This window comes from Variovorax sp. Root411 (assembly GCF_001425205.1).
In the GTDB taxonomy this organism is placed as follows: domain Bacteria; phylum Pseudomonadota; class Gammaproteobacteria; order Burkholderiales; family Burkholderiaceae_C; genus Variovorax.
The window spans coordinates 113,752-169,732 of the sequence record NZ_LMDW01000002.1 but is presented as its reverse complement, the minus strand read 5'-3'; the positions used below and the strand labels follow the sequence as shown (position 1 = coordinate 169,732).

The 55,981-nt window shown below is 66.3% G+C and carries 53 protein-coding genes and 3 pseudogenes (1 of these 56 cut by a window edge); 27 read left to right on the top strand and 29 right to left on the bottom strand.

Translation table 11 applies throughout. From position 1 onward, the window contains the following. Positions 1-772 precede the first annotated feature (772 nt). Positions 773-1,561: a 4'-phosphopantetheinyl transferase family protein gene (locus ASC92_RS06900; RefSeq protein WP_235505716.1), complete on the bottom strand. Its 789-nt coding sequence runs from the start codon at positions 1,559-1,561 to the stop codon at positions 773-775. A 237-nt stretch (positions 1,562-1,798) separates the two neighbouring features. Here ASC92_RS06900 and ASC92_RS06895 point away from each other — a divergent pair, with 237 nt between their 5' ends. Together ASC92_RS06895 and ASC92_RS06890 are read left to right on the top strand one after the other, a co-directional pair. Next, positions 1,799-2,044: a hypothetical protein gene (locus ASC92_RS06895; protein ID WP_056512321.1), complete on the top strand. Its 246-nt coding sequence runs from the start codon at positions 1,799-1,801 to the stop codon at positions 2,042-2,044. 85 nt (positions 2,045-2,129) lie between these two features. Further along, complete coding sequence (locus ASC92_RS06890; protein WP_082519511.1) at positions 2,130-4,052, top strand: glycoside hydrolase family 15 protein; 1,923 nt, start codon at positions 2,130-2,132, stop codon at positions 4,050-4,052. Here ASC92_RS06890 and ASC92_RS06885 read toward each other — a convergent pair. From ASC92_RS06885 to ASC92_RS06875, 3 genes are read right to left on the bottom strand one after another with little or no spacing between them, the layout of a single operon-like run. Continuing rightward, positions 4,018-4,356, bottom strand: coding sequence for a hypothetical protein (locus ASC92_RS06885; protein WP_056512319.1), 339 nt, complete (start codon positions 4,354-4,356; stop codon positions 4,018-4,020). The two genes, ASC92_RS06890 and ASC92_RS06885, sit on opposite strands and share 35 nt — an antisense overlap. Positions 4,357-4,405: 49 nt before the next feature. Continuing rightward, positions 4,406-5,308, bottom strand: a complete 903-nt coding sequence (locus tag ASC92_RS06880; RefSeq protein ID WP_056512316.1) for an NAD(P)-dependent oxidoreductase — start codon at positions 5,306-5,308, stop codon at positions 4,406-4,408. A gap of 30 nt (positions 5,309-5,338) precedes the next feature. Next, the gene (locus ASC92_RS06875; RefSeq protein ID WP_200935943.1) at positions 5,339-6,118 is read right to left on the bottom strand and encodes an SDR family oxidoreductase; all 780 of its coding nucleotides are present in this window, start codon (positions 6,116-6,118) and stop codon (positions 5,339-5,341) included. Positions 6,119-6,251: 133 nt separating this feature from the next. Here ASC92_RS06875 and ASC92_RS06870 point away from each other — a divergent pair, with 133 nt between their 5' ends. From ASC92_RS06870 to ASC92_RS06860, 3 genes are all read left to right on the top strand, one after another. Then, on the top strand, positions 6,252-7,205 hold the full coding sequence (locus tag ASC92_RS06870) for a 2-hydroxyacid dehydrogenase (protein WP_056512311.1): 954 nt from the start codon (positions 6,252-6,254) through the stop codon (positions 7,203-7,205). A 12-nt stretch (positions 7,206-7,217) separates the two neighbouring features. Then, positions 7,218-8,291 (top strand): L-idonate 5-dehydrogenase, encoded by a 1,074-nt coding sequence (locus ASC92_RS06865; protein WP_056512308.1) that lies wholly within the window; start codon positions 7,218-7,220, stop codon positions 8,289-8,291. Between the two features lie 144 nt (positions 8,292-8,435). Next, positions 8,436-9,161 (top strand): hypothetical protein, encoded by a 726-nt coding sequence (locus tag ASC92_RS06860; protein ID WP_056512304.1) that lies wholly within the window; start codon positions 8,436-8,438, stop codon positions 9,159-9,161. A 24-nt stretch (positions 9,162-9,185) separates the two neighbouring features. On the opposite strand, the gene ASC92_RS06855 is transcribed toward ASC92_RS06860, so the two are convergent. The 5 genes and pseudogenes from ASC92_RS06855 to ASC92_RS06840 form a co-directional block, all read right to left on the bottom strand. After that, the gene (locus ASC92_RS06855; RefSeq protein WP_056512301.1) at positions 9,186-10,439 is read right to left on the bottom strand and encodes a dienelactone hydrolase family protein; all 1,254 of its coding nucleotides are present in this window, start codon (positions 10,437-10,439) and stop codon (positions 9,186-9,188) included. 21 nt (positions 10,440-10,460) lie between these two features. Then, a complete protein-coding gene (locus ASC92_RS29005; RefSeq protein ID WP_200935949.1) occupies positions 10,461-10,985 on the bottom strand; it encodes a flavin reductase family protein in 525 nt (174 codons plus the stop codon). Continuing rightward, positions 10,959-12,177: pseudogene (locus ASC92_RS06850) on the bottom strand (styrene monooxygenase/indole monooxygenase family protein); the annotation flags it as partial. The gene ASC92_RS29005 and the pseudogene ASC92_RS06850, both read right to left, overlap by 27 nt. Before the next feature lie 17 nt (positions 12,178-12,194). Continuing rightward, positions 12,195-13,396: pseudogene (locus tag ASC92_RS06845) on the bottom strand (styrene monooxygenase/indole monooxygenase family protein). A gap of 22 nt (positions 13,397-13,418) precedes the next feature. Further along, the gene (locus ASC92_RS06840) at positions 13,419-14,210 is read right to left on the bottom strand and encodes an SDR family oxidoreductase (RefSeq protein WP_056512298.1); all 792 of its coding nucleotides are present in this window, start codon (positions 14,208-14,210) and stop codon (positions 13,419-13,421) included. A 180-nt stretch (positions 14,211-14,390) separates the two neighbouring features. Here ASC92_RS06840 and ASC92_RS06835 point away from each other — a divergent pair, with 180 nt between their 5' ends. Next, on the top strand, positions 14,391-15,413 hold the full coding sequence (locus tag ASC92_RS06835; protein ID WP_056512294.1) for an AraC family transcriptional regulator: 1,023 nt from the start codon (positions 14,391-14,393) through the stop codon (positions 15,411-15,413). 120 nt (positions 15,414-15,533) lie between these two features. Further along, positions 15,534-16,190 carry a dihydrofolate reductase family protein gene (locus ASC92_RS06830; RefSeq protein ID WP_056512291.1) on the top strand — a complete coding sequence of 219 codons (657 nt, stop codon included), beginning with the start codon at positions 15,534-15,536 and terminating at the stop codon, positions 16,188-16,190. 56 nt (positions 16,191-16,246) lie between these two features. Here ASC92_RS06830 and ASC92_RS06825 read toward each other — a convergent pair whose 3' ends face one another. The 7 genes from ASC92_RS06825 to ASC92_RS06805 form a co-directional block, all read right to left on the bottom strand. After that, positions 16,247-17,407: an ABC transporter substrate-binding protein gene (locus tag ASC92_RS06825; protein WP_162245707.1), complete on the bottom strand. Its 1,161-nt coding sequence runs from the start codon at positions 17,405-17,407 to the stop codon at positions 16,247-16,249. Positions 17,408-18,012: 605 nt separating this feature from the next. Next, the gene (locus ASC92_RS27910) at positions 18,013-18,435 is read right to left on the bottom strand and encodes a DUF4279 domain-containing protein (RefSeq protein WP_082519508.1); all 423 of its coding nucleotides are present in this window, start codon (positions 18,433-18,435) and stop codon (positions 18,013-18,015) included. A 76-nt stretch (positions 18,436-18,511) separates the two neighbouring features. Further along, positions 18,512-18,976 carry a DUF4259 domain-containing protein gene (locus ASC92_RS29625; protein WP_082519507.1) on the bottom strand — a complete coding sequence of 155 codons (465 nt, stop codon included), beginning with the start codon at positions 18,974-18,976 and terminating at the stop codon, positions 18,512-18,514. Positions 18,977-19,102: 126 nt separating this feature from the next. Beyond that, positions 19,103-19,483: a hypothetical protein gene (locus ASC92_RS06815; RefSeq protein WP_056512281.1), complete on the bottom strand. Its 381-nt coding sequence runs from the start codon at positions 19,481-19,483 to the stop codon at positions 19,103-19,105. A gap of 293 nt (positions 19,484-19,776) precedes the next feature. Further along, positions 19,777-20,472 (bottom strand): OmpA family protein, encoded by a 696-nt coding sequence (locus ASC92_RS27900; protein WP_082519506.1) that lies wholly within the window; start codon positions 20,470-20,472, stop codon positions 19,777-19,779. A 196-nt stretch (positions 20,473-20,668) separates the two neighbouring features. Continuing rightward, positions 20,669-21,238, bottom strand: a complete 570-nt coding sequence (locus tag ASC92_RS06810; protein WP_056512279.1) for a hypothetical protein — start codon at positions 21,236-21,238, stop codon at positions 20,669-20,671. A gap of 193 nt (positions 21,239-21,431) precedes the next feature. Next, positions 21,432-21,773, bottom strand: a complete 342-nt coding sequence (locus tag ASC92_RS06805) for a hypothetical protein (RefSeq protein WP_056512276.1) — start codon at positions 21,771-21,773, stop codon at positions 21,432-21,434. 122 nt (positions 21,774-21,895) lie between these two features. On the opposite strand from ASC92_RS06805, the gene ASC92_RS06800 reads away from it, so the two are divergent. Continuing rightward, positions 21,896-22,477 (top strand): hypothetical protein, encoded by a 582-nt coding sequence (locus ASC92_RS06800; RefSeq protein ID WP_157608999.1) that lies wholly within the window; start codon positions 21,896-21,898, stop codon positions 22,475-22,477. Positions 22,478-22,508: 31 nt separating this feature from the next. On the opposite strand, the gene ASC92_RS06795 is transcribed toward ASC92_RS06800, so the two are convergent. After that, entirely contained in the window at positions 22,509-23,378 is an 870-nt protein-coding gene (locus ASC92_RS06795) for an NmrA/HSCARG family protein (protein WP_056512269.1), read from the bottom strand. Between the two features lie 29 nt (positions 23,379-23,407). Then, positions 23,408-24,349, bottom strand: a complete 942-nt coding sequence (locus ASC92_RS06790; RefSeq protein WP_056512267.1) for an NADP-dependent oxidoreductase — start codon at positions 24,347-24,349, stop codon at positions 23,408-23,410. Positions 24,350-24,452: 103 nt separating this feature from the next. Between ASC92_RS06790 and ASC92_RS06785 the strand changes: the two genes are divergently transcribed. Next, positions 24,453-25,334, top strand: a complete 882-nt coding sequence (locus tag ASC92_RS06785; RefSeq protein ID WP_056512264.1) for a LysR family transcriptional regulator — start codon at positions 24,453-24,455, stop codon at positions 25,332-25,334. A 90-nt stretch (positions 25,335-25,424) separates the two neighbouring features. On the opposite strand, the gene ASC92_RS06780 is transcribed toward ASC92_RS06785, so the two are convergent. Beyond that, a complete protein-coding gene (locus tag ASC92_RS06780) occupies positions 25,425-26,435 on the bottom strand; it encodes a LacI family DNA-binding transcriptional regulator (protein ID WP_056512260.1) in 1,011 nt (336 codons plus the stop codon). Positions 26,436-26,707: 272 nt separating this feature from the next. Here ASC92_RS06780 and ASC92_RS06775 point away from each other — a divergent pair, with 272 nt between their 5' ends. From ASC92_RS06775 to ASC92_RS06735, 9 genes are all read left to right on the top strand, one after another. Next, positions 26,708-27,631: an SMP-30/gluconolactonase/LRE family protein gene (locus tag ASC92_RS06775; protein WP_056512818.1), complete on the top strand. Its 924-nt coding sequence runs from the start codon at positions 26,708-26,710 to the stop codon at positions 27,629-27,631. Then, a complete protein-coding gene (locus ASC92_RS06770) occupies positions 27,628-29,148 on the top strand; it encodes a sugar ABC transporter ATP-binding protein (RefSeq protein WP_056512258.1) in 1,521 nt (506 codons plus the stop codon). The genes ASC92_RS06775 and ASC92_RS06770 overlap by 4 nt, the downstream gene beginning before the upstream one ends. Continuing rightward, the gene (locus ASC92_RS06765; protein ID WP_056512253.1) at positions 29,145-30,242 is read left to right on the top strand and encodes an ABC transporter permease; all 1,098 of its coding nucleotides are present in this window, start codon (positions 29,145-29,147) and stop codon (positions 30,240-30,242) included. Before ASC92_RS06770 ends, ASC92_RS06765 begins: the two co-directional genes overlap by 4 nt. Further along, positions 30,239-31,351 carry a substrate-binding domain-containing protein gene (locus ASC92_RS06760; protein ID WP_056512251.1) on the top strand — a complete coding sequence of 371 codons (1,113 nt, stop codon included), beginning with the start codon at positions 30,239-30,241 and terminating at the stop codon, positions 31,349-31,351. The genes ASC92_RS06765 and ASC92_RS06760 overlap by 4 nt, the downstream gene beginning before the upstream one ends. A 3-nt stretch (positions 31,352-31,354) precedes the next feature. Next, a complete protein-coding gene (locus ASC92_RS06755) occupies positions 31,355-32,059 on the top strand; it encodes a cytochrome B (RefSeq protein WP_235505714.1) in 705 nt (234 codons plus the stop codon). 36 nt (positions 32,060-32,095) lie between these two features. After that, positions 32,096-33,190, top strand: coding sequence for an ABC transporter ATP-binding protein (locus ASC92_RS06750; RefSeq protein WP_056512249.1), 1,095 nt, complete (start codon positions 32,096-32,098; stop codon positions 33,188-33,190). 31 nt (positions 33,191-33,221) lie between these two features. After that, positions 33,222-34,466, top strand: coding sequence for an ABC transporter substrate-binding protein (locus ASC92_RS06745; RefSeq protein ID WP_235505712.1), 1,245 nt, complete (start codon positions 33,222-33,224; stop codon positions 34,464-34,466). A 107-nt stretch (positions 34,467-34,573) separates the two neighbouring features. Beyond that, the gene (locus ASC92_RS06740) at positions 34,574-35,449 is read left to right on the top strand and encodes a carbohydrate ABC transporter permease (RefSeq protein WP_056512247.1); all 876 of its coding nucleotides are present in this window, start codon (positions 34,574-34,576) and stop codon (positions 35,447-35,449) included. Continuing rightward, a complete protein-coding gene (locus ASC92_RS06735) occupies positions 35,446-36,270 on the top strand; it encodes a carbohydrate ABC transporter permease (RefSeq protein ID WP_056512244.1) in 825 nt (274 codons plus the stop codon). The genes ASC92_RS06740 and ASC92_RS06735 overlap by 4 nt, the downstream gene beginning before the upstream one ends. A gap of 26 nt (positions 36,271-36,296) precedes the next feature. Here ASC92_RS06735 and ASC92_RS06730 read toward each other — a convergent pair whose 3' ends face one another. After that, positions 36,297-36,698, bottom strand: a complete 402-nt coding sequence (locus ASC92_RS06730; protein ID WP_056512241.1) for a phage holin family protein — start codon at positions 36,696-36,698, stop codon at positions 36,297-36,299. 169 nt (positions 36,699-36,867) lie between these two features. Between ASC92_RS06730 and shkS the strand changes: the two genes are divergently transcribed. After that, positions 36,868-38,283: a surface-behavior sensor histidine kinase ShkS gene (gene shkS / locus ASC92_RS06725; RefSeq protein WP_056512237.1), complete on the top strand. Its 1,416-nt coding sequence runs from the start codon at positions 36,868-36,870 to the stop codon at positions 38,281-38,283. Between the two features lie 136 nt (positions 38,284-38,419). On the opposite strand, the gene ASC92_RS06720 is transcribed toward shkS, so the two are convergent. The 8 genes from ASC92_RS06720 to ASC92_RS06685 form a co-directional block, all read right to left on the bottom strand. After that, complete coding sequence (locus ASC92_RS06720) at positions 38,420-39,022, bottom strand: LuxR C-terminal-related transcriptional regulator (protein ID WP_007837193.1); 603 nt, start codon at positions 39,020-39,022, stop codon at positions 38,420-38,422. A gap of 73 nt (positions 39,023-39,095) precedes the next feature. Further along, a complete protein-coding gene (locus ASC92_RS06715; protein ID WP_056512234.1) occupies positions 39,096-40,427 on the bottom strand; it encodes a tryptophan--tRNA ligase in 1,332 nt (443 codons plus the stop codon). Positions 40,428-40,443: 16 nt separating this feature from the next. Continuing rightward, positions 40,444-41,112: a site-2 protease family protein gene (locus ASC92_RS06710; RefSeq protein WP_056512232.1), complete on the bottom strand. Its 669-nt coding sequence runs from the start codon at positions 41,110-41,112 to the stop codon at positions 40,444-40,446. Between the two features lie 40 nt (positions 41,113-41,152). After that, a complete protein-coding gene (locus tag ASC92_RS06705; protein ID WP_056512229.1) occupies positions 41,153-41,788 on the bottom strand; it encodes an L-threonylcarbamoyladenylate synthase in 636 nt (211 codons plus the stop codon). A gap of 18 nt (positions 41,789-41,806) precedes the next feature. After that, positions 41,807-42,784, bottom strand: a complete 978-nt coding sequence (locus ASC92_RS06700) for a DMT family transporter (RefSeq protein WP_056512226.1) — start codon at positions 42,782-42,784, stop codon at positions 41,807-41,809. Beyond that, on the bottom strand, positions 42,781-43,638 hold the full coding sequence (locus ASC92_RS06695) for a 3',5'-nucleoside bisphosphate phosphatase (protein ID WP_056512223.1): 858 nt from the start codon (positions 43,636-43,638) through the stop codon (positions 42,781-42,783). The genes ASC92_RS06700 and ASC92_RS06695 overlap by 4 nt, the downstream gene beginning before the upstream one ends. Positions 43,639-43,859: 221 nt before the next feature. After that, positions 43,860-44,903 carry a transporter gene (locus ASC92_RS06690; RefSeq protein WP_056512220.1) on the bottom strand — a complete coding sequence of 348 codons (1,044 nt, stop codon included), beginning with the start codon at positions 44,901-44,903 and terminating at the stop codon, positions 43,860-43,862. Between the two features lie 9 nt (positions 44,904-44,912). Continuing rightward, positions 44,913-46,544 carry an inorganic phosphate transporter gene (locus ASC92_RS06685; protein ID WP_056512217.1) on the bottom strand — a complete coding sequence of 544 codons (1,632 nt, stop codon included), beginning with the start codon at positions 46,542-46,544 and terminating at the stop codon, positions 44,913-44,915. A gap of 147 nt (positions 46,545-46,691) precedes the next feature. On the opposite strand from ASC92_RS06685, the gene ppk2 reads away from it, so the two are divergent. Together ppk2 and ASC92_RS06675 are read left to right on the top strand one after the other, a co-directional pair. Continuing rightward, positions 46,692-47,612, top strand: a complete 921-nt coding sequence (ppk2, locus tag ASC92_RS06680; protein WP_056512811.1) for a polyphosphate kinase 2 — start codon at positions 46,692-46,694, stop codon at positions 47,610-47,612. A gap of 46 nt (positions 47,613-47,658) precedes the next feature. Continuing rightward, positions 47,659-48,702, top strand: coding sequence for an alpha/beta hydrolase family esterase (locus ASC92_RS06675; RefSeq protein WP_056512214.1), 1,044 nt, complete (start codon positions 47,659-47,661; stop codon positions 48,700-48,702). 20 nt (positions 48,703-48,722) lie between these two features. Here ASC92_RS06675 and ASC92_RS06670 read toward each other — a convergent pair whose 3' ends face one another. Further along, on the bottom strand, positions 48,723-49,649 hold the full coding sequence (locus ASC92_RS06670) for an AraC family transcriptional regulator (RefSeq protein ID WP_056512208.1): 927 nt from the start codon (positions 49,647-49,649) through the stop codon (positions 48,723-48,725). A 115-nt stretch (positions 49,650-49,764) separates the two neighbouring features. Here ASC92_RS06670 and ASC92_RS06665 point away from each other — a divergent pair, with 115 nt between their 5' ends. The 6 genes and pseudogenes from ASC92_RS06665 to urtC all read left to right on the top strand — a co-directional run. After that, positions 49,765-50,151 carry a hypothetical protein gene (locus ASC92_RS06665; RefSeq protein WP_056512205.1) on the top strand — a complete coding sequence of 129 codons (387 nt, stop codon included), beginning with the start codon at positions 49,765-49,767 and terminating at the stop codon, positions 50,149-50,151. Positions 50,152-50,224: 73 nt separating this feature from the next. Beyond that, complete coding sequence (locus tag ASC92_RS06660; RefSeq protein WP_056512201.1) at positions 50,225-51,703, top strand: MFS transporter; 1,479 nt, start codon at positions 50,225-50,227, stop codon at positions 51,701-51,703. Positions 51,704-51,791: 88 nt separating this feature from the next. After that, a pseudogene (locus ASC92_RS06655) lies at positions 51,792-52,120 on the top strand (nucleotide pyrophosphohydrolase). Between the two features lie 117 nt (positions 52,121-52,237). Beyond that, the gene (gene urtA / locus ASC92_RS06650) at positions 52,238-53,506 is read left to right on the top strand and encodes an urea ABC transporter substrate-binding protein (RefSeq protein WP_056512197.1); all 1,269 of its coding nucleotides are present in this window, start codon (positions 52,238-52,240) and stop codon (positions 53,504-53,506) included. Positions 53,507-53,702: 196 nt separating this feature from the next. Beyond that, complete coding sequence (gene urtB, locus ASC92_RS06645) at positions 53,703-55,250, top strand: urea ABC transporter permease subunit UrtB (protein ID WP_056512194.1); 1,548 nt, start codon at positions 53,703-53,705, stop codon at positions 55,248-55,250. 130 nt (positions 55,251-55,380) lie between these two features. After that, positions 55,381-55,981, top strand: the 5' portion of a protein-coding gene (gene urtC, locus ASC92_RS06640; protein WP_056512191.1) for an urea ABC transporter permease subunit UrtC. The gene runs 617 nt beyond the window's last position; 601 of the gene's 1,218 nt are visible here — the first part of the coding sequence; the start codon lies at positions 55,381-55,383; its stop codon lies beyond the right edge, outside the window.

Genomic DNA, 55,981 nt, shown 5'->3' with positions numbered 1-55,981 from the left:
CAGTCCTGTACTGCTGGCGTTAAAACCTATCGCAGTGGCTCCGCCTGCGGTCGCTTGAGACTGCAGGCCCACGCACGTCGCGCTGCCGCTGTAATAGTTGTACGGCGCCGTGGTGCAAATCGCCGACTGCGCCTGCGCCATCGAGGCTCCTCCAAGTCCGCCCACGGTCAGCAGCGCACTCATGACCCCCGCGCGCAAGTGCCCTGAGGAAAGCAATGTGAGCGCGCGAGGCGCAGCAGCCACGCGACTACCACCCCGCTTGCCGCAGGCCCGGGTGTCTTCCGACGCAGCCACCCAGGCGCCAAGGGATTAATTCCAGAGTGAGCGATAAGTTCTATTCATGACCCCATCCATCCAATTAAAAAGTCAGTGATCGGTCCTAGGACCTTGTCCCTGCGCACTATTTGTTAGTTGTTGCAAACAAATGTTAATTGGGGGGTGGGCAATTGCAATCTGCCTTGTCGCTTTTAGGAGGCAGTTTGTTGAATTGATTTAAATTTTCAACCGCGAAGTAATTGATAATAGTAATATTAAGTTACTAATGAATTCAATGTTTACCATGGAAATACACTTTGTCAATCGTAGCTTTTGGTGGTAGTTAATATCTGCCTGACGCAGGCGAAAAAGGATTTGATACCTCTTTTTAGTGCATCGTTTTACTTGTGAAGAATTATGGAATCCATGTTCCATGGCAGCCGTGCCGCTTGACAAGGCCCGCGATCAGCCTCGGGTGAGATTTGGAAGGCCGCAAGGCGCGTTCCGCGCCGCGGAATCAGCCGCCTGGCGACCAGCGCGTCACCGCGACCTGGAGTTGCTCGACCGATGCAAGCAGCGGGGTCGCCTTCCAGCAAAGGATCTGCACGGTTTCCGAATGCATGCGCTCCAGGCAGAGGGCCACGGCATGCGCGTTGTCCGGCTGGAGTTGCCAGAACTGCCAGCGCGCCGCGGAATCGTCTAGGCCGTCCTCGAAGCCGATTGCCACGTCATGCGCGCCTTCAAAACTGAAGGAGAACCGGTCCAGCGGAAGCGACAACCCCATGCCGCGCGCCTTGATGTAGCTTTCCTTGAGCGTCCAGAGATCCCAGAACCGGGAGGGTTGAAGCTCGGCCGGCAGCTGCTGCAGCGCCTGCGCCTCGCTGGCGGAAAAGAAGTGCTGCGCAATCTCCAGCGGGGCGGCCCTGGCCGTGTGTTCGACGTCCACGCCCACCTCGCGCTCCACCGTCAGCGCCGCCACGATGAGTGAGGCGGTGTGCGAAATGTTGAAGCGAAGAGGCTGCGCCTGCGGCAGCGCATTGGCAATCCGCGGGCGCCCATAGGCGTTGGTTTCGAACCGCCAGTCGCGCGGCGCGATGGGCGCGTAGCGGGAGAGCAGCGAGCGGATCAGCCCCCGCGTCATGAGGTACCGGCGCCTGTCGCGGGCGAAGTGGAAGCGTCCGTGCTTTTCGCGCTCTTCGGGTGTCAACAGGGCCATGCCTTCTTCGTGGGCGGGGTCGTCCTGTTCGGGAACGTACAGGTGCCACAGGTGGACCTGGTGCGAGTCGATCTGCAGTTGCAGTTGCATTTGCAATTCTTGCTTCATTTTTCAACTCGTCCGGCGGCTCTTCAGTTGGGCTTAAGTTTGCCCGCCCATACTGGTGGCGACGGTCTGCTGGCGTTGGTAGAGGTCGCTCAGGCACCCGCCCATTGGTGGCGGTTCCTCGAGGCCGGCGATCGTCATCACATTTTCTGGAAAAGGCCCTTGGCACCGTTGGCTGGAACATTGAGCCCCGGCTCCCGGAGAACTATTCTTCGATCTGCCATGACCCAGGAACTCTCCGACTTCGATCTTCCCGAAGGCTGGACTTGCCAAGTGGACCTCAAAAAGGCCCCGGAAGGCACCTACGCCGGCAAGGCCGAACTCCGCCAGGGGCGGGTGCAGCGCTGCGTGTTCGTGCTGGCGCAGCAGCCTTCGCGCGAAGCTGCGCTCGAACGGGTCAGGTTCCGTGCACGGTTTTTCGTGGACGACTGGATGAACCGGGCTGGGGGGCGTGATCCTCAGGCCTGACACGCCCGCGAAAAGGCGTTGTCCGTCAGCAATCCGCGCCCGTCGCTGGCGCGCCTCGCCCGCGCGTAAGAAAACACTCGGGCTCTTGCCAAAGAACCCCAAGCACCCCTCCGGACGGCTCCATGCCGACCGCCCCATCGGCGACTACGCGCTCATCGGCTCGACCCACAGCGCAGCGCTGGTGCACCGCGGCGGCGACATCGAATGGCTGTGCCTGCCGCGCTTCGATTCCGCCGCCATGTTCGCCAGCCTGCTCGGCGACGAGCGCAACGGCCACTGGACGACGCGTGCCAAGGACCGTAATGCGCGCATCACCCGGCGCTACCTGCCCGGCACCGTGGTGCTCGAAACCACCATCCGCACGGCCAAGGGCGTGGCCATCGTCACCGACTTCATGCCGCGCCCCGCCATCGACGGCACGCACGAGGTGGTGCGCATCGTGCGGGGCGTACGCGGCACCGTGGCCATGCACACCGAGTTCCGCATCCGCTTCAACTACGGCGAGTGGTGCCCCTGGATGGAGCGGCGCGACGGCGCGGTGTTTGCCACGGCCGGGCCCGACTCGGTGCGCATCAGCTCCGGCGTGCCGCTGACCAACGAGAACTTCGCGAGCTTTGCCGACTTCTCCGTGTCGGCGGGGCAGTCGATCGCGTTCAGCCTCGACTGGTTTCCGTCGCACCTGAAGCCGCCTGTGACGCGCGACGCCAGCGCGCTGCTGGCGCGCACCGTGATCGAGTGGAGCGCATGGACCGGGCGCTGCGGCTACGGCGGCGAATTCCACGAGCCGGTGATGCGCTCGCTGCTCACGCTCAAGGCGCTCACCTACGAGCCCACCGGCGGCATCGTCGCCGCGCCGAGCACTTCGCTGCCCGAACTGCCGGGCGGCGTGCGCAACTGGGACTACCGCTTCTGCTGGCTGCGCGACGCGGCGCTCACGCTGTATGCGCTGATCGGCTCGGGCTACGTCGAGGAGGCCAGCGCCTGGCGCTGGTGGCTGATGCGCGCGGTGGGCGGCTCGCCCGAAGAGCTGCAGGTGATGTACGGCCTGCACGGCGAACGCTCGCTCACCGAGCTCGAGCTCGACTGGCTGCCGGGCTACGAAGGCAGCCGGCCGGTGCGCATCGGCAACGGCGCGCACGGGCAGCGGCAGCTCGACGTGTATGGCTCGGTCATCGCGGCCTTTCATGCGGCGCGCAAGGCCGGCCTGGCGGACATGGACAAGGTGTGGCCGCTGGAGCGAGCCATCGCCAAACAGCTGATGGCGCTGTGGAAGGAGCCCGACTGCGGCGTCTGGGAAGTGCGCGGCGAACCGCGCCATTTCGTGCACTCCAAGATCATGTGCTGGCTGGCCTTCGACCGGATGATCGCGAGCGCGACGGAATACGGGCTCGAAGGCCCCGTCGAGCGCTGGCGCGAGGTGCGCGACGAGATCCATGCCGAAGTCTGCGCCCGCGGCTACGACGCCGGGTGCAACTCCTTCGTGCAGTACTACGGCGCCGACGCGGTGGATGCGGCGCTGCTGTGGATGCCGCTGATCGGCTTCCTGCCGATCCATGACACGCGCGTGCAGGGCACCATCGCGCGCATCGAGAAGGAGCTGATCTTCAACGGGCTGGTGTACCGCTACCGCACCGAGAAAGGCGTGGACGGCCTCGAAGGCGGGGAGGGCGCTTTCCTCGCGTGCAGCTTCTGGCTGTCGAACGTGTACGTGGCCATGGGCAGGATGCGCAAGGCGCGGGCGCTGTTCAAGCGCCTGCTGGCACTGGGCAACGACCTCGGCCTGTTCGCCGAGGAGTACGACCCGGTGGCGCAACGGCAGCTGGGCAATTTTCCGCAGGCGTTCTCGCACATCGGGCTGATCAACAGCGCGCATGCGCTGGTGTCGGCGGCCGGCGGCGTGTGGGAGCTGGCGGACCTCGACGGCAAGGCGCAGCCGAAGAAGGCAAACAAGACGGCAAAGAAGAAGACGCCGCTCAGGCGGCCGCGAGCGCGAACTCCTCGGCGCTGAACACCGTGTGGAAGACCGTGCCGTCGAACATCTCGAACAGCTTCTTCGACACTTCGCGGCTCTCGTAGCGAACGGGCGAGTCGAGTGCGATGGCAATGTCTTCGCGGCTCGCATAGCGGATCGACAGCACCATCGCCAGTTCGGGATCGCTCACGTCGCTTTCGAGCTGGCGCAGCACGCGCACTTCGAGCGCGCCGGGGAAGCGGGTCCACAGCGGCACGAGTTTTTCATGCACGTGGCGATCGAATGCTTCTTCCATGCCGGCCTTGACCCGACCCCTGAAAAACGCGCAGCGGATGAACATGGGTTTCTTCTTTCCTGGTTGAAGTCTGTGGGAAGGGGGATGAGGTGCTTCAGCCGCGGCCGTAACCCTCGAACTGCCGCATCATGGCCGCCGTGTCTTCGGCGCCGAGCCCGGCCGCGACGAAGCTGCGGTGCAGCTCCGAGACGGCGCCCGCCAGCGGCATCGGAAGGCGCTGGCCCTGCGAGAAGGCCTGCACCGCCTCGAGATCCTTGAGCATGTTGTCGATGCGTCCGGTGGGTGTGTAGTCGCGCGCGGCCATCTTGGGGCCGAACTCGCGCAGGATCTGGCTGTCGGCGCGGCCGCCGGCCAGTGCGGCGGGCAGCTTCGATGCATCGACGCCGCCGGCCTCGGCCAGCCGCACCGCCTCGGCCACGGCCTGGAAGCCGATGGCGCAGAGCAGCTGGTTGACGAGCTTGGTGGTCTGGCCCGCGCCGTTGTCGCCCATGCGGGTGTAGTTGGCGCACAGGCTGTCCATCACGGCGCGTGCGCGCTGCACGTCTTCGGCACTGCCGCCGGCCATCACCGTGAGCTGCCCGAGCAGGGCCTTGGGCGCCCCGCCGGAGAGCGGTGCATCGACGAAGCCCATGCCCGTGCGCTCGCGCAGCGACTGCGCGAGCCGGCGCGTGGAAGGCGGGTCGATGGACGACATGTCGATCAGCAGCCGCTTCGCATTGGCGGGCGCGGCGGCGATGCCGGCCTCGCCGAAGATTGCGCGCTCCACCACCGCCGCCGAGTTGAGGCTGGTGATGACGAAGTCGCTGGCTGCCGCTGCCGCCTGCGCGGTGCCGGCGGCTTGCGCGCCGTGCACCTGCAGCGCCGCTACCTTCGCCGTATCGAGATCGAACACGCTCACCCGGTGGCCGCATTCGAGCAGCCGGCGCGCGATGGCCGTTCCCATGATGCCCACGCCGATCACGGCGACGCGCTGGCCGGTGGCAGTTGCGGTTGTCATGCGTAGACTTTCAGCATGGAGTGCACGGTGCTACAGGCTCGCGGTGATGCCGCCATCCACATACAGGATGTGGCCGTTGACGAAGCTCGACGCGTCGGAAGCCAGGAAGATGGCCGCACCGCCGAGCTCTTCCACGTCGCCCCATCGGCCGGCGGGCGTGCGGCCCGAGAGCCACGCCGTGAAGGCCTCGTCGGCGACCAGCGCCTGCGTGAGTTCGGTCTTGAAGTAGCCCGGCCCGAGGCCATTGACCTGGATGCCGTGCTTGCCGAGGTCGATTGCCATGCCCTTGGTGAGCATCTTCACCGCGCCCTTGGTGGCGGCGTAGGGCGCAATGCCCGGGCGGCCCAGCTCGCTCTGCACGGAGCACACGTTGATGATCTTGCCGCGCTTGCGCTCGATCATGCGCTGCGCAACGAAGCGGCCGACCAGGAACACGCTGTCGATGTTGGTGGTGACTATCTTGTGCCAGGCGTCGACCGGAAATTCAGCGAACGCGCCGCGGTGCTGCATGCCGGCGTTGTTGACGAGGATGTCGATGGCGCCGATGTCGGCTTCGATGGCGGCCACGCCGGCTTCCACCGCCGCTGCATCGGTCACGTCGAAGGCCACGGCCTCGGCCGCAATGCCTTTGGCGCGCAGGGCATCGCGGGCGGCCGTGAGCGCCGTGGCGTCGCGCGCATTGAGCACCACGCGCGCACCGGCGTTGCCGAGCGCCGCGGCCAGCGCAAAGCCGATGCCCTTGCTGGAACCGGTGATGAGGGCGGTGCGCCCGGAAAGGTCGAAAAGTTTCAAGGGAGGCTCTTGGTTCATGGCAGCCAGATAAGTTACCGGTATCTTTTGAGATCGTCAACCGGTAAAACCTGCGCTGGCATTATTTTCTTCGAGCGATTAAAGTTACCGGTATCTGATTAAATCGAAACAGCCTTCCGCAGGAGAGACCCGCTTGACCGCTACCACCACATCCCCGCACGTGCTGATGCCGGGCACCTACCCGGAATGGGACATGACGCCGATGCAGTCGGCCTACACGCTGCACCGCCTCTGGGAGGCGGCAGACCGGCACGCCTTCATCGCCGAGCACGCGCCGAACATCCGCGCGGTCGCGACGCGCGGCGAGCTGGGCGCGAACGCCGAGCTGATCGCCGCGCTGCCGAAGCTGGAGCTGATCGCCTGCTACGGCGTGGGCACCGACGGCATCGACCTCGCCGCCTGCCGCGCACGCGGCATCCGCGTGACCAACACGCCCGATGTGCTCAACGGCGACGTGGCCGACCTCGCCGTGGGGCTCACGCTGGCGTTGCAGCGCCGCATCCCGGCGGGCGATGCTTTCGTGCGAAGCGGTGCGTGGGCCAACGGCGGCATGCAGCTGACCACGCGCGTCTTCGGCCAGCGCATCGGCATCGCCGGCTTCGGCCGCATCGGCAGCACCATCGCGCGCCGGCTCTCCGGCTTCGACGTGGAGCTGGGCTACTTCAGCCGCACGCCGAAGCAAGACAGCCCGCACCGCCATTTCGCCAGCCTGAGTGCCATGGCCGACTGGTGCGACGTGCTCATCGTCATCCTGCCCGGCGGCGAGGCCACGCGCGGCATCGTCGATGCCGAGGTGCTGCAGGCGCTGGGCCCCAAGGGCTGGCTGGTGAACGTATCGCGCGGCACCACCGTCGACGAAGGTGCGCTGCTGCAGGCGCTGGAGGCGCGCGGCATTGCCGGCGCCGCGCTCGACGTGTTCCTCAACGAACCGCGCATCGACCCGCGCTTTGCCGCGCTCGACAACGTGGTGCTGCACCCGCACCATGGCAGCGGCACCGAACAGACGCGCCGCGCCATGGGTGAGCTGGTGCGCAGCAACCTCGAGGCCCACTTCGCGGGCCAGCCCCTCGTTTCCCCCGTGCCCTGAAGGAAGACTGTCATGCGTTTGCGTTGTATGTGCCTCGTGATTCACGCCCCCGACGACCTGCGCCTGGACGAACAGGATGCCGGCGAAATCGGCCCCGGCCAGGTGCTGGTGAAGGTCGGCATGGGCGGCATCTGCGGCTCCGACCTGCATTACTTTCACAACGGCGGCTTCGGCACCGTGCGCATCAAGGAGCCGATGGTGCTGGGCCATGAAGTGGCCGGCACCGTGGTGGCGGTGGCGCCCGGCGTCGAGAGCGTGCGCATCGGCGACAAGGTGGCCGTCAACCCGAGCCGGCCTTGCGGCGCCTGCAAGTTCTGCCTCGAGGGCCTGCCCAACCAGTGCCTGGACATGCGCTTCTATGGAAGCGCGATGCGCACGCCGCACGTGCAGGGCGCGTTCCGCAACATGCTGCTGTGCGAGGCCACGCAGTGCGTGAAGGTGGCCGAGCACGTGCCGCTGCGCCTGGCCGCGCTGGCCGAGCCGTTCTCGGTGGGGTTGCACGGCGTGTCGCGCGCCGGGCCGCTGCTGGGCAAGCGCGTGCTGGTGTCGGGCTGCGGGCCCATCGGCGTGCTGGCCATCGCGGCGGCGCGGGCGCACGGCGCGGCCGAGATCACCGCCACCGACGTGGTCGACGAGCCGCTCGCCATCGCGCGCGCCATGGGCGCCGACAACACCATCAACGTCGCGCAGGACAAGACCTGGGTGTCGCGCCACTCGGCCGAGAAGGGCACCTTCGACGTGATGCTCGAATGCTCGGGCAACGAGCGCGCGCTGCGCGACGGGCTCGAGGTGATGCGCCCGCGCGGCGTGGTCGTGCAGTTGGGCCTGGGCGGCGACGTGAGCATTCCGCAGAACATGGTGGTGGCCAAGGAGCTCAGCATCTGCGGCTCGTTCCGCTTCCACGCGGAATTCGCGCTCGCGGTGCGGCTCATCAACGAAGGGCGGGTCGACCTGTCGCCGGTGGTGACGCACACCTTCCCGATGCTGCAGGCACGCCAGGCCTTCGAGCTGGCGAGCGATCGCAAGCAGGCGATGAAGGTGCTGATCGATTTTGCGGATGCGGGCGCGGAGACTGCCGCGGCCTGACGGGGTCTTCCGCTGAAATCCTGGAGGAAGTTGTTTCGGGCATCAGCTATTCCTACGTGAACTGGCGCAAGAGGCCGGCGGCGGGGTGCGAACCGCAGGCTCAGGTTGCTGCATATCGACGTTCAACAAGACGGAGGTATCCAGATGTCCAGGCTCAACGACGAATGGAAGGTCGAGAAGCACGGCCCGCTCGAAATGCTCGGCGAAGGCTTGCACACCGTAGCGGGCGAAATCGCCATGCCGCTCGGCCATTTTCCGCGCCGGATGACCGTGCTCACACTGCAAGGCCGGCGGCTCGCCGTGTGGAGCGCCATTCCGCTGAGCGAGCCGCAGATGGCGCAGCTCGAAGCGCTGGGTTCGGTCGATTTTCTGATCGTGCCCGGCGCATCGCACCGCCTCGATCTCAAGGCCTGGAAGCGGCGCTATCCGGCCGCAAAGGTCGTCTGCCCGCCCGGCGCGCGCGAAGCCGTGGCCGAGGCTGCGCCGGTGGATGCGACCACGGACGTGCTCGACGACCCGACCGTGGCGTTCCTGACCGTGCCTGGCGTCGGTGACAAGGAGGCCGCCCTGGTCGTCCGGCGCGCGGACGGCACCTCGCTGGTCGTCAACGACATCATCGCCAACGTGCACCATCCCGACGGCCTGGGCGCCAAGGTGATGGCACGCTTGATGGGCTTTGGCGTCAAGGAACCGCAGATGCCTTGGGTGGGCGAAAAGATGTTCGTCAAGGACCACGCCGCGCTGGCGGCTGCACTGCGTGCCTGGGCGGCCGAACCGGCGCTGGTGCGTATCGTGGTGAGCCATGGCGACGTGATCACCGAACGACCGCGCGAGGTGCTGGAGAAAATCGCGGCCGATATTGCAGAGTGAGGCGTGAAGTGCCGCGGCGCCCCTTCAAGCCCCGGTCGCCCTCTGACGCGGCATCAACGTATTCGACGGCAGCGTCTCGTCGAGCAGCTTGCGCCCCGTTTCGATCCCCGCCACCGGCAGCAGCTTCGCGTCGAGGAGGCCGACCTGCACCAGCACGCTGGCCTGGTCCCAGTAGATGTGCTCGTGATAGAGCTTGTTGCCGCGGAACTTGATGACGGCGAGCAGCGGTATCTCCACGCGCTTGCCGGTCGGTTTGACCCCCGGCAGCATCCACGGGATCTCGGTGGTGTGCGTGAAGCAGAACAGCAGCTCGTCGACCACCTGCGTGGCACCCACGGTGCGCGAGATTGACGTGAGCGCGGTATCGGGCGGATTGCTGTTGACGAAGTGGTTCGAATAGAACGCGTGCAGCGCCTTGTACCCAACGCCGCCGGTCATCGTGGGGATGTGGTTGACGTACGGCTCGGCCACCATGGTGCTCATGGTGTCGTCGACGTTGCGCGTGGCGAACTCGTATTCGCAGTGCTTGTCCCATAGCGCCGAGAGGTCGTAATGCGGGCCGATGGCGTCCTTCAGCGTGGCGATGCTGCGCTCGTGCGCCATCAGCGCCGAGGGCTTGTGGAAGTGCTCGCCGCCCGCACGCGCGAAGGCGTGGTCCATGCCCGGATACACGTACAGGGAAACGCCGGGGCGGCCCTGGAGCGTGGCGACGATGCGGTCGCGTGCCTCGGGCGGGCAGAACTTGTCGAGCTCGGCGATGTGCAGCGTGAGCGGCCGCTTGATCCGGTCGGCCTCGCCGAGCGCGGCGTCGATGCCCACGCCGTAGTAGCCGACCGCCACGTCCGCATCGGTGCGGCATGCGGCCAGGTACGCCAGCTTGCCGCCGAGGCAGAAGCCGAGCACGCCCACTTTCTTGCCGGGCACCTCGGCGCGCGCACGCAGCGCATCGATGGCGATCTGCATGTCTTCCATGCCTTTGGCCTCGTCGAAGCCGCTGTAGAGTGCGAAGGCGCGCTGCCAGTCGGCTTCGCTGTAGCCGAGCTCCACGTTCGGCTCCTGCCGCCAGAACAGGTCGGGCACCAGCGCCACGTAGCCTTCCTCGGCGTAGTAGTCGGCCACCTCGCGCATGGTGTGGTTGATGCCGAAGATTTCCTGGGCGATCACCAGGCCCGGGCCGGTGCCCGCCGCGGGCAGCGCGAGGTAGCCGCGGAAGCTGCCACTGCCGTCGGCGGCTTTCATCTCGATGTATTGGCCTGAAGCCTGGGCTTTCTCTTGCATGTGGGTTCTCCGTTGTGCGTTCTATTGCAAACATTCCGGGTGCCGCGTCGTCACCTGGTAGTAGCCCGAGTGAAAGACCAGCGGCTCGCCATCGAAGCGGTCGTACCGCTCGACTTCACCGATGAAGATGAGGTGATCGCCCCCATCGTACTGCCGCACGTTGCGGCAGACGAATCGGGCAATGACGTCGTTGAGCAGCGGTACGCCCGCCGTGCCCTCGCAGCAATCCACACCGCCGAACTTGTCGGCCTGCGGCGTCGAGAACTGGCGCGACAGGTGATGCTGGTGCGCCGCAAGCACGTTGATCGCGAAATGGCTGGCGCCGGTGAAATCCGCCACGCTCGGTGCGTTGCGGGCCAGGCTCCACAGCACGAGCGGCGGCTCGAGCGAGACCGACGAGAACGAGTTGGCCGTCATGCCCACGCGGCGCCCGTCGATGGCGCGCGTGGTGATGACGGTCACGCCGGTCGAGAACTGGCCCAGTGCCTTGCGGAAGTCGCGGCGGTCGAACCGGTCGACCGCCGCCTCGCGGGCCCTGGTTTCCAGGAAGCGGTCGGCCTCCGCGGCGTCGAACCACCAGGGCGCGAAGGCGCGCGGATCGTCGAAGCCGTTGACCAGCGTGCTCGCCACCGAGGGCATGTGCGTGGCGCTCTGCAGCAGCTTGTGCATATGGGGCGCGGGCGGCGCGAGCAGGCTGTGGGTCCATGCGGTGGCCCAGCGTGCGTAGCCTTCCCAGTAGCGGTCGAAGGTCTGCTGCATCCACGCCGCATCGAAGGGGGCATCGCCATGTTCGAGGATGCGCTTGAGACAGATGTCGGCGCTCTTGGCCGCGTTGTTCGAGCCCTGGCCGGTGATCGGATCGTTGAGCACCACCACGTCGGCCAGGCCCAGCACCTTGCGCCCCGAGGGCAGTGTGGCCACCGGCTTGCGCACCGTCGGTGCAAAGCTGCCGACGAGCACGCCGTTGCCGTCGGCCAGTTCGATGTTCTTGCAGCGCTCGGCCTCCCATGGCAGGAAGGTGTCGAGGATCCACTTGCTGCGTGCGAGGTGCTCTCGCGGCGTCTTCACGTCCGACCAGCAATCCATGGGACCACCGGGCACGCCTTCGAACACCATGATCTCGCAAGGCCCCGTGGTCGTCAGCGCGGGGAACACCGGGAATCAGGTTGAAGCACACGGCAGAGAACGGCTCGCGCGGTGCCATGCCCTTCACGTAGGTCAGGGCCAGAACGCGCTGGGGTGCGTCGAACGGGGAGCGCCCGGCATCGCGCTCGAACAGCTTCGATATCTCGCCCTTGCCGCTGGCCACGACCGCGAGATCGTGCGTGCGCGCGCATGCTTCCAACTCGTCGAGCCCCACGTCCTGCAGCACGAGGCGGCCGCCCCGCTTCTCGAACTCATTCATCCACGCGGGGATTTTGATGCGCTGGTCGACCGACTGCGCGGGGCCATCCAGCCTCGCGCTCCATTCGATGGCTTTGCCGCCTTGCGGGTTGCGCACCGTCATGCCTATGCCTTCCACGGGCGGGCATTCGCCGGCCCAGAAGTCCAGCCCGAGTTCGCGCTCGGCCTGCAGCGCGGTTTCGAACATGCATTGGCTCGACATGACCGGCCCTTCGAAGATCTCCCGCGCCGTGCGGTTCGAGAAAACCGTTACCTCGTGCCCGGCCTGTTGCAGGCCCAGCGCGAGTTGCATGCCGGACTGCCCGGCGCCGACGATGGCCACGCGTCTGTTCATACGCTTTACCCGTCGCGTCAGGCGGCGGCCGCCCAGGTCTCGATGTAGCGGTCGGCCTCCACCGGGTCCGCGAACCACGGGAAGAAGGTGCGCGGATCGTCGAAGCCGTTGGCGATCGCGCTGGCCAGCGGGGGCATCGCGCCGGCGCTGCCGAGCAGCTTGAGCACATGGGGCGGCGGCGGTGCGAGCAGCATGTTGGTCCACTGCGTGACCCATTGCGCATAGCCAAACCAGTAGCGGTCGAAGGTCTGCTGCATCCACGCCGCATCGCCGGGACCGTCGCCGCGCGCGAGGATGCTCTTCAGGTACACGTCGGCGCACTTGGCCGCGTTGTTCGAGCCCTGGCCGGTGATCGGGTCGTTGAGCACCACCACGTCGGCCAGGCCCAGCACCTTGCGCCCCGAAGGCAGCGTCGCAACCGGCTTGCGCACGGTCGGTGCGAAGCGGCCCGCGAGGATGCCGTTGTCGTCGGTCAGCTCGATGTTGCTGCAGCGCTCGGCCTCCCAGGGCGTGAAGGTGTCGAGGATCCACTTGCTGCGCGCGAGGTGCTCCTGCGGCGTCTTCACGTCCGACCAGCAATCCATGGGACCACCGGGCACGCCTTCGAACACCATGATCTCGCAAGGCCCCGTGGTCGTCAGCGCGGGGAACAGACGGCCGAGTGCGGCTCGCGCGGCGCCATGCCCTTCACGTAGGTCAGCGCCAGCGCGCGCTGCGGCTTGTCGTAGGGCGACTTGTGGGCGTCGCGCTCGAACAGCTTCGAGATGTCGCCCTTCCCGCTCGCCACCAGCGTGAGGTCGTGGCTTTGCGCGCAGGTCTCGAGCTCGTCGATGCCCGCGTCCTTGAAGACCAGTTCGCCGCCCTTGCGCTGGAACTCCGCCATCCACGCCGGGATCTTCACGCGCTGGTCGACCGACTGCGCGCTCGAATTCAGCCGGGCCGCCCAGTCGATGGCCTTGGCTTCCTTCTGCTCGGGATGCGGCACGGCCAGGCCGATGCCGTCCACCGTGGGGCATTCCTTCGCCCAATGGTCCAGACCGAGGTCGCGCTCGATCTGCAGCGAGGTGTGGAACATGCACTGGCTCGACATCACCTTGCCGTTGCGTATGTCGTCGCCCGTGCGGTTGCTGAACATCGTGACCTCATAGCCCGCGCCCAGCAGGCCGAGCCCCAGTTGCAGGCCTGACTGGCCCGCACCGACGATTGCGATTCGCTTCATGGTGTTGCTCCTTATTTGCTTGCTAGTCCATCAACCTGGGAATGGCGGGCACGGCCTGCTCCGGGCCCATGGCGGCATAACCACCGTCCACCGCGTAGTCGGCGCCCGTCACGAAGCTCGCGTGGTCCGAGCACAGGAACAGCACCACCTGCGCCACCTCGTCCGGGTCGCCGACGCGCCCGAGCAGATGAAAGGGCGCGGCCACGCGATCGGTCTTGGCCCGGTCGCCGCCGCTGAGCCGGTCCATCACGGCCGACCACGTCCAGCCCGGCGACACGCTGTTCACGCGGATGCGGTCGGGCGCGAGGTCCATCGCCATGTTGCGGGTGAGCTGCGCCATCGCGGCCTTGCTCACCGGATAGAGCCAGCGCCCCGTCTGCGCCACGCGCGAGGAGATGCTCGTGAAATTGACCACCGCGCCGCCGCCTGCCGCCACCATGTGCGGATGCACGGCCTGCAGCATCGCCACCGCGCTCGCGACGTTCACGTTGAACGATGTGAGCCAGTCGGCACGCGGCGACTTGAAACCGTCGTCCACGTACGAGCACGCGAGGTTCACGAGGAAGTGCACGCCGCCATGCCGCAGCACCGCCTGCGCCACGCACGCCGCCACCTGCGCGTCGTCGGTGATGTCGGTGCGCACGAAGCGCGCGCCGGTGCCCAGCGAATCCGCCAGCGCCTGTCCGTTGGCGGCGTCGATGTCGGCGATGACGACCTTCACGCCGGCCGCGTGCAGCGCACGCACCACGCCGGCCCCTATCAATGTGGAGCCACCGGTGACGATGGCGCTCCTGCCTTCGAGTCCCTTGAACATGACGCTTGCTCTCCTTGGTGGATCGACCGGGCCGGGCTGGCCCGTGGGGTCGTACCTTAGGAGGCGAGGGCGCGCTGGCGAATCCCGCAAGCGCAGGCGCCGTCCCTGGCGCGCATGTTTTTGCCAAGGGGCGATCCGAATTGTGGGCTGGGATGCTTTTTGCTAGGGTGACCTGGCCCCATGGAAACCGCCGCCACCTCCCCACGGCTGCCGCTGCAGCGCTATCGATTGTTCGAAAGCCACGACATGGACGAGGCGCGCGAAAGCGTGGCCCGCGTGTTCTGCCCGCACGGCCTCACCATGCTGCGGCCCCGCGCCGAGCTCGATGCCTGCCACCACAGCGCACGCCTGCACCGCGACGTGAGCCTGAACTACGTGCAGTACGGACCGGGCGTGCAGATCGACCCGGGCTACCTGCAGGATTTTTTCCTGTTGCAGATTCCGTTGCGCGGCGGCGCCGAAATCCGCTGCGGCGCGCAGCAGGTCGACGCAACGCCCAGCCTCGCCTCATTGCCTTCGCCCACCGAACCGCTCTCGATGCGCTGGGCCGACGACAGCCCGCACCTGATCGTGCGGCTGGCCCGGCCGGCGCTGCTGTCGCGGCTCGAGTCGCTGCTACAGGCGCCCATGCATCAGGCACTGGTGTTCGACCTCGGCGTGCCGCTCGACAACCCCGCGCTCGCGCCGCTGGTGCACTTCATCGACTATCTGCGGCTCACGCTCGATGCCGGCGGCAATGTGCTGCAGGCCGGCAACCGCCTTGCGGAGCACGCCGAGGAATACCTGATGTCCAGCCTGCTGATGTCGGCGGGCCACAACCACTCGCGCGCCCTGGCCAGCGATGCGCAACGCAGCCTGCTGCCGCGCGTCGTGCGAAGGGCGCAGGAATTCATGGCGGCGCATGCCGAGCAGCCCGTGTCGCTGGCCGACATATGCAGTGAAGTCGGCTGCAGCGCGCGTGCACTGCAGCTGGCATTTCGCCAGCACGCGGACCAGGGGCCGATGGAGTTCCTGCGGGAGCTCAGGCTCGACAGGGTGCGGGGCGAGCTGCTGGCGTCGGCGGCAAGCGGTGGCAATGGCAGCGTGCGTGAAGCGGCGGAGAAATACGGCTTCCTGCACCTGGGCCATTTCGCTGCGCAGTACCGTGCGCGCTTTGGGGAGCGGCCTTCGGAGACTTTGGCGCGCGGTGCGTTGCGGCGCTGAGTGGGGGGCGTTCTAGGGGGCACTCAAGGGCGGCTATGCGCCCGCTGCAGAATCATCGTTCGCGCCTCCGTGGGCATTGCCCGCGCTAAACTGCGGCTCCCCTTTGCAGGAGACGACTCCATGACCCGATTGCTTGTGCGCAGCTTCGGCGTTTCGCTCGATGGCTTCGCCGCCGGCCCGGACCAGAGCCTGGAGAACCCGCTGGGCGTTCGCGGTCCCGAACTCATGGACTGGTTCTTTCCCACGCGCGTCTGGCAGCAGATGCAAAAGACGGGCGAGGCCAACGGCGAGACCGGCATCGACAACGAGATCGCCGAACAAGGTTTTTCCGAGATGGGTGCCTGGATCCTTGGGCGCAACATGTTCGGGCCGGTGCGCGGTCCCTGGCCCGACGAGAGCTGGAAAGGCTGGTGGGGCGACGAGCCTCCGTACCATGTGCCGGTCTTCGTGCTGACCCACCATGCCCGCGCGCCACTGACAATGAAGGGCGGCACGACATTTCACTTCGTCACCGGCGGCATCCACGATGCACTGGCGCAGGCGCGGGCAGCCGCGGGCACGCGCGACGTGCGCGTGGGCGGCGGCGTGGCTACCGTTCGCGAATATTTGAAGGCCGGTCTGATCGATGAACTTCACCTGGCCGTGCGGCCGGTGCTTTTGGGCAAGGGCGAGGCGCTGTTTGCGGGCCTCGACCTGCCGGCGCTGGGCTACCGCTGCGAACGGCAGGTGGCAGGCGAGCGCGCCACGCATATGTTCCTGCGCCGCAGCGCGCGTTGATGCGGGAAGAGTGGAACAAGCGACAGCAAGGTCCTGTCACTTCATCCTCGATCACCCTACCGACAATCGTTCCAGTACCAATCAGGATTCGCCTCCAGCGGCGTGGCGATCCGCTTGAGCGACGCGCGGCCCTGCGTGTCCTTCGCAACAATGAAGACGTGCCCGTCCTGAACCGGGAAACCGTTGCGTAGAAACTTGAAACCACTGCGTACCGACGAAAAGTTGGCGTCGTTGAGTGCGTTGCGCAAGGCATCGCGATCGGCGACGGAGCCCTTGGCCGCCTTCAGCGCGCTGTCGATCAAGAGCGCCGCATCGAAACCTTGCGCGGCGTATTGCGATGGGATGCGCCCGTGCTTCTTTTCGAAGGCCGCAACGAAAGCCTTGCTCGCAGGGCTCGGCAGGTCGGGGCCCCAGACCGCGCCTGCCAGCACATTGAGCGCGGCATCCTTGAGCAGTGGCAGTGTCGTGCCATCGACCGTGCCGACCGTCAGCAAAGGCACCTTGTTCAAGAGCCCCGAGCGATTCATCTGCTGGATGAAGTTGACGCCCATGTCGCCCGGCAGGAAAGCAACCACCGCATCGGGCGCGACGCGCTCGATTTGCGCCAGCGCTGCCGCGTAGTCGGCCTGGTGGGGCTGGACGTAGATTTCGCTGACCACCTCGCCCGAGTAGTAGCGCTTGAAGCCCCGCAGCTGGTCCTTGCCCGATGGGCTGTCGGGCGCCAGGAACAGCGTCTTCCAGTAGTGCTTGTCGACTGCGTATCGTCCCACGATCCCGGCCTGGAACTCGTCCTGATACGAGGCGAAGACGAATTTGCTGTTGCACTGCTTGCCGGCAATCGGCGCGGGGCCGGCATTCGAGCCGACGAACAGCACGCCCGCTCTGGCCATCGGCTTGGCCATGGCCATCATCACGTCGGAGAAGGTCACGCCGGTGATGAAGCTGACCTTGTCTTTTTCGATCAGGCTCTGCGCCAGCTGCGCCCCGAGCTCAGGGTTGTGCTGGTCATCTTCCTTGATGACCGTCACGGGAACGCCGCCGAGCATTCCCTGCCGCTGCTCGACCGCCAGCATGAAGCCGTCGTACTGCTCCTGCCCGAGCGCTGCCGACGGTCCGGACAGCGTGCCGATGAAGCCAATTTTTACTTGGGCTGAAGCGGCCAGCGCCGTGGCTCCCAGGGCGCAGGCCAAGAGGACCGTACGAATGCGGTGGATCAAGGTGTTCCTTGTGGATGAGTGAATGGGGCCAGTGGTCAGAAGGAGACCGGGTGCGGCCCCGGCCGGTTTTGTGGTCGCGGTCTTCGACGGCGCTTCGGAAATGGGACTCTGAATGACCGCGCCGGGCCGGAAGTTGTCGTGGCCAGCGGACCGCTCTACACAGTCAAGAGTCCCACGTCATACCAGACTTCAGTCTGTCCAGGGGCAAGTAGCACGCGCCAACCGGGCGCAAGCGCGAGGTACGGCAAGAGGGCTGGGGCATGTGAACCGATATGGCTCACGTGAAGCGGCTGAAAGAACTGTGGATCGTCGGATAGTTCGCCACCCCAGATGTACCAACCGCATGTGTCGCCTTCTCGTGGATGACGAAGCGCGTTGAGCGGTAGTTGAGAGATCGTAGCGAGCGCGATACCCAACTTCTCGTTCTGGCCAGGAGGGTCATAGAGCGCACCCCATTTCTGACAAGTATCCGCTTGGGATATAGATGAAATCATGAAATCAAGATTTTTAAGCTCAACGGCACGGTAAGCGCGCAATGTTCGTACTGGGACGACGCTAACGAAAGGCCCGGTTGGTCGAAGTCGGCCGGCGAGAAGCGGACTACTCTACCCGTGCTCGCCTTCGACATCGGGGCTGTAGATGTCGACGGACAGAACGATCCCTCGCGCGCCAAGGGCGATCATCGTTACAGGGGAAATCTCGACGCCCTCATTGCTGCCGCTCATGAACCACCCGCAAAACAGATCCACTCGGAAGCGGCCCGATAGGGCCTGCCAGACGTCAAGATCCGTGGTTGTGCGACGAAGTAGTTCGAAAATCTGCTCGCCCAAGTTCTCAGGCTCGGTGACCTCAGCGTCCAGTCGCCACATCCCAGACGTGCGCACGCCACCGCGACTTGGCAAATCCCACTTGTCCCCCTTTGCGTATGCCGCGGTCGGAGATGTTCCGAGGAGTCTGGTGATTTCGGCCGGTACGACGTCGTCTCCAATGACTCGAAGCGAGGCCACGGCACGTTGAAGATGAGTCATTTGTGGAAAGTTTTCCGAACGGTCATTGAAAAGCTCGGCTTGGGGAGGGTAATTCGCTGGTGCTGGTCGATGGCTGTTATTGCCGTTCAAGCCTCGTGGCAAGCTGGCTGATTCCAGTGGCCCATCGGTTTGACTTGCCTGCAGCCCACTGTTGAGCGAGCTCAGAATGACTGAGGTCCGAAACCCGGGCGAGAGCCTTGCGCGCACGGGGCGCCAGGGCGCGCACCTGAGGCATGTGAGTCTTTTCGAGGCATGGCGCGGATTCTGCGCTCGTCGCAGCGGACCGATTGCCGTCCACGCTTGCTATTACTTCGGCGGCGGCGACGGCGACAGAGCCCGCATCGGCCTCAAGATAGCCAGGCCGCAATGCCGCATCGATGGCTGCAGCTATTGCGGGTGCTCCCGCGGACCTCGCGCACTCAGTCAGCCAGTCCTGTGCATCGTCGTTGTCGAAAGGACCCTCACCCCATGCCCCAGCTCCGGCTGAGAAACTGATGGTCAATGCGAACGCTGCCACGCACGCATACTTTTGAATTCTCATCAATCCCCCGTGTGTTTAAGTCCGGATTCTGACTCAAGCACGAATGGCCGGTGGCCGGCTCCTGCCGAAACCACACCCTACCGACACTCGTTCCAGTACCCATCAGGATCGCCTTCTGCTGGCCCCTTACCGTTCCGATATGCGTTGCGAGCCGACATCCTGGCGATCACCGAGGGGTATCAGCGCCGACAAGAACGGAAATTCTTTGTCATAGCAAACCTCGACACGATCCCCGGCCTTAAGCCTGCGAAACCCATAGATGAGCTTTGCATACTTCGAGCTCTCGGCAGCGCCGAGCGGGGTAAAGCTGAACACAATGCATTGGCCTTTGCCACCGCCGCCGCTTATATATCCAACGATCTCAGCGGATGTGCGCTGTCCGGTCTCCACCAGTTTGGCAATCTCCTTTCGCCTCGTTGCACCCGAGGCGACGAGCGGGATACCAATCAGAGCGAATAGAGTTGCGCCCATGAGGACCAAACCGACAAATCCACTACTCAGATGCATAGGCTCCAATCTCGTTCTGGCCGGCAAGCGTAAATTGGATGCTCATTCCGGATGCTGTTCGAATAGTGGTCAGGATGCGTCCGCGTCGGATCGCTTGCAGCGTGCCACTTCTTGGGTATAGGCAGTAGAACACCGCTGAAGTAGAGGACAGCAACAAGCATCGGCTCCTGGCCGAATTCTGTCCTCGGACTGGGCCGCGCCTTGCGCGCTCATGACGAGGATCGGCGAACGAGACGTACGCATGACGAAGCACGTAGTAGGCATCGCTTGACGATCTCCGTTTGAAACGTTTGCTAGTACGGCAGCAACGGCAACTCTGGCCCGTCCACGCATCTGTCTCGAGCATTGGTGGCGACTGCACGCAGCGCTACCGCTCCGATCCATACGCTGCCAGCCGGGCTTTCGGCCTGTGCGTTCTGCGTGTGAATGTTGTCGCGCAATACACCCAGATCCTGGACAAGATCCGCGACATATCCGGCGCGTCGCTCCGCAAGTTTCCGCGCTCCTTCTTTTGTCCTCCCCTCATTCGATTGAGTGCTGCCGACCACTGTCACACCCTGCACTTCGCAATGTTGAGGGCCTTGTACTCGCCCCAACAAGGACATGATCATTTCGCGGCCCTGAGGGCTCAGTGCCACCGCATCACGTTCGAACATCACTTCCGCACTCTCGAACCATTTCACGGGAACTGGCAAATGCCTTGCAGTAGTAGAGGCAACGGCGGGTATACGCTTAGCGGAAGGTGCCGAAGTATCAGCGCCGTCGACGGAAATTACAGGGGCAGGAGCTTTTTTGGCCGACCCGCTGTCTGTTGTCTTTTCTCTCTCTGGTGCTGGTTTTCGCGCTTCTTCACACTCTTTTAATCTACGCTGCTCCTCTGGGGACCATACACAACCCAAGCAGATGCATGACTGAGCCCACGCCGAAGTAGCGACGAAGAAAACTCCCCAAATGAGAGTTGCCCCAAGGAACAAGGTTTTCTTGAGCATTTAGCTTTCTTCCCCAAAAGATGCCGATCAAGAGTGCGAATTGAACTGGACGATGAACGTCTGTGATTCGCCGACAGTCGAAGTCCGGCCCACGGGCCAAAGAGCCATCAATGGGCCAAGGTGGGATGGCTGCTCGCCTACCAACAAGCCGCTGCGTGCTCGCAGACTCATCATTGCGCGTCTCCAGAAGCGGTTTCTATCGTACCTCGCTGGAGGCCTGCACTAGAGAGGAGATCGATGCAAGCCCGCGAGCGTCCAAGTCTGCGCATTCGACCCACCGATGAGTTCCATAACCGGCAGGCTGCTCGATCATCGAAGCGGCGATCGCAGTAGCCGCGACTGCGCCAATCAGACCGAAGCTTGCTCCTACGGCCGTCCCGACAGGATCACTCAGGTGGTCGGGATTGGCCAGCACAGCGGAGGCGTAGAAGAACCGACGATCGCCAGCCTTGAGTTCAATGGGCAGGGTCACGACCTTTGACTCCGGCGCACCGGCTTTCGCGCCTGCCAGGCGGTAAGTGCCTGGCGGAAAACGCAGCGCGATGTAGGTTTCGGGCGGAAGAGCGGACGTCGGAGCGTCGTCGACGGAGGGGACGAGCACGGACTTGTCGTGCGGCGCTCGCAGAAGGTAAACGATGGCCTCTCGGTCCTTGGGTTCGAGCCAGGCAATGTCTTTGGGTGCTACCGGTTGCTTCGCGAAGTCCCTTGGCCCAGCGCAGCCAGCGATAGAGCCGGCCAATATCAGCCAAACGATGACACGTTTCATGTAGTTGCCTCCCGCGGATGCCAGCACGCCATACGGCCGACGTTTGCCGAATGTATACGCTCGACAGAAGCTTGGTCTCGACAGCGAATGCCCGCTCCTGGCCGCGTTCTATCTCTACCGAGCATGCCCGGCTCGGGCTGCATGGGTGTTTATGGCTCACCGGGCGTCGGAGGCGGGAGGCGGCTTCTGGCCGTCAGGCACCGCCTGAGCGAGCGCTGGTGCTTGCTCCGTCAGCTGTCTTGGCGTCGGCTGCCGGCGCACCTTGCTCCCGTTCCTTCCGCAACCCTGGCGGCTCCCCGCCGAACCACATCCACTGCGGGTCCGTAGCCCCGTGATTCAGGCCGAACAGATTCCACTGCTGTCCTGCGATGATGGCCACCGCCGCCAGGACCAGAACGATCAGCATGGCGCAACCGGTGTAGACAAGCATCGCCAGGGGGGACACTGCGGTAAGCAGGTCAAGCCCTGCTATCGCAACGATTGCGCCGATACAGACGCATGCCAGGACGGCCTTGAACAGTGCCTTCGCAGTCATGTGGCGTTCCTCACGTCGTTTCTAGCTTCAATCATGAACGATTGGACGCTTTTGGGGAATGGCCGGATCATGATGCAAGCTTTGATCGTTTTTCGAGAGTCGCTCGCGGAGCCTCATCCACCATGAAATATATTCGCCACCTTCTTGTTCTTTTCGCCGCGGTGGCGTGCACCCACATTGACGCCCAAACGACGGGCGCCGCGCCGCGCAGTTCCAACGACTCCCCGATTCCCGCCGCGTCGCATGGATCCATTTCTGAATCCAATGCCGCCGTGTTCAAAGCTTGCGCTGTTGCTCCGACAGCGAATGGAGCGTGTCCGCTCGATGCGGTCTTCGGCCTCTTCAAGCTCGCGCCGAACAACGACGTGCTGGACTTCAAGGTTTCGAACACCGTCCCTCGGGCGATCAACCAAAACTACGGTTGGATCCTGAAACTCAACCAGAAGACTGGCAAGGTCCGCGTTCTCGAACGCATGACATTGCCGGAAACCCCGAAGACGTGGGGCGCCGGTGGCCAGCCTTACGGTACGTCCGCGGATCGCAAGACTCTTTCGCTGGACGTGACCTTGACCATCTACGACGGCACCATTTCGAAGTCTTGGGACGTGGCCAATGGCGACCCTCCCGGCCACTACCTGATCAGCGCCTATGTCGAAGACTCCGCCCCGGTGCAGTTCGAGTTCGACGTCATCGATCCAAGATGACCAACTGTTTTCCGATTGGGTCGGGGCCGGGCTACGACGCGGCAATGGCCTCCTTGACGAAGTCGGCGTATTTGCGCAGAGGACGGCCGAGCATGGCCTGCAGGCGATCTGCTGTGCCGTCCGCGCCGTGCATGCCGAACTTCTGAATCCCCGCCATCATCAAGCGCATGTCGTAGGCAAGCCAGGACGGCGCCATCGAGGCCATCTGACCTTCGAAGGCCGCCACGTCGTCTCCACCGTAAGTCACTTCGCGACCGAGCGCGGCACTCCAGATCCTGGCCACCGACGCTCCGGTCAGCCGCTCGGGCCCGACCAGCTCCAGCGTCGCACGTGGTAGCGGCGCGGGTGCGCGGTCGCGGCGCAGCAGTTCGGCGACAGCGACGTCCGCGATGTCTCGCGCATCGATCATCGCGACGCCTGCCGAGCCGATCGGCATCGGGTAGACGCCATAACCCTGGATCACCTGCTGGACCATGCGCTCGTTCTGCATGAAGTAGGCAGGCCGAAGGATGGTCGCCGGAATGTCGAGGCTCTCGATCATTCGTTCGACCGTGTGCTTGCCGGTGAAGTGCGGTACGTTGGTGAACTTGTCCGCGTGGATGACCGACAGGTAGACGACGCGCTCAATGCCAGCCTCGCGAGCCAGGTTCAGCGCGACGAGGGCTTGCGTCACTTCATCGGGCGTGACGGCGTTCAGCAGAAACAGCGTGCGCACCGACGAGAGCGCCGCGCGCACCGAGGACACGTCTGTCAGGTCGCCGACGGCCTCCTTGACGCCCGCCGGAAAGCTTTGCTTTCCGGAAGTGCGAACGAACGCACTGACTTCGGCGCCGGCGGCGGCCAGGCCTTGGACAACGAGGGAACCGATGGTGCCGGTGGCACCGGTGACGAGAATGCTCATGGAAGTCTCCAGGGGTGGTTGGGGGTAAATCAAAGTGAAAAGTCCGCGACGACCTTGCCGATGCGAGGGTCTGTGCGATTGCGTTCGATGGCCGCGGGGATGTCGTCGAAGCCCACGACTTCGCCGAGCTTCGAGATCAACGTGCCTTGGGCGATTTCTGCCGCCAGCCGCTCCAGGAGGGCGGCGTCCGACTTGTTCACGAACCACAGTCCGCGGCGGCCGGGAGGCGTGCGTGCAAGGATGTCAGGCGAGGTCGTGCCGACGATCGCGCCGTCCTTCGTCAGCACCTGCCACGAGCGGTCGAGCACGTCGCCGCCGACATAGTCGAGCACCAGATCGATGTCTCGTGCGACCGACTCGAAGCGTTGGGTCCGGTAGTCGATGACGTGGTCCGCGCCGAGGCTGCGCACATATTCGACGTGTGCGGTCGACGCCGTTGCGAAGACTTCGGCGCCTGCCTGCTTGGCGTACTGCACGGCATAGCCGCCCAGCCCGCCCGCTGCACCGTGAATCAGGATTCGCTGGCCTGCGGCGATCGGACCCGCGTGGTGCAGGCTTTGCCAGGCGGCCACGGCCGCCACCGGGACGGCGGCCGCGTGGACGTCATCCATGCCCTGCGGCGTGCGCACCAGGTTCGCCTCGTCGACGGCCACGACATCGGCATAGGCACCGAGGCCGCCCAATGGCCCCATGACGCGATCGCCCACGCGAAAGCGCGAGGTGCCCGGGCCGAGCGCCTCGACGGTGCCCGCGAGTTCGATACCCAGCACGGCGGGCAACTGAAGCGGGAAAGCCTCCCGGACGAAGCCTTCACGAACTTTCCAGTCGATGCCGTTCACGCCGGCGGCCCGAACGCGGACCAGGACCTGGCCCGGTCCGGCTGCGGGCCGCGCGATCTCGGCGATCTCGGCAGCGGCAGCACCGCCATAGGACCGGATCAGCACAGCGCGTTGTGTGGTGGTGGTGGTCATTTCAATTTCCTCATCTCGAAGTTGCGATGAGGAGAAGATAGGCTGTTGCATCAGTAAAACGAAGACGCGAAAATGAAGACACCTCGTCTCAAATTCGGAACACATGGACCTGAACGCCTTGACCGACTTCGCACTCGTCGCAGCGAATGGAGGCCTCGGAAAGGCAAGCCGTGCGAGCGGGAGATCGAAGGCCACCCTGTCCCGTCGCATCGCGGACCTGGAAGAGCAACTCGGCGTGCGGCTCATCGAGCGCAGCGCGCGCGGGCTCAAGCTCACGGAAGCCGGCCAGATGCTGATGGATCGCACCGAAGGGCCGATGCACGAGGTGGCTGACGCCATGACGTCAGCTCGCGAGGGCTTGTCGGTACCGCGCGGGCGCCTGCGTGTCGCTTCGCCGGTGCTGTTCTCCCAGCTTGCGATGGGGCGCATCTGCGCCGAGTTCTGCGCGGCTTACCCCGACGTCACGTGCGAGGTAGTGGCGGACGATCGCCTGGTCGACCTCGTCGAGGAGCAGTTCGACGCCGCGATCCGGATCAATCCAAGCCCCGACAGCAGCCTCGTAGGTCGGTGCTTCGCCAAGGACCGGCTGGTGGTCGTGGCCGCGCCATCCGTGCCCATGCCCAAGCCAGGCAAGGGCAAGGTCAGCCCTGTTCCCGGCGTCGTTTCAACAAGCTTTCAACCCACGAATTGGACACTCGACGACGGACGCCTTGTCCTGGAGCCGATCCCGAGGCTGAGACTTTCCTCGTTCCTGATGATTCGCGACGCTGCGATTGCGGGGGCCGGCGCCGCCCTGATACCGCAGTCCATCGCGTGGAACCAACTGACTCGCGGAGATCTGGTTCAGTGGGGCACGGTTTCGGGCGTGGAGGTCGCGCTCTGGGTCCTGCATACATCGCGACGACTTCCTGCGCCGAAGGTTCGCGCGTTTGTCGAATTCATGTGCGGGCAATATCCGCAGGGGTCACTCGTACTGAACGGCTAGAAGACCGGTCGATCGAATTCGCGAATCTTCCGAACTCGCGAGGGAAGTGATGGACCTGGTACAGGTCTGCGTGCCGCGAGTGCGCTGAGCCTACGAACTCTCCCGCTGCTCGATGCGGAACGGAATCAGCACCGTCTCCGCAGGTGGCCGATGCCCTTCGCGCGCACCGTCGATCACGCGCAGCAGCAGCTCACCCGCCGCCCTGCCGATGCCCACGCAATCCACCGCCACGGTGGTGATGCGCGGGTGGCAGGCGCGCGCCACCTCGAAGTCGCCGAAGCCCGCGATCGCGATGCGGCCGGGCACGTCCCAGCCGCGGCGCTGGCATTCCATGAGTGCGCCGAAGGCCGACAGGTCGGACACGCAGATCACGGCATCCACGTCGGGCCACTGCCGGATCAGCTGCGCCACTGCCTCGCCGCCTTGCGCCATCGAGATCGGCGGCTGGCCGAAGCTGATGACGTGGCCATCGGGCAGGCCCAGTTCGCGGATCGCCTGCGCGTAGCCGCGCTGCCGGTCGGCGCCGCGCGTGTCGCGGTTCGAGGTGCCGCCGATGAAGGCGATGCGGCGGTAGCCCTTGCCATGAAGATGCCGCACCATCGCCGCGGCGGCCTCCGCGTTCGAGAAGCCCACCGTGTGCTCGATGGGCGTGGAAGGTAGGTCCCATGTCTCGACCACCGGCACGCCGGCGGCCTGCAGCATGGCGCGTGCGGCGGGCGTGTGCGAGCCGCCCGTGAGGATCACGCCCTCGGGCCGGCGCGCGAGCATGGCGCGCAGCAGGCGCTCTTCGGTCTCCACGCGGTAGTCGGTGTAGCCCAGCAGCAGCTGGAGGCCGCGCGCTTCTATCGCCGCGGTGATGCCCTGCGCGGTTTCCGAAAAGTTGGAGTTGTTGAGCGAGGGGACCAGCACCGCGATGAAGCCCGAGCGCTTGCTGGAGAAGGTGCGCGCGGTCTGGTCGATGACGTAGCCCATTTCCTCGCAGGCCTGCAGGATGCGCTGGCGCAGCGCCTCGGAGGTCACGCGGTCGCTGCTCGCGCCGCGGTTGAGCGCGCGCGATACCGTCATCTTCGACACGCCGACGCGCGCGGCCACGTCGGCCATCGTCGCAGGACGGGCGAGGGGGGCAGTGGTGGCTTTGTTTGGAGGCAAGGGCTTCTTCTTTCTCTCTCTCGGAAATGCGGGTTCGAGGATATGCGACACGATATCTGATACCGATAACCTTTGATTCGCAGTGTTCGACGCACAAAGAATACAGCGAATTACGATTTTGTAAGAATGAAAGACGGCGCAATCGGCGTACGGGAAAGACCTAGGTTACCGGTATCTTTTTGGATGCACACTGCGAACCCCAACTTCAGGGACCAGTGCTGGCCATGACCATCGAAGTCTTCGACTCCCGTTTCGCCTCCGTCGCCCGCGATGCCGGCCCGCTCGAACGCCTGTGCACCGGCGCCGCCTGGAGCGAAGGCCCGGTGTGGATGCGCGAAGACGGCGCGGTGCTGTGGAGCGACATCCCCAACAACCGCATGCTGCGCTGGCACGCCGATGGCGGCATGAGGGTGTGGCGCGAGGGCGTGGAGTTCACCAACGGCCATACGCGCGAGGCCGATGGCGCCTTGCTGCATTGCTCGCACGGCCTGCGCGCCATCGTGCGCACGCGCTTCGGGCAGGGCCTTCTGCCGCTGGCCGACGAGGTGGTGGTCGACCGCTACCAGGGCCGCCGCCTCAACTCGCCCAACGACATCGTCGTGAAGCGCGACGGCAGCATCTGGTTCACCGATCCGCCGTACGGCATCGTGTCCGACCATGAAGGGCACAAGGCAGAAAGCGAGCTGGGCCGCAACCACGTGTTCCGCTTCGACCCCGCGAGCGGCGCGCTGCGCTCGGTGAGCGATTTCGTCGAGGAGCCCAACGGCCTGGCCTTCTCGCCCGACGAGAGCATCCTCTATGTGAGCGACACCTCGGCCGCCTTGCGCACCGATGGCTCGGGCCATCACCACATCGTCGCCTTCGACGTGATCGGCGGGCAGGACCTCGCCAACCCGCGCGTGTTCGCGGTTGTGGAGCCGGGGCTCGCGGATGGCTTTCGCGTCGACGTGCACGGCTTCGTCTACACGAGCAGCGCCGACAGCCTGCAGGTCTATCACCCCGACGGCGCGCGTATGGCGCGCATCGCGGTGCCGGAGAAGGTGGGCAACCTGACGTTCGGCGGCAGCGACGGCAACGAGCTGTATGTGTGCGCCTCGACCTCGCTGTACCGCATTCGCCTGAACACCCGTGGAGCGGCCGGCGCATGAGCACCGCTTCCCCACTGCTGCAGTTCCAGTCGATCAGCAAGCGCTTCGGTGGCACGCAGGCCGTCGACAACGTCACGCTCGACGTGCGCGCCGGAGAAATCCTTGCGCTGCTCGGCGAGAACGGTGCGGGCAAGTCGACGCTCATCAAGCTGCTCGCGGGCATCTATCCCGCCGACCAGGGCGAGATTCTTTTCGACGGCCAGCCGCAGGCCGACTGGCGACGCAGCGACCGGCGCGAGCAGCCGGTCGCCTTCATCCACCAGGACCTGGGCCTCGTCGAATGGATGACGGTTGCCGAGAACGTGGGCCTGGGCACCGGCTACCCGCGCCGCTTCGGCCTCATCGACTGGTCGGCCGCGAACGACACGGCGCGCCGGGTGATGGCGCGCGTGGGCTGCGACATCGACCCTGGGCGCCGCGTGTTCTCGCTCACGCGCGCCGAGAAATCGTTGCTCGCCATCGGCCGCGCGCTCGAAGTGAAGGCGCGGCTGCTGGTGCTCGACGAGCCTTCGGCCAGCCTGCCGATGAGCGACGTGGAGCGCATGTTCGGCGTGCTGCGCGAACTGCGCCGCCAGGGCATGGCGATGCTGTACGTGTCGCACCGGCTCGACGAGGTGATGGCCATTTCCGACCGCGCGGCCGTGATGCGCGACGGCAAGCTCGTGGCGGTGAAGACCACGGCGCAGACGAACGAAGGCGAGCTGGTCGGGCTGATCGTCGGCAAGGCGCTGTCGGCTTCGGTGCAGAAGGCGAAGACTCCTGCGCAGAGTGAGCCCGTGCTGCAGCTCGACGGCGCGGCCAGCGGCAACGCCGGCCCGTTGAGCTTGGCGGTGCACCGTGGCGAAGTGCTGGGCCTCGTCGGCCTGCGCGGTGCGGGCCACGAGGCCATCAGCCGCGCGATCTTCGGCCGCGAGCCGCTGTCGGCCGGCCGCATGCAGTTGCTCGGCAAGGCCTGCGACTTCACTTGCCCGGCCGACGCCATCCGAGCGGGCGTGGCCTACGTCGCCGGCGAACGGCTCGAAGAAAACCTCGCCGGCTCGATGACCGTGCTGGAGAACCTCTTCCCCAACGCCGCATTGCACGGCGACCGCGGCCTGGCCTTCGACCGCCCGCGCCGCGAAACCGGCCATGCGCTCTCGCTCATCGCGCGCTTCGACATCAACCCGCCCGCGCCTTCGGCCGAAGTGCAGCAGCTCTCCGGCGGCAACCAGCAGAAGGTGGTGCTGGCGCGCTGGTTCCATCTCGACAAGCCGCTGGTGGTGCTCGAAGAGCCGACCGCGGGTGTCGACGTCGGCGCCAAGCGGCAGATCTACGGCGTGTTGCGCGAGCGCGCCGAGGCCGGCACGGCGCTGGTCGTCGTTTCCACCGACTTCGAGGAAATCGCGACCGTGTGCACCCGCGTGCTCGTGTTCCGCGACGGCTTGATCGCCGCCGAACTCACGGGCGAAGCGATCACGGTCGAAAAACTTCTGGCATTGGCAGCAGGCGCGGCAACGCGCGAGGAAATATCAGCATGAGCAGCTCGATCAAGTCCACGGCGCTGGAGCCCGACAAGTCCCTCGACGGCGAGGCCATCTCGCTCGCGCAGCGCATCGGCCGCGCGATGCCGGTGTACGGGCTCGTGGTGCTGATGGTGGCGCTGGCGCTGCTGTTCTCGCTGCTGCTGCCCGACACCTTCCCGACGCTGTTCAACCTGCGCGCGATCCTCGCCGACAAGTCGGTGATCGCGCTGCTCGCGCTGGCCGCGACCATCCCGATGATCACCGGCAAGATCGACCTCACGGTGGGCTACGGCATCGTGCTGTGGCACATCCTCGCGATCAGCCTGCAGACGCAGCTCGGGCTGCCGTGGCCGGCGGCGGTGCTGGTCGTGCTGCTGTGCGCGGCGCTGTTCGGCGTGCTCAACGGGCTGCTGGTCGAGCTCGCGCAGATCGATTCGTTCATTGCCACGCTGGGCACCGGCACCGTGATCTACGCGGTCGCCATGTGGCACAGCGGCGGGCGGCAGGTGGTGGGCGAGCTGCCCGATGGTTTCGTCGGCATCGCGGGCGGCAACCTGCTGGGGCTGCCGATCGGTGCGTTCTACGTGCTCGCGGTGAGCGTCACGCTGTGGGTCGTCACCGAGTTCACGCCGCTGGGCCGCGCGCTGTACGTGATCGGCGCGAACCCGAAGGCGGCGCAGCTCAACGGCATTTCGGTGCGCAGGCATGTGATGGGCGCGTTCGTTGCCTCGGGGCTGCTGTCGGGCTTTGCGGGCGTGCTGCTGGCCTCGCGGCTGCAGATCGGGCAGGCCAGCGTGGGGCTCGAATTCCTGCTGCCGGCGCTGGTCGGCGCGTTCCTCGGCTCCACCACCATCCGGCCCGGCCGCGTGAACGTGTGGGGCACGCTGGTCGGCGTGGCGATTCTCGCCATTGGCATCTCGGGCATCCAGCAGTTCGGCGGCGCCTTCTATGTGGAGCCGCTGTTCAACGGCCTGACGCTGCTGGTGTCCATCGGCATCGCGGGTTGGGCGCAGCAGCGTCGCAACCGTTCGATCAAGCGGCGCATTGCCGAGCGCCAGCTCGACCACGCACAGCCCGTTCCCATCACAACCACCGGAGACAAAGTATGAAGAAGAGTGTTCACGCACGCACGGCCGCCGCCGTGCTGGCCCTGTGCGCCGCCACGTTGGCGCACAAGGCGATGGCCGACGACTTTCTCGAAGCGGCGAAGCAGAAGGTCGCGGTCGCGACCATGACCAAGGAGAAGTGGGACGGCCCCACCGCCGGCCCCAAGGCCGCGGCCGGCAAGACCATCGTCTTCGTCGCGGGCGACATGAAGAACGGCGGCATCGTCGGCGTCAGCAAGGGCGTGGAAGAAGCGGCCCGCGCCATCGGCTGGACGGTGCGTGTCATCGATGGGCAGGGCACCGTGAGCGGCCGCACCGCCGCGCTCAACCAGGCGCTGGCCGTCAAGCCCGCGGGCATCGTGGTCGGCGGCTTCGACACCACCGAGCAGAAGGCCGCGTTCTCGGGCGCGGCCAAGTCGGGCATCCCGCTGGTCGGCTGGCATTCGGGCGAGCAGCCCGGCCCGAACGACAAGGCGGGCCTCTACGCCAACGTGACCACGGTGACCGACGACGTGGCCGATGTCGCCGCCTCATGGGTGGTGGCCGATTCGAACGGCAAGGCCGGCGTGGTGATCTTCACCGACTCGCAGTACGCCATCGCGCTCTACAAGGCGCGTGCGATGGAAGCCGTCATCAAGAAGTGCGGCGGCTGCACCGTGCTGAGCTTCGAGGACAGCCCCATCGCCGAAAGCTCCACCCGCATGCCTCAGCTCACCACCTCGCTGCTGCAGCGCTTCGGCGACAAGTGGACGCACTCGCTGGCCATCAACGACCTGTATTTCGACTTCATGGGCCCCTCGCTGACGGCGGCGGGCAAGAAGGGCGACGGCAATCCCAAGGCCGTGTCTGCGGGCGATGGCTCCGAGGCCGCCTACCAGCGCATCCGCACGCAGCGCTTCCAGGCCGGCACCGTGCCCGAGCCGCTCAACATGCAGGGCTGGCAGATCGTCGACGAGCTGAATCGTGCCTTCGCCAAGGAGAAGTGGTCGGGTTATGTGCCCAAGGTGCACCTCGTGACGGTGGGCAACGTGGGCAAGGACGGCGGGCCGAAGAACGTGTTTGATCCGGACAACGGGTACCGCGACAAGTACAAGGCCGTCTGGGGCAAGTGACGCATGCCGCTGCTCGACTGGTTCCTCGCGCCGTTGAGCGGTGCGTCCACCCACGAGATCGCGCCCTGGGCCTCTTGGCACGCGCGGCTCATGGTGCTGGGCTGGGGCCTGTTGCTGCCGCTGGGCGCATTGGCGGCGCGCTTCTGCAAGGTCATGCCGTCGCAGGGCTGGCCGCTCCGGCTCGACAACCCCTTCTGGTGGCACGCGCACCGCGTGCTGCAGTGGAGCGGGGTGCTGGCGATGACGGTGGGCGTGGTGCTGGCATGGCGCGGCGCACAGGGAGCCACCGAGCTCGCGCGCATTCATGCGGTGGCCGGCTGGGCGCTGTGTCTTGCGGGCTGGGCGCAGGTGGCCGGTGCGCTGCTGCGCGGCAGCAAGGGCGGGCCGACCGACCGGCAGTTGCGCGGTGACCACTACGACATGACGCGCTGGCGGTTGTTTTTCGAACGCGCGCACAAGGGCATCGGCTGGCTCGCGGTGATCGCGGCCATCGGCGTCATCGCACTGGGTTTCGTGGTGGCGGATGCGCCGCGCTGGATGCCGCTGGCATTGGGCGCCTGGTGGCTGGCGCTGGCCGGTGCTTTCGCCGCGTTGCAAAGGCGCGGGCGCTGCATCGACACCTACCAGGCGATCTGGGGTCCCGACCCGATGCATCCGGGAAATCGAATACCACCTGTCGGCTGGGGCGTACGGCGCCCCTTCGGCTGACATCACGCAAGACAAGAAAATAAAGGGAGTGCGTTCATGGCTGGTCTGGAGTTGAACAACGTTGCCAAGCGTTTTGGCGATGTCACCGTAGTGCAGCAGCTCGATCTCTCGGTGCACGAGGGCGAGTTCGTCGTGCTGCTGGGCGAATCGGGCTGCGGCAAGAGCACCACGCTGCGCATGGTGGCGGGGTTGGAGACGGTGAGCGAAGGGCAGATCCGCATCGCCGGGCGCGATGTGACGGCGCTGCCGCCGATGTCGCGCGACATCGCGATGGTGTTCCAGAACTACGCGCTTTATCCGCACATGGACGTGGCGCAGAACATGAGCTTCGCGCTGAGCCTCGCGGGCCGTCCGGGGTCGGAGGTGAATGCCAAGGTGGCCGCGGCCGCCAAGGTGCTGAACATCGAGCATCTGCTCAAGCGCAAGCCCAAGGAGCTGTCGGGCGGCCAGCGCCAGCGCGTGGCCATCGGCCGCGCCATCGTGCGCGAGCCCCGGGTGTTCCTGTTCGACGAGCCGCTGTCGAACCTCGACGCCAAGCTGCGCGGCCACATGCGCGCCGAGCTGGCGCTGCTGCACGAGCGGCTGGCCAAGACCACGGTGTACGTCACGCACGACCAGATCGAGGCGATGACGCTGGCGGACCGCATCGTGATCTTCGACAAAGGGCGCATCCAGCAGGTCGGCACGCCCGGCGAGGTGTTCAACCGCCCGGCCACGCTGTTCGTCGCGGCCTTCATCGGCATGCCGGGCATGAACCTGATGCCGGTGCGCTTCGTCGGCCACGAGGGCAGCGGCGGGCTGCTGCGCGGCGATGGCTTCGAGCTGCCGGCGCCAGGCTGGCTGCGCGACCGCGTGACCTCGCCAGATCAGCCGCTGACGGTCGGAATTCGCCCGCAGGCGCTGCGCATCGCGAGCGGGCCCGCGTCGCTGAACCTCCAGGTCGACGTCGTCGAGTACCTCGGCACCGAGAGCCAGGTGGTCGGCCACCTCGCGGTGGCGGGCGGCGCGCGCATCACGGCCACGGTGCAGGGCGATGCGCACGGCCTGCTGCACACCACGGTCGGGCTCACGGCCGGCACCGAGGACATGCATGTGTTCGATACGGCCAGCGGCCAGACGCTGCGCCCCTGACAGCTTTCGTTTTTTTCCAAGGAGAGGTTTTATGCAACGCAGAGACGTTATCAAGAGCGCGGCCATCACGGTGTTCGGCGCGGGCCTGCCATTCAGCGGGGCGAATGCGCAGAGCCGCTATGCCAAATACGCGGGCCAGACCGTGACCCTCAACGTGCCCTCGCATCCGCACTACGACGCGATGGCGAAGATCCTGCCGGAGTTCACGCGCGAGACCGGCATCAAGGTCGAGGTCGACAAGCTCGCGATGGCGCGACTGAAGGACAAGCAGCTGCTCGAAATGGCCAAGCCGCAGGGCGACTACGACCTCGCGAGCTACGTGGTGATGTGGAAGGGCGAGTACGTCGCGAAGAACCTCATCCGGCCGCTCGACCCGTACCTGGCGAATGCGGCGCTGGCCGACCCGGCCTACGACATCAAGGACATCATCCCGATCTACCTGGAGAACCTCGGCCTCGTCGGCGGCCCGAAGGGCTACCTGCCGGGGCCGGGCGCCAAGCTCTACGGACTGCCCTATGGCGCCGAGACCTCGGTGCTCGCGTACCGGCGCGACATCTTCGCCAAGCACAACCTTCAGCCGCCGGAAAATTACGAGCAGTTCAGCAAGCTGCTGCGCCTCATCAAGGACAAGGAGGGCATTGGCGCGCTGGCCTCGCGCGGCCAGGCCGGCCACCAGTGCGTGCACGCCTGGCTGCTGCACCTGAATCCGATGGGCGGCGCGATCTTCGACGACAAGTGGAAGCCGCGCTTCAACGATCCCATCGGCGTGGCCGCGCTCAAGTTTTTGCAGGAGGTGGTCGCCACCGGCCCCGCGGGCATTGCTGGCTACGGGCAGGGAGAGAGCAACACGGCCTTCCTGCAGGGGCAGGCCTCGATGTACCTCGACTCGACCTTGCTCGCCGGCCTCGTCAACGACCCGGCCAAGAGCCGCGTCGCGGGCAAGGTCAGCTGGGCGCTGCATCCGGCCGGCACGCGGCGCTCGTCGCAGTCGGGCGGCCTGGGCCTTGCGATTCCAAAGAACGCGAAGAACGGCGATGCCGGCTTCCTGCTGATGCAGTGGCTCACCTCGAAGGCGCAGGACAAGTCGGTCGCGCGCGCGGGCGGCGTGCCGATCCGCAATTCGACCATGGCCGATGCCGACCTCGTGCGCCAGTACCCCGAGTACATCGTGTTCCGCGAGGCGCTCAAGTACTCCAACCCCGACTGGCGCCGATCATCCCGGCCTGGGACAAGATCAATGTGCAGGCGCTGGGCGTGGGCATCTCCGAGGCGCTGATCGGCAAGAAGACGGCCGAGGCCGCGCTCAATGAGCTGGTGCCGACGGTGACGAAGATCATGCGCGAATCCGGCTACGCGGCCTGACGCCGCAACGGACGCTTCGTCATGCGCAGACCCGGCTGGCTCCCAGCCTTCTACGTCGGCCCCGCCGTGCTCGTCATGGCGGCGGCCTGCCTCTACCCCGTGATCTCCGCGATCCAGCTGGGCTTTTTCGACTGGAGCCTCGGCACGCCCTGGTCGGAGGCGCGCTGGGTCGGCATGGGCAACTTCCTCTCGGCCTTCTCGAACCCGCGCGTGTGGTCGTCGCTGTGGACCACGTTGATGTTCGCAGCCGTCTGCGTGAGCGCGGAGATGGTGCTGGGCATTGCGCTGGCGCTCGCGCTCGAACACCCGGTGCGCGGCACGGCGTTCTTCCGCACGCTGTTCATCCTGCCGATGATGATCGCGCCCATCGCAGTGGGGCTGGCGTGGCGCTACATCTTCGATGCGCAGTTCGGGTTGCTCAACGCGCTGCTGGGCGTGTTCGGCGTGGCGCCCATGGGCTGGCTGGCCGACCCGACGCTGGCCTTCATCGCCATCGTGATCGCCGACATCTGGCAGTGGACGCCCTTCGTCTTCATCATGATGGTCGCGGCGCTGGCGAACGTCGATGGCGCGGTCATCGAGGCCTCGCGCATCGACGGTGCGCGCTGGTGGCAGATGACCTTCAGGGTGAAGCTGCCGATGGTGATGAACGTGATCGCCATCACGCTGATGATGCGGCTCATCGATGCCTTCCGCGTGCTGGAGGTGATCTACGTGCTGACCTTCGGCGGGCCGGGCGACAGCACGGAGATCTTGTCGCTGCACATCTACAAGACAGCCTTCGTCGGGCAGCAGCTCGGCGTGGCGGCTGCCGTGTCGGTGCTGCTGCTGGCGGTGGTAGCGGCGCTGTCGTGGGGTGCGCTGCGGCTGTCCAACCCGATGAAGGAGTTGCCATGAAGCGGCCTTTGCCCCTGGTGGTGGCGCACTACGCGATGCTGGTTGCGCTCGGCCTGCTGTGCGTGGCGCCCATCGCATTGATCTTCGCGACCAGCCTGCGCCAGCAGGTGCAGATCTTCGCGCAGCCGCTGAACTTCATCTTCATGCCCACGCTGGAGAACTACCGCGCGGTGCTCACCGAAGACAACCTGGGCCGCTACCTCGGCAACAGCCTGTTCGTCGGCGTGATCGCAACCGCCATCACGCTGGTGCTCGGCTGCATGGCCGCCTACGGGCTGGCGCGCTTCCGCTTTCCGGGCCGCTCGGCGGTGGGCTACGCCACGCTGCTGTTGCGCACCGTGCCGCTGGCCGTGCTCGCGATCCCGGTGTTCATGATCTGGAGCCAGTGGCAGCTGGTGAACAGCCTCTGGGGGCTGATCCTGCTGTACGTGGCGGTGAACCTGCCATTCACCATCTGGCTGCTCTACGGCTTCGTGCTGCAGGTGCCGGTGGAGCTCGAAGAGGCGGCGGCCATCGACGGCTGCGGGCCGGTGCGCGTGTTCACCAAGGTGCTGCTGCCGCTGATGGGACCGGGGCTCGCGGCGGCGTCGATCTTCACCTTCCGCATCGCGTGGAACGAGTTCATCCTCGCGCTGGTGCTGACCGACCGGCAGACGCGCACGCTGCCGGTGGCGGCGTCGCTGTTCGTCACCGACATGGGCGTGGACTGGGGCAAGGTGATGGCCATGGGCAGCCTGATCGCCATACCGCCGCTGATCTTCACCTTCGTGGCGGCCCGGCAGATCATCACGGGGCTGACCGCCGGCGCGGTGAAGGGCTGAAAGTCCGGAGCAGGAGGTGGAGGCGCTCAGAGCCAGTTGCCGCTCTGCGGCATCTGCACCTTCTCGGCCGGGTCGCTGCCCGTGACGAACGAGCCGATGACGATGCTCAGCAGCGAGATGAAGATGCTCGCGAACAGCGCGGTCCAGAAGCCCGACACCCGGAAGCCTTTCACCAGCGCGGCCACCAGCAGGATCATCAGTGCGTTGATGACCAGCAGGAAGAGCCCGAAGGTCACCAGCGTCAGCGGCAGCGTGAGCACGATCAGCAGCGGCTTGACGACCGCGTTGGCCAGGCCCAGCAGCAGCGCCGAGACCACCAGCGCGCCGGTGCTGTCGAACTTGAGCCCTCGAAACAGGTGGCTGGCCACCCACAGTGAGACGGCGGTGATGGCCCAGTGGATGAGGAAGGGGATCAGGTTGTTCAGCATGAGATTCGGATCGCGAAAGCAGGCGCCATGTTAGCCGGCGTGCTCACGCCGCGCAGGACCATCGGCAAGAGCGTGAATCCTTCCTGCTTAAGGTTTGGATGGCCGAGCGCTGTTTTCGAAGGTTACCTGGTGAAACGATGTCGGGTGGGCCGTTAAGATCGCCGGTCTTATGGCCAATGCGTCGATCGCCAGCATGACCCCCGCCCCGGCTTCGGCCGACGAAGCCGAATCATGGGTGCGCGGCGAACTCATTCGCAGCCTCATGCGCTCTGCGAAGGGCTCGTATTTCGTTTCGGGCGCGCTGATGCCGGCGATGGTCGGCCTGAGCTGGGCCTACGTGCCTCGCTGGGAACTGCTCACGTGGCTCGTGGCCGGCTTGCTCGCCACTGCGTGCCGTGCGTGGGGCGCCCAGGTCTACGCGGTGCGCTACGCCGGGCGCAGCGCGGCGGCGCAGCAGCAGTTCACCGAACGCTATGGCTTCGTCTGGAGCACCAGCGCGGTGGTGTGGGGCCTCTCGGTGCTGCTGTTCTTCGAGCGTACGCCGCAGGTCAACCAGTTCATGAGCTGGCTCATCGTGGCCGGCGTGGGCACCTTTCCGCTCAACGGGCTGGCGCTGCATCCGCCGCTGCTCAAGCGCTACGTCAACACGCTGTTCATCACGATGCTGGGCGCGGTGTTGCTGCGTCTGGCCTCGATCACTCTGCAGCATCCGCAGTTCCAGTTCGGCTACCTGATGCCGGTGCTGCCGGTGCTGCACTGGTTTTTGCTGCTGCGGGCGGGGCGGCACATTCACGAGACGGCGCGCAACAGCCTGGAGCTGCTGTTCCACAACCACATCCTGATCAAGTCGCTGACCCAGCAGCGGCAGGCGGCGGTGTCGGCCGTGGCCATGAAGAACCGCTTCCTGGCCAGCGCCGCGCACGACATGCGCCAGCCGGTGCTGGCACTTTCGTTGTACGCGGATTGGCTGCGCAACGAGCCCGAACTGGTGCTGGAGCTCGCGCCCAAGATCGTGCGCGCCACGCACGCGGTGAATGCGCTGTTCGACTCGATGTTCGACCTGGCGCGCATCGACTCGGGCCAGGTGCGCCTGCACGTGGAGCGGGTCGACATGTCCGAGCTGCTGCACGACCTAGAACTGCAATACCGACCGGTAGCCGAGAGCCGCGGCCTGGACTTCCGCGTGCACATGTGCGAGGGCTCGTTCCTGACCGACCCGATCCGCGTGCGCCGCATGATCGGCAATCTGCTTGCCAACGCGATCAAGTACACGACGGAAGGCGGCGTGCTGCTGGCCGCGCGGCAGACGCGCGACGGCCTGCGCGTAGAGGTATGGGACACCGGCATCGGCATCGCGCCCGAGCACCTGCGCGACGTGTTCCTGGAGTTCTACAAGGTGGCGGACCATGCCGGCACCTCCGACGGATTCGGCCTCGGGCTGGCCATCGTCGCGCGGCTGTCGCACGTGCTGGGCCACCCCGTCAGCGTGCGTTCGCGCCTGGGCAGCGGCAGCGTGTTCCGCGTGGCGCTGCACGACGCCGACGAGGCCGTGGCGCAAGCCCGCGTGAGCGCCTCCGGCGGCTAACGGGGCGCCCAAAAAAACCGCGCAGAGCGCGGTTTTTTTATTCCAGAAACACCGCGGAACCGGCTCTGCCGGGCCGCAGGTGTTGCCCCCTGCAAGGGGGTTGGCGCAGCGACACGAAGTGCGCGAAGCCTGGGGGTTAGCCAGAAAGCAGCCCATTCGTGCGTGCATAGTGCAGCGCCTGCGTGCGGCTCTTCACGCCCAGCCTGCGAAACAGGCGCCACAGGTGCACCTTCACCGTGTGCTCGCTGATCTCCAGGTCGGTGGCGATGTCGCGGTTGCTCATGCCCTTGTCGAGCATGGCGATCAGCTGCGTCTGCCGCTTCGAGAGCTTGCCGCTGTTGGCGGCCGGCATCTCGTCGGCTTCGTCTTCCGAGCCCGCCATCAGCAGGCCGCGCAAGGCCGCCGCCAGCTCGTTGGAGCTGGCCGACTTCTCGATGTAGGTGTCGGCGCCGGCCTCGATGCAGGCGTCCTCCATGTCCGCGGACGGTGCCGCCGAGTACACGGCGATCGGCACGTTCGGATAGACCTGCTTGACCGCGATCACGCCCGACACGCCATTGGTGTCCGGGAGCTTCAGGTCCAGGCAGAAGAGGGTGGGCGCGCCACGCTGCTGCACGGAGCCCGCGAGCTTGTCGAGGCGCTCGAGCTCGACGATGTTCTCGGCCGGGCGCAAGCGCCGCAAGACCATCACGATCGCGTCGCGCATCAGGGGGTGGTCGTCGATGACATAAATGCTCATGTTTTCTTCCTTTGTGATCGCACCGTCTTCTCTCGTCCTGCTCACCGGCAGGTAAGCCGATGGGTTTGCCGGATCAACTCCCGCTGGTCGTGGGTGTTGCCTCTGCCAGTGCCTCAAGCGCCTCGGTGACGGCGCGTGTTTCTTCTGTCCCGACGGGTTCCAGTTGGCTGGCCAGCGCGGCCAGCGCCTGGCCGCGCTGCGCCTGCAAGAGCGCGATGGTACGGCCCGCTTCCTGCGGCGACGTGAATCCACGGCTCTGCAGCAGGGTTTCGCCGCGCGCATCCAACAGCTTGAAATAGAAAAGCCCGTCCGCCTTCTCGCGGTACTGCTTGAAGCTGGGCTTCGCGACCTTGGCCGCCCGGGCTTGCCCGGAGTCCTTGCCGGCCGCGAGATTGCGCAGGCCGACCGCGTGGCGCAGGCTGGCCATGAAGGGCTTCGACAGGGCCTGCGCCTTCGCGGCGCCGGCGAGCAGGATGCGCTCGATCTGCGCCGGGTCGTTCATGAGCGCGTCGTAGCGTGCGCGCAGCGGCGCCACTTCCTGGTCGATGCGCTCGAACAGCAGCTGCTTGGCGTCGCCCCAGCCGATGCCGTCGGCGTACGCCTTGCGCAGCAATTCGGTTTCCTCGGCGCTGGCAAAGGCCTGGTAGATCTGGAACAGGGCCGAGCCCTCGGTGTCCTTGGGCTCGCCGGGGGCGCGCGAGTCGGTCACGATGCTGGCAATCTGCTTTTGCAGCTGCGCGCGCGGCGCGAACAACGGGATCGTGTTGCCGTAGCTCTTGCTCATCTTGCGGCCGTCGAGGCCGGGCAGGGTGGCGACGGCGTCATCGATCTCGGCTTCGGGCAGCGTGAAGTGCTCGCCGTACTGGTGGTTGAAGCGCTGCGCCATGTCGCGTGCCATCTCGATGTGCTGCACCTGGTCGCGGCCCACGGGCACCTTGTGGGCGTTGAACATCAGGATGTCGGCGCCCATGAGCACCGGGTACATGAAGAGGCCGGCAGTCACGTCGGCATCGGGGTCCTCGCCCTTGGCCACGTTCTTGTCGAGCTGCGCCTTGTAGGCATGCGCGCGGTTGAGCACGCCCTTGCCGGTCACGCAGGTGAGGAACCAGGTCAGCTCGGGGATCTCGACGATGTCCGACTGGCGGTAGAAGGTGACGCGCTCGGGGTCGAGCCCGCAGGCCAGCCAGCTGGCGGCGATCTCGAGGGTGGAGCGCTGGATCAGCGCCGGCTCCTGCACCTTGATGAGCGCGTGGTAGTCGGCCAGGAAGAAGAAGCTCTGCACACCGGGCGCGACGCTTTGCCGCACCGAATGGCGGATCGAACCGACGTAGTTGCCGAGGTGCGGCGTGCCCGACGGCGTGATGCCGGTCAGGACGCGCAGGGGAGCTTGGGAAGACGAGGCCATTTGACGAAAGAAGAACTTAGAGCAGCAATGCCTTGAGCGGCGTGATGAGCAGGTTGATGACGAAGTAGCCCACATCCATTAGCGGCCGCAGCCAGTAGGTGCTGACGACGCCCGCGATGACGAGGCCCATCACGATGAAGAAGCCGTACGGCTCGATGCGCGCCAGGAACATCTGGGCCCGCCCGTTGGGCAGCAGGCCCGCCAGCACGCGGCCGCCGTCGAGCGGGGGCAGCGGGAACAGGTTGAAGGCCCACATCACGAGGTTGACCAGGATGCCGCCCTGCGCCATCTTGATGAAAAAGGTTTCACTGACGCCGGCCGCGACCAGCGCCACCAGCACCAGTGCCCACAGGATCGCCTGGATGAAATTGGAGACTGGCCCCGCCAGCGCCACCCAGACCATGTCTCGCTTCGGATGGCGCAGCCGCCCGAAGTTGACCGGCACCGGTTTGGCGTAGCCGAACAGGAAGGCGCCCGAGGTTGCAAAGTACAGCATCAACGGCATCAGGATGGTCCCGATGGGGTCGATGTGCTTCATCGGGTTGAGGGTGACGCGTCCCATGACCTCGGCCGTGTTGTCGCCGAAATAGCGTGCGACGTAGCCGTGTGCCGCCTCGTGCACGGTGATCGCGAAGATCACCGGCAGCGCGTAGATCAGGATGGTCTGTATCAGGTTGGAATCCACTGGGCGATTGTGTCAGACGGGAGTGGTTATCAGCCCGATTTCAGAGGCCGAGCACGGCCAATGCACCGCGCCCCTGCCGCACCACGACCGGGTCGTCGCCCGTGCCCATGGGCGTGAGGTCGACCACGGTGGTCGGCTGCGAGGCGCAGGCGCCGGCATCGATGACGGCACCGATCTGCTTTTCGAAGCGCTCGCGGATGGTCTGCGCGTCGTTCAGCGCTTCGGTCTCGCCCGGTGCGATCAGCGTGGTGGCCAGCAGCGGCGCGCCGTGCAGCGACAGCAGCTCCAGCAGCACCTTGTGGTCGGGCACGCGCAGGCCGATGGTCTTGCGCTGCGGATGGCTCACGCGGCGCGGCACTTCCTTGGTGGCTTCGAGCAGGAAAGTGTAGGGTCCGGGCGTGGCCGCCTTCAGCAGGCGGTACTGCTTGTTGTCGACGCGTGCGTAGTTGGCCAGCTCGCTGAGGTCGCGGCACAGCAGCGTGAGGTGGTGTTTCTCGTCGACCTGGCGGATGCGGCGCAGCTGGTCGACCGCGTCCTTGTCGTCGAGGTGGCAGGCCAGCGCATAGCTGGAGTCGGTGGGCACGGCCACGATCTCCCCGCGCCCCAGCAACGCGGCGGCCTGCTTCAGCAGCCGCTGCTGCGGGTTATCGGGGTGGACTTCGAAGTACTGGGCCATGAAAGAACAATCTCCTGATCAGGATTCGGCGGGTTCGATCGGCACGCGACGCTCGCGCACCGTGAGCCACGCACCGGCCGCGCCGCAGACCGCGATCAGCGCCATGCCGATGAGCGAGAAGCGGTCGGGCATCTGTGAAAAAACGAGCCAGCCGCCGAGCATGGCAAAGGCGATCTGCGCATAGAAGTACGGCGTGAGCGTGGAAGCCGGCGCGCGCTGGTAGGCCAGGATCAGCATGAAGTGCCCCACCGTGCCCATGAAGCCCATGAGGCACAGCAGCGCCCACCATTCCCACGAGGGCAGGGCGGTCCACACGAAAGGCAGCGCGAGCGATGCGATCAGCGTGCCGACCCAGCCCGTGTAGAAGTGCATGGTGAGCGGGTTCTCGGTCTGCGCCAGCTTGCTCGTGAGCACCTGGAACCACGCGTTGGTCAGCACCAGCCCGATGGGCAGCAGGACTGCCCAGCCGAAGGTCTCGCCGCCCGGGCGAAGGATGACGAGCGTGCCGATGAAGCCGCCCGCCACCAGCATCCAGCGCAGCGGCGAGACCTGCTCCTTGAGCACGGTGGCCGCGAGCAGCGTGATCACCAGCGGCGCGATCAGCACGATCGACGTGAACTCGGCCAGCGGCATGTAGCGCAGGCTCAGGAAGGCAAAGATGCTCGACGCCAGCAGCAGCGCCCCGCGCAGCGCCTGGTAGCGCGGATGCTGCGTGCGCAGCAGCTCGGTGCCGTGCAGTGGCAGCAGCACCAGTGTTGTCGCGACCGCCTGGAAGGCATAGCGGAACCACACGCCCATGAGAATGGGCACGCCGAGGGTGGAGTACTTCGTTGCCGTGTCGAGCGTCGCGAAGCAGGCCACGGCCAGGATCACCAGACCGATGCCGGCGAGGATGCGCTCAGCTTCCTTGCCGAGGCTGCGCTGCTGCGCCGCGCGCGCATTCGCCAGCGCAACGGTAGCCGCGTTGTCGATACCGGGCCCGGAGCTCAGCCTCACTGCTGGATGCGATCGCCGAGCAGTTCCCACACAGGAGTGAGCGCACCGGGCAACGGCGGCAGCTTGCCGAGGTCGCAGTGGCTCTCGTCGGGGCTGTGGAAATCGCTGCCGCGCGAGGCGGCGAAATCGAACTCGAGCGCCTTGTCGGCGTACTCGACGAACTCGGCCGGCGTGTGGCTGCCGGTGACGACCTCGATCGCCTTGCCGCCATGCGCCTTGAATTCGAGGAACAGCGCGTACTCCTCGTTGGCCGTGAACTTGTAGCGGCCCGGGTGCGCGATCACGGCCATGCCCTTGGCGCCGGTGATCCATTGCACCGCGTCCTTCAGCGAGGCCCAGCGGTGCGGCACGTAGCCGGGCTTGCCTTCGGTGAGGAACTTGCGGAACACCTCGGGCGTGTCGCGGCAGTGGCCCTTCTCGACGAGGAAGCGCGCGAAGTGCGTGCGCGAAATGAGTTCGGGGTTGCCGACGAACTTGAGCGCACCTTCGTACGCGCCGTGGATGCCGACCTTCGCCAGCCCCTCGGACATTTCCTGTGCGCGCTTGCCGCGGCCGCCGCGCGTGTCGTAGAGGCCTTGCGACATGGCCGCGTCGTCGGCATCGAAGCCCAGGCCGACGATGTGCACCGTTTCGCCCGCGAAGGTCACGGAGATCTCGGTGCCGGTGAGGTAGCGCATGCCGTTGGCGCGTGCGGCGGCGGCGGCGCGGTGCTGGCCGCCGACCTCGTCGTGGTCGGTGAGGGCCCAGAGTTCGACCCCGTTGGCGGCTGCGCGCGCGGCCAGTTCTTCGGGCGTCAGTGTGCCGTCGGAAACCACGGAGTGGCAGTGAAGATCGGCATTGAGAATGGAGGACACCCCGCCATTCTAGGGGGTCTGGAACATCGATGCGGGCGCATGGATGCTGCGCGAGACGCTACTAAATAAATAGCATTACTGCGCCGTGGCACGGGGCGCCGCAAGGTGTGAAGAAACCGTCGCGAGCGCCCCGAGCTTGCATCGAGGACCGGAGCGGTACTCCGTACGGTGAGGACCGCAGATGCGAGATCGGGGCGCGCAGCAGGTTTATTCACACCTTGTCAGCGCTTCTTGCGGAAAGCCGCCCATGCCGCCACTGCGGTGAAGCTCGCCACGATCGCCACCACGATCCAGAAGCCGTGCTTGTGGTCGGCCAGCGGAATGCCGCCCACGTTCATGCCGAACAGGCCGGCCAGGATGTTGATCGGCAGCGCCAGCACCGTGACCACCGTCAGCACGAACAGGCTTCGGTTGTTGTCCTCGTTCACGTTGGCTGCAATTTCTTCCTGCAGCAGCTTGATGCGCTCCTGCAGCGCCTGCATATCGCGCAGCACCACCGAGAACTCTTCGGTCGAGCCGCGCAGCGCCTGCGAGTCGGGCTCGGCCATCCACGCGGGAGGCCCTTGCAGCAGGCGGAAGAGGGCGGCAGGTTCGGGCGCCAGCAGCCGCTGCAGCCGCACCAGCAGCCGGCGCAGCACGCCGAGCCGTGCGCGCTTGTGGTCGAGGCGGCCGGCGAGCAACTCGTCTTCGATGCGGTCGATGCGCGAGGTGACGCCGCGCACGATCTTCACCAGCACGTCGGCCTGCGCACGCAGCAGGTGCTCGAGCAGCTCGGTGCTGGAGCGCGGCGCGTCGCCCGCCTTCACGGCCGTGCGCAGCGTGTCGACCGAGCGCAGCGGCTTGGTGCGCGCCGTGACCACGAGGCGCGGACCCACGCTGATCCACAGCGTGGAGATGTCCGAGGGCTCGAAGCTGAACTCGAAATGCACATCGTTGATGACGGCGATCAGCGAATCGTCGTCGCGCTCGATGCGCGTGGAGGGCAGGCCTTCGTGCAGCGTCTCGTAGAAGGTGTCGGAAAGGTTCGCGTGCCGCACCAGCCAGCGCTCCGCATGCGCATGGCTCAGGTTGAAATGGAGCCAGACGTACGCCGGGTTTTCCTCGGTGCATTCACGGTCGCGCTCTTCGGCCAGCCATGCGGCGGCCTGCACCGAGTCGATGGCCCGCGCGGGCTCCGCTGCCGAGGCGTCGAAGAGGTAGCCGGAGATCAGTCCGGCTTCGTCGCCGCCGTAGGACTGGGCGGCGAGGTCATGGAGTGCCGACAAGATGCGTGGTCAGAAGATGCTGGTGAACAGCCAGTAGAGCGAACCCGACAGCAGCATCGCCACCGGCAGCGTGAGCACCCAGGCCAGCGCGAGGTTGCGCAGCGTGGACGTCTGCAGGCCCGAGCCGCTCGCCGTCATGGTGCCGGCCACGCCCGACGACAGCACGTGCGTGGTCGACACCGGCAGCCCGTACATGTCGGCTGCGCCGATGGTGATCATTGCCACCACTTCGGCCGACGCGCCTTGCGCGTAGCTCAGGTGCGTCTTTCCGATCTTCTCGCCCACGGTGACGACGATGCGTTTCCAGCCGATCATCGTGCCCAGCCCCAATGCGATGGCCACCGCGACCTTGACCCACAGCGGAATGAAGCGCGTCGCATCGTCGAGCTCCTGGCGAAACGCGCCGATGCGCAACGCGGTCTCGTCGTCGAACTTCGCAGCGCCGCCCTTGGTCAGATGGCGGATGGCTTCGGACGCGAGGTACATGTCGTTGCGCACGTTGGCGACGGCCTCGGCCGGCACGGCGGCGAGCGAGCCGTGCTGCCGGACCTGCTGGCCGATGCTGCCGGCCGTGGCGGCCAGCGCCGGCACGACCTTGTCGTTGAACTCGCGGGTGCGCACGTAGCTGGCGAGCGTGTCGCGCGCCGCGGCCGGTTGCAGCGCGGGCAGCGAACTCGGCGCGCTGCGGTTCAGCGCGTTCTGCGCCATCTCGGCCACGGCCACGAACTTCACCGTCTCGTTGGCGGGCATCGCGCGGTTCAGCGCATAGGCCATCGGCACCGTGCCCACGAGGATCAGCATGATCAGCCCCATGCCCTTCTGGCCGTCGTTGGAGCCGTGGGCGAACGACACGCCCGTGCAGGTCAGGATCAGCAGGCCGCGGATCCACCACGGCGGCGGCTCGCTGCCCTTGGGCTCTTCATACAGCGCGCGATTCTTCACGAAGGCGCGCAGCGCCAGCAGCAGAAGGGCGGCGCAGCCGAAGCCGACCATCGGCGACAGCAGCAGCGAATAGCCCACCTTGGTGGCCTGCGCCCAGTCGACACCGCTGGTGCCGTCGCGGCCATGCATCAGCGCATTGGCCACGCCCACGCCGATGATCGAGCCGATCAGCGTGTGCGAGGAAGAAGCCGGCAGCCCCAGCCACCACGTGCCCAGGTTCCAGATGATGGCGGCGATCAGCAGCGCGAACACCATCGCGAAGCCCGCGCCCGAGCCCACCTGCAGGATCAGTTCCACCGGCAGCAGCGCGATGATGCCGAAGGCCACCGCGCCGCTGGACACCAGCACGCCCAGGAAGTTGAAGAAGCCCGACCACACCACCGCGAAGTTGGGCGGCAGCGAGTGCGTGTAGATCACCGTGGCCACCGCGTTGGCCGTGTCGTGGAAGCCGTTGACGAACTCGAAGCCCAGTGCAATCAGCAAGGCCACGCCCAGCAGGATGTAGGGCACCCAGGTGGTGACCGGCGCACCCGAGGCCGTGACGTCGCCGACAAGGCTCCAGGCTGTGAAGAGCAGGCCGGCGGCCAGCAGGCCCACGAAGGTGATCAGCGTGAGCGGGCCGGGCTTGGCGTCGAGCCTGGGCCGGTGCGTGGCGGACGCGGACGGCAACTCGGCATGCGGGGCTGCGAGCGTGTTCATGGGCGATTCCGGGGTGTTGGAATGGCTTCGGATGGTGTTCGCGTCGTGTGACAGCGGCGTGTCAGCCGGCTTCGGGCCGTCACGCAGCCGTCATATGGGGCGAGCAGCATGCTTTTTTCCGACCCTTTCACTTTCTTCCTCCCCACCATGCTGACGAGCGCACTTCCCGACCACGAAGACCTGATGCAACGCATCGCCCGCGACCTGATCGACAGCTACGACGAAGAGCTCGAACTGGAGATCGAGGACCGCAACATCGACGGCCTCGATCCGTCAGCCACCGCGGCCACCGACAAGGCCGCGCGCCAGGCCTACTTCAAGGAACTGTTCCGCCTGCAGGGCGAGCTGGTCAAGCTGCAGGACTGGGTGCAGCACAGCAAGCAGAAAGTCGTCATCCTGTTCGAAGGCCGCGATGCGGCGGGCAAGGGCGGCGTCATCAAGCGCATCACCCAGCGTCTGAATCCGCGCGTGGCCCGAGTCGCCGCATTGCCCGCGCCCAACGATCGCGAACGCACGCAGTGGTACTTCCAGCGCTACGCCGCGCACCTGCCCGCCGCGGGCGAGATGGTGCTTTTCGACCGCAGCTGGTACAACCGCGCCGGCGTCGAGCGCGTGATGGGTTTCTGCTCCGACGACGAGTACGAGGAGTTCTTCCGCACCGTTCCCGAGTTCGAGAAGATGCTGGTGCGCTCGGGCATCAAGCTCATCAAGTACTGGTTCTCCATCACCGACGACGAGCAGCACATGCGCTTTCTCGGCCGTATCCACGATCCGCTCAAGCAGTGGAAGCTCAGCCCGATGGACCTCGAGAGCCGCCGCCGCTGGGAGGAATACACCAAGGCGAAGGAAATCATGCTCGAGCGCACCCACATCCCCGAGGCGCCGTGGTGGGTGGTGCAGGCGGTCGACAAGAAGAAGGCGCGGCTGAACTGCATCGGCCACCTGCTGGGGCAATTGCCCTACAACGAGGTGCCGCATCCGCCGGTGGCGCTGCCGGAGCGCGTGCGGCATGCAGACTACCTGCGCCAGCCCGTACCGGCCAACATGATCGTGCCGGAGATCTACTGACCGCAGGCTTCGCGCATCTGGTGCCGCTTTGCCGTCACACTGCGCCATGGCCCGTCGTTCCACCGCTTCCGTCTTCGCCCGCGCCTACGAGCGCAACCTCAAGGCACTCACCAAGATCACGCTGAGCAACAGCAAGCGCGTGGCGGGGCAGGTGCAGCGCGCCACGGCCAAGCGGCTCAAGCCGCCGCCCGGAAAGGGCGACTGGCTCAGCGGCATGGCGATGGGGCCGGGCGGCGCGCGCGGCTATCACCTGTTCCGTCCGGCCGATCTGCAACTGCAGCCCGGCGAGAAACTGCCGCTCATGGTCATGCTGCACGGCTGCGGCCAGACCGGGCGCGACTTTGCCGCGAGCACGCGCATGAACGCGCTGGCCGTCCGGCAGCGCTTCATGGTGCTGTACCCCGAGCAGGACCGCATCGCCCACCCGCAGGGCTGCTGGAACTGGTACGAGCGCCGCTCCGGCAAGGCCGACGCCGAAGCCGCGACGCTGATGGCCGCCGTCGACCAGGCCTGCATGCTGTATCCCGTGGACCGCGACCGCGTGGCGCTTGCCGGTCTCTCGGCCGGCGCGAGCATGGCGGCCCTGCTTGCGACGCGCTATCCGAACCGCTTCCGCGCCGTCGTCATGCATTCGGGCGTGGCGCCCGGCGCGGCGAAGTCGCCGGCCACTGCGCTCGGCGCCATGCGCGGACAGAACGTGCCGCCGATGCCCACCACGGCGGTCGGCAAGGCGATGGGCGCCGCGGCCGTCTTCACCACCTTGCCGCCGATGTTGGTGCTGCACGGCGACGCCGACGCGGTGGTCGCGCCCAGCAATGCCATCAGCAGCGCCGCGGTGTGGGCCACGGCGCTGGGCGCGCGGCCCGGACTGCCGCGCGACACGCAGCGCGGCAAGCGCCGCGCGATGCGCGTGACCGACTTCAAGCGCAAGGGCCGCACGGTCGTCACGCTGTGCGAGATCGCGGGGCTCGGGCATTCGTGGAGCGGCGGTGCGCCGAAGCTGATGTTCAGTGATCCCGAGGGGCCTGATGCCACGCGCATGGCCTGGGCTTTTGCGGCCGCGCAGTTCAAGGCCGCAGTGCCGCAGTGAAGGCCTGAAGAAAAGAGGCGCTATGCCGCGGCGCCGTCGCGCGCCGCGGCCCGCCACGCGCCGGGTGCCATGCCCTTCTCGCGCTTGAAGGCCTTGCTGAACGCGGCCTCCGACTCGTAGCCCACCGCGCCTGCGATCGCGCCCACCGCGGCATTGCCCTGGCCGAGCATGTTGCCGGCCTTGAACATGCGCCATTGCGTGAGGTACTCCAGCGGCGCCTGTCCCACGCGCTCGCGAAAGCGCTGCGCAAAGGCCGAGCGCGAGAGGCTCGCTGCCGCGGCCAGCGCCTCTACCGTCCAGCTGCGCGCGATGTCCTTGTGCATCGCGCGCAGGGCCGGGCCGATGCGCGTGTCGGCCAGCGCAGCCAGCCAGCCGGTCTGCGATTCGCCATTGGCCGCGACGTGCGCGCGCACTGCCTGCACGAACACGATGTCGGCCAGCCGGCTCACGAGCAGGCTGGAGCCGAGACCCGGCTCGCCGGTTTCCATGGCCAGCAGCTGCAGCGTGCCCTGCAGCGCGAGGGCGCGGGCCTGCTCCATCTTCACGTGAAGCAGCACCGGCAGCAGCGCCAGCAACGGCTGCGCGGCACGCAGGTCGAAGTGGAACCAGCCGCAGATCACCGAGGCGGCGGTGCCCGTTCCGCCCAGTTCCACCAGCCCGCCGATGCGGTCGCGTACGACGGAGGTGCAGCTCACCGTGGGCGTGTTCGGGTGATCGCGAAGCACATAGGGCGTGCCATGCGCCAGCACGTAGCAGTCGCCCGCTGCCAACGCCACCGGATGTGCCACGCCTTCGACCTCGAGCAGGCAGCCGCCGCGCACCACGAGCCCGAAGCGCGCGCTCTCGCCGCCGGCCAGGCTCAACCCCCAGGGCGCACCGGCCTCCAGGCGGGCATACAAGGCGCTGCGCACGCGCATCGCGGCAAAGACGTCGTCGAGCGGGTCCATGAGGGGCTCCTGTGGCGTTGGACGAATGGACAAGAGAGGTGGATTTTCAGGCATTCACTGTCCATCAGTCGAGGCGGAAACTGCGGTCTTACTCTTCCGCACACAGGAGCAGATCATGAACTCCAACACCGAATTCGCCGAGCTCGCCGAACGCTACGTCGCCACCTGGAACGAGCCCGATGCCGCTGCGCGCCGGGCCGCCATTGCCGGCCTCTGGGTGCCCGAGGGCGAGCACCACGTGCGCACGCTGCAGGCCAAGGGCTACGAAGCGCTGCAGCAGCGCGTCACCGGCGCGCACGAGAAGAACGTGCGCGACGCCGGCTTTCGCTTCGTCTGCACGGGCGATGCCCAGTTCCTGCACGACGCGGTGATGTTCCATTGGCACATGGTGCCGGCCGCAGGCGGCCCGGTGGCCGCACTGGGGCTGCAGTTCCTGGTGCTGGCCGGGGACGGCCGCATCGCCGTCGATTACCAGTTCATCCTGCCGACGCCTTCCGTCTGAGCGGCCGTCGCCTTGGCCATGACCTCGCAGGTCATTGCCGCCGCGCGCCTTTCTCCCAACACTGGTTACCACCATGACTCAGTCGAACATCGCTGCCTCGGCAGCATCGCTTTCTCCATCGGGCGGCCAGCAGGGCGTGGGCGCGACCGGGTCCGGCCGGCTCGGCCTGTGGGTCATGCTCAGCGGCACCTTCCTGGTGGTGCTGGACTTCTTCATCGTCAACGTCGCGCTGCCGTCGATGCAGCGCGAATTGCTGGCAAGCGCGGGCACCTTGCAACTGGTGGTGGCGGGCTACGGACTGGCCACCGCGGCGGGACTGATCACCGGCGGCCGGCTCGGCGACCTGTTCGGCCGGCGCCGCATGTTCATGCTGGGCCTGCTGCTGTTCACGCTGGCCTCCGCGGCCTGCGGCTTCGCGCCGAATGCCGAACTGCTGGTGGCCGCGCGCGTGCTGCAGGGCCTGGCCGGCGCGCTGCTGCAGCCGCAGGTGCTGGCGATGATCGGCCTGGCCTACACCGGCGAAGGCCGGGCGCGCGCCTTCGCGGCCTACGGGCTCACGCTCGGGCTCGGCGCCACGCTCGGGCAACTGGTCGGCGGCCTGCTGATCCACGCGGATCTGGCGGGGCTCGGCTGGCGCAGCTGTTTCCTCATCAACCTGCCAATCGGCCTGCTGGCACTGGTGCTCGCGCCGCGCGTCATTCCACCGCTGGCGAACAACGGCAACAGCAGGCTCGACCTCGCCGGCATGCTGCTGGCGGCCGCGGGCTCGGTGGCCGTGGTGCTGCCGCTGGTGGAAGGGCGCGAGCAAGGCTGGCCGCTGTGGAGCTGGCTGTGCCTTGCGGCCGCGTTGCCGTTGCTGGTGGCCTTCGGGTTTCAGCAGCGCCGCCTCGCCGCGAAGGGCGGTGCACCGCTGGTGGCGCCCGCATTGCTCGCGAACCACCGCTTCGTCACGGGTCTGCTCACCACGCTGGCCTTCTACGTCGGCAACGCCTCGCTCTACTTCGTGCTCGCGCTGTACCTGCAGCAAGGCCTGGCGCTGGGTCCGTTGACGTCGGGCATGGTCTTCACGTCGCTCGCGGTCGGATTCTTCGCGACATCGATGGCCGGTGCGCGCCTCGCACGGCGCTTCGGCGGCAAGCCACCCATCGCGCTCGGCGCCCTCGTGCTGGCCGCGGGGCACGCGCTGCAGTTCGTCAACGTGGCGGGATGGGCCGGCCACTCGCATGTGGTTGCGTGGATGGTGCCGCTGCTGCTGGTAGAGGGCGCGGGGCTGGGCATGGTGATGGCGCCACTGGTGTCCACCGTGCTGGCCGGCCTGCCGCCGCAGCATGCCGGCGTGGCCTCGGGCGTGCTGTCGATGGTGCAGCAGGCGAGCAACGCGCTGGGGGTGGCGCTGATCGGGATCCTGTTCTATGGGAGGCTGGGAGATGCGACGGACACCGCTGCGTATTCGGGCGCATTCGGGGTGGCGCTGGTGTACCTGATGGTGTCGGCTCTTCTCGTCGCGATGTTCCACTGGCGAGGCACTCGGCCCTCGGCGCCCCGGTTGTGACGTCTTGCCCAATCTGGGTATATGCATGCCCGGATTGGGTTTCTTCCCTGGAGCCGTGCCACACTCGCCGCCCGACGACTGGTGTGCCATGGAATCCGATCTGACCTCACTCACCCAAGCCTTGCGCGACTTCGCCCAGGCCCGCAACTGGGAGCAGTTCCACTCCCCCAAGAACCTCGCGTCGGCGCTCTCGGTTGAAGCCGCCGAGCTGCTCGAACACTTCCAGTGGCTCACCGAAGCGCAGAGCCGCTCGCTGCCGGCCGACAAGCGCGCGCCGAGATCGGCACCGAGATCGCCGACGTCTTCCTCTACCTGCTCCAGCTCGCCGACAAGCTCGGCATCGACCTGATGGAAGCGGCAAGAAGCAAGATGCTGGTCAACGCCCGGAAGTACCCGGCACCGCCGCTGTCCGCCTGAGTACCTCCGTGTACGCCACCCGGCGTATTTCCCCGTCCTGGTGCATTCCGCAGACTCGCTCCCACGCCAGCAAAGCGCTGGCGCCAAGGTTCACCCAACCCCGGAGCAGGAGTCCACATGCAACGTCGTTTCACACTCAAGGCGCTCACCGCCGCCGTCGCGCTGGCCAGCATTTCTGCTGCGCCCGCATTTGCCGCCGACACCATCAAGGTCGGCGTGCTGCACTCGCTGTCGGGAACGATGGCCATCTCGGAAACCGTGTTGAAGGACACGGTGCTGATGGCGATCGACGACATCAACAAGAAGGGCGGCGTGCTGGGCAAGCAGCTCGAGCCCGTGGTGGTCGACCCGGCTTCCAACTGGCCCCTGTTCGCCGAAAAGACCAAGCAGCTGCTTGGCCAGGACAAGGTCTCGGTGATCTTCGGCTGCTGGACCTCGGTGTCGCGCAAGTCGGTGCTGCCGGTGGTCGAGGAAATGAACGGCCTGCTGTTCTACCCCGTGCAGTACGAGGGTGAAGAGCTCTCGAAGAACGTGTTCTACACGGGCGCCGCGCCCAACCAGCAAGCCATTCCGGCCGTCGACTACCTGATGAGCAAGGAAGGCGGCGGCGCCAAGCGCTGGGTGCTGCTGGGCACCGACTACGTGTACCCCCGCACCACCAACAAGATCCTGCGCGCCTACCTCAAGAGCAAGGGCGTGAAGGACACCGACATCGACGAGAAGTACACCCCCTTCGGCCACAGCGACTACCAGACCATCGTTGCCGACATCAAGAAGTTCTCGGCCGGCGGCAAGACGGCGGTGGTCTCGACCATCAACGGCGACTCCAACGTGCCCTTCTACAAGGAACTCGGCAACGCCGGCCTGAAGGCCAAGGACGTGCCGGTGGTGGCTTTCTCGGTGGGCGAGGAAGAACTGCGCGGCGTGGACACCAAGCCGCTCGTGGGCCACCTTGCCGCCTGGAACTACTTCATGTCGATCAAGAACCCGACCAACACGGCGTTCATCAAGCAGTGGAGCGACTACGCCAAGGCCAAGAACATCGCCGGCCACAAGGACAAGCCGCTCACCAACGACCCGATGGAAGCCACCTGGATCGGCATCCACATGTGGAAGCAGGCCGTGGAGAAGGCCAAGTCGACCGACACCGACAAGGTGATCGCCGCCATGGCCGGCCAGACCTTCACGGCCCCCTCGGGCATCGTGTCGAAGATGGACGAGAAGAACCATCACCTGCACAAGAGCGTGTTCATCGGCGAGATCAAGGCCGATGGCCAGTTCAACGTGGTATGGAAGACGCCGGGTCCGGTGAAGGCCAAGCCTTGGAGCCCGTATATCGAAGGCAACGACAAGAAGCCGGATCAGCCTGCTGGCAAGTCGATGTAAGTCTGCGACCAAGTCCCCTGCCTTGCTCCCTCTCCCCTCGGGGAGAGGGCTGGGGTGAGGGGGCTGCGGCGGTCGATCTGGCCGCCGCCTCTGTTGGATGGCCGCCGGCCCTCACCCCAACCCTCTCCCCAAGGGGAGAGGGGGCAACACGAATCTCAAGATGCTTCGACGAACCCTTCACTGCGCCTTAGCCGCCATGCTCCTCATGGCATCGGCCGCCCACGCGCTGACCGCCGACGAAGCCCGGGCCATCGCCTCCGGCGAATCCGAAGCCCGCATCGCCGCGCTCAACAAGGCCGTGCTCACGGCCGACGACAAGACGGCAGCCTTCATCCAGGCGATGTCCGACGACGCAGTCAAGTACACCGAAGACAAGGTCTTCGTGATGAAGGACGACAAGGGCTTCGACCCCGTAACCGGCGCCGAGCTGAAGGTGCCCGATACCGCCGAAGACGTCGTCAACAACAACCTCATGCGCGGCGCGCTCGATGCGGCGCAGGCTGCGCTCAAGCTCACGAGCAAGGACGACGCGGTGCGCGCCGAAGCGGCACAGGCCCTGTTCAAGGAGCCCGACGAATCGCGCATCCCGATGGTCGAGAAGGCGCTGGCCGCCGAAACCAACCCGAAGATCAAGGCGCAACTCGAACTGGTGCGCGCCGCCAGCATGCTCACGAGCGCCGACAAGGCCAAGCGCCTCGTGGCAGCGAAGGAACTGGGCAACAACCGCAACCCCGATACCAAGCTGCTGCTCAACCAGCGCCTGGCCGACGAAACCGAAGCGGACGTCAAGGCCGCCATCGTCGCGTCCATCGCCAGCATCGACGGTGCGCTGGTCTGGGGCGACCGCATCAACGCCGTGTTCAGCGGCATCAGCCTGGGCTCGGTGCTGCTGTTGGCCGCACTGGGCCTCGCCATCACCTACGGGCTGATGGGCGTCATCAACATGGCGCATGGCGAGCTGATGATGATCGGCGCCTACGCCACCTACGTGATGCAGGGCATCTTCCAGAAGTACCTGCCCGAGTCGATGTTCGGGCTGTACCTCGTCGCTGCGATCCCGGTGTCGTTCCTCGCATCGGCGCTGGTCGGCGCGGTGCTCGAACGCGGCGTGATCCGCTTCCTCTACGGCCGCCCGCTCGAGACGCTGCTCGCCACCTGGGGCATCAGCCTGATGCTGCAGCAGCTCGTGCGCACGCTGTTCGGCGCGCAGAACGTCGGCGTGGAAAACCCCGGCTGGATGAGCGGCGGCTTCTCGATGCTGAGCAACGTGACGCTGCCGTGGAACCGCATCTGCATCATCATCTTCGCGGCGCTGGTATTGCTCGCGATGGGTTGGCTCATCGGCAAGACGCGCCTGGGCCTGTTCGTGCGCGGCGTCACGCAGAACCGGCCGATCGCCTCGTGCATGGGCGTGAACACGGCACGCATCGACACCTACGCTTTCGCGCTCGGCTCCGGCATCGCGGGCCTCGCGGGCTGCGCGCTGAGCCAGATCGGCAACGTCGGCCCTGATCTCGGCCAGAGCTACATCGTCGACAGCTTCATGGTGGTCGTGATGGGCGGCGTCGGCCAGCTCGCGGGCACCGTGTACGCGGCGCTGGGGCTGGGCATTCTCAACAAGTTCATCGAGGGCTGGGCGGGCGCGGTGCTCGCGAAGATCGCGGTGCTTGTCTTCATCATCATCTTCATCCAGAAGCGCCCCCAGGGCATCTTCGCGATGAAGGGTCGGAGCGCAGAGGCATGAAGAGCAGGACCACCCCCAGTCTGCGCGCACTTCGTGTCGCTTCGCCAACCCCCTCGCGGGGGCAACACCAGCGGCCCGGCAAAGCCGGTTCCGCGGTGTTCCTGGACCGATCCATCAAGGCCATGCCGCTATGAGCTCAGTGATTCTTCCCTCGAAAGGGCCGCTGCTGAGCGGCAAGGGCTGGACGGCCTTCTTCGTCGCGCTGATCGTGGTGTGCGCCGTGGCGCCGGTGCTCAACATGTGGGTGCCCGCGGACAGCCCGCTGCACATGAGCGACTACGCCGTGGCGCTGGTCGGCAAGATCATGTGCTACGCCATCTGCGCGCTGGCCATGGACCTGATCTGGGGCTACACCGGCATCCTCTCGCTGGGCCATGGCCTGTTCTTTGCGCTGGGCGGCTACATGATGGGCATGTACCTCATGCGCCAGATCGGCCGCGACGGCAACTACAAGAGCGACCTGCCCGACTTCATGGTGTTCCTCGACTGGAAGGAGCTGCCCTGGCACTGGACCTTCAGCGGCAGCTTCGGAATGACGCTGCTGCTCATCGTCGCAGTGCCCGGCCTCATCGCCTTCGTGTTCGGCTTCTTCGCCTTCCGCTCGCGCATCAAGGGCGTGTACTTCTCGATCATCACGCAGGCCATGACCTTCGCGGCGATGCTGCTGTTCTTCCGCAACGAGACGGGCTTCGGCGGCAACAACGGCTTCACCGATTTCAAGCGCATCCTGA

Coding starts and splice junctions, on each gene's coding strand:
- ASC92_RS06795 (WP_056512269.1), bottom strand. CDS start 23,378: ATGAGCATTCTCGTCACCGGTGCCACCGGCACCATCGGTTCCCTCGTT.
- ASC92_RS06860 (WP_056512304.1), top strand. CDS start 8,436: ATGTCCAGGCTCAACGACGAATGGAAGGTCGAGAAGCACGGCCCGCTC.
- ASC92_RS06770 (WP_056512258.1), top strand. CDS start 27,628: ATGAGCACCGCTTCCCCACTGCTGCAGTTCCAGTCGATCAGCAAGCGC.
- ASC92_RS06765 (WP_056512253.1), top strand. CDS start 29,145: ATGAGCAGCTCGATCAAGTCCACGGCGCTGGAGCCCGACAAGTCCCTC.
- ASC92_RS06665 (WP_056512205.1), top strand. CDS start 49,765: ATGAACTCCAACACCGAATTCGCCGAGCTCGCCGAACGCTACGTCGCC.
- ASC92_RS29625 (WP_082519507.1), bottom strand. CDS start 18,976: ATGAGAATTCAAAAGTATGCGTGCGTGGCAGCGTTCGCATTGACCATC.
- urtA (WP_056512197.1), top strand. CDS start 52,238: ATGCAACGTCGTTTCACACTCAAGGCGCTCACCGCCGCCGTCGCGCTG.
- ASC92_RS06880 (WP_056512316.1), bottom strand. CDS start 5,308: ATGACAACCGCAACTGCCACCGGCCAGCGCGTCGCCGTGATCGGCGTG.
- ASC92_RS06730 (WP_056512241.1), bottom strand. CDS start 36,698: ATGCTGAACAACCTGATCCCCTTCCTCATCCACTGGGCCATCACCGCC.
- ASC92_RS06785 (WP_056512264.1), top strand. CDS start 24,453: ATGGACCTGAACGCCTTGACCGACTTCGCACTCGTCGCAGCGAATGGA.
- ASC92_RS06780 (WP_056512260.1), bottom strand. CDS start 26,435: ATGGCCGACGTGGCCGCGCGCGTCGGCGTGTCGAAGATGACGGTATCG.
- ASC92_RS06840 (WP_056512298.1), bottom strand. CDS start 14,210: ATGTTCAAGGGACTCGAAGGCAGGAGCGCCATCGTCACCGGTGGCTCC.
- ASC92_RS06805 (WP_056512276.1), bottom strand. CDS start 21,773: ATGACTGCGAAGGCACTGTTCAAGGCCGTCCTGGCATGCGTCTGTATC.
- ASC92_RS27910 (WP_082519508.1), bottom strand. CDS start 18,435: ATGACTCATCTTCAACGTGCCGTGGCCTCGCTTCGAGTCATTGGAGAC.
- ASC92_RS06670 (WP_056512208.1), bottom strand. CDS start 49,649: ATGGACCCGCTCGACGACGTCTTTGCCGCGATGCGCGTGCGCAGCGCC.
- ASC92_RS06855 (WP_056512301.1), bottom strand. CDS start 10,439: ATGCAAGAGAAAGCCCAGGCTTCAGGCCAATACATCGAGATGAAAGCC.
- ASC92_RS06675 (WP_056512214.1), top strand. CDS start 47,659: ATGGCCCGTCGTTCCACCGCTTCCGTCTTCGCCCGCGCCTACGAGCGC.
- ASC92_RS06745 (WP_235505712.1), top strand. CDS start 33,222: ATGCAACGCAGAGACGTTATCAAGAGCGCGGCCATCACGGTGTTCGGC.
- ASC92_RS27900 (WP_082519506.1), bottom strand. CDS start 20,472: ATGCTCAAGAAAACCTTGTTCCTTGGGGCAACTCTCATTTGGGGAGTT.
- ASC92_RS06720 (WP_007837193.1), bottom strand. CDS start 39,022: ATGAGCATTTATGTCATCGACGACCACCCCCTGATGCGCGACGCGATC.
- ASC92_RS06685 (WP_056512217.1), bottom strand. CDS start 46,544: ATGAACACGCTCGCAGCCCCGCATGCCGAGTTGCCGTCCGCGTCCGCC.
- ASC92_RS06715 (WP_056512234.1), bottom strand. CDS start 40,427: ATGGCCTCGTCTTCCCAAGCTCCCCTGCGCGTCCTGACCGGCATCACG.
- ASC92_RS06810 (WP_056512279.1), bottom strand. CDS start 21,238: ATGAAACGTGTCATCGTTTGGCTGATATTGGCCGGCTCTATCGCTGGC.
- ASC92_RS06895 (WP_056512321.1), top strand. CDS start 1,799: ATGACCCAGGAACTCTCCGACTTCGATCTTCCCGAAGGCTGGACTTGC.
- ASC92_RS06800 (WP_157608999.1), top strand. CDS start 21,896: ATGAAATATATTCGCCACCTTCTTGTTCTTTTCGCCGCGGTGGCGTGC.
- ASC92_RS06790 (WP_056512267.1), bottom strand. CDS start 24,349: ATGACCACCACCACCACACAACGCGCTGTGCTGATCCGGTCCTATGGC.
- ASC92_RS06775 (WP_056512818.1), top strand. CDS start 26,708: ATGACCATCGAAGTCTTCGACTCCCGTTTCGCCTCCGTCGCCCGCGAT.
- ASC92_RS06875 (WP_200935943.1), bottom strand. CDS start 6,118: ATGAACCAAGAGCCTCCCTTGAAACTTTTCGACCTTTCCGGGCGCACC.
- ASC92_RS06885 (WP_056512319.1), bottom strand. CDS start 4,356: ATGTTCATCCGCTGCGCGTTTTTCAGGGGTCGGGTCAAGGCCGGCATG.
- ASC92_RS06865 (WP_056512308.1), top strand. CDS start 7,218: ATGCGTTTGCGTTGTATGTGCCTCGTGATTCACGCCCCCGACGACCTG.
- ASC92_RS06740 (WP_056512247.1), top strand. CDS start 34,574: ATGCGCAGACCCGGCTGGCTCCCAGCCTTCTACGTCGGCCCCGCCGTG.
- ASC92_RS06705 (WP_056512229.1), bottom strand. CDS start 41,788: ATGGCCCAGTACTTCGAAGTCCACCCCGATAACCCGCAGCAGCGGCTG.
- ASC92_RS06830 (WP_056512291.1), top strand. CDS start 15,534: ATGACCCGATTGCTTGTGCGCAGCTTCGGCGTTTCGCTCGATGGCTTC.
- ASC92_RS06815 (WP_056512281.1), bottom strand. CDS start 19,483: ATGCATCTGAGTAGTGGATTTGTCGGTTTGGTCCTCATGGGCGCAACT.
- urtB (WP_056512194.1), top strand. CDS start 53,703: ATGCTCCTCATGGCATCGGCCGCCCACGCGCTGACCGCCGACGAAGCC.
- ASC92_RS06660 (WP_056512201.1), top strand. CDS start 50,225: ATGACTCAGTCGAACATCGCTGCCTCGGCAGCATCGCTTTCTCCATCG.
- ASC92_RS06835 (WP_056512294.1), top strand. CDS start 14,391: ATGGAAACCGCCGCCACCTCCCCACGGCTGCCGCTGCAGCGCTATCGA.
- shkS (WP_056512237.1), top strand. CDS start 36,868: ATGGCCAATGCGTCGATCGCCAGCATGACCCCCGCCCCGGCTTCGGCC.
- ASC92_RS06750 (WP_056512249.1), top strand. CDS start 32,096: ATGGCTGGTCTGGAGTTGAACAACGTTGCCAAGCGTTTTGGCGATGTC.
- ppk2 (WP_056512811.1), top strand. CDS start 46,692: ATGCTGACGAGCGCACTTCCCGACCACGAAGACCTGATGCAACGCATC.
- ASC92_RS06735 (WP_056512244.1), top strand. CDS start 35,446: ATGAAGCGGCCTTTGCCCCTGGTGGTGGCGCACTACGCGATGCTGGTT.
- ASC92_RS06760 (WP_056512251.1), top strand. CDS start 30,239: ATGAAGAAGAGTGTTCACGCACGCACGGCCGCCGCCGTGCTGGCCCTG.
- ASC92_RS06900 (WP_235505716.1), bottom strand. CDS start 1,561: ATGCAACTGCAACTGCAGATCGACTCGCACCAGGTCCACCTGTGGCAC.
- ASC92_RS06755 (WP_235505714.1), top strand. CDS start 31,355: ATGCCGCTGCTCGACTGGTTCCTCGCGCCGTTGAGCGGTGCGTCCACC.